The organism is Prevotella sp. C0026C3 (genome assembly GCF_056590795.1).
The window spans coordinates 1-57,671 of the sequence record NZ_JBWPWW010000015.1; the positions used below are offsets into that span (position 1 = coordinate 1).

At 44.7% G+C, this 57,671-nt stretch carries 49 protein-coding genes and 5 tRNA genes (1 of these 54 running past the window's edge); 30 read left to right on the forward strand and 24 right to left on the reverse strand.

Annotated features, from left to right (window positions below):
* Positions 1-78: 78 nt before the first annotated feature.
* From AC1EK4_RS09275 to rpmH, 6 genes are all read right to left on the reverse strand, one after another.
* On the reverse strand, positions 79-741 hold the full coding sequence (locus AC1EK4_RS09275; RefSeq protein ID WP_480358015.1) for a NigD1/NigD2 family lipoprotein: 663 nt from the start codon (positions 739-741) through the stop codon (positions 79-81).
* 1 nt (position 742) lies between these two features.
* Positions 743-1,900: a 1-acyl-sn-glycerol-3-phosphate acyltransferase gene (locus tag AC1EK4_RS09280; RefSeq protein WP_036896054.1), complete on the reverse strand. Its 1,158-nt coding sequence runs from the start codon at positions 1,898-1,900 to the stop codon at positions 743-745.
* Between the two features lie 40 nt (positions 1,901-1,940).
* A complete protein-coding gene (locus AC1EK4_RS09285) occupies positions 1,941-2,939 on the reverse strand; it encodes a D-alanine--D-alanine ligase (protein ID WP_036896052.1) in 999 nt (332 codons plus the stop codon).
* A 16-nt stretch (positions 2,940-2,955) separates the two neighbouring features.
* Positions 2,956-4,023: an RluA family pseudouridine synthase gene (locus AC1EK4_RS09290; protein WP_036896050.1), complete on the reverse strand. Its 1,068-nt coding sequence runs from the start codon at positions 4,021-4,023 to the stop codon at positions 2,956-2,958.
* A 26-nt stretch (positions 4,024-4,049) separates the two neighbouring features.
* On the reverse strand, positions 4,050-4,739 hold the full coding sequence (locus AC1EK4_RS09295; protein WP_036896048.1) for a PASTA domain-containing protein: 690 nt from the start codon (positions 4,737-4,739) through the stop codon (positions 4,050-4,052).
* Positions 4,740-4,937: 198 nt separating this feature from the next.
* Positions 4,938-5,093 (reverse strand): 50S ribosomal protein L34, encoded by a 156-nt coding sequence (gene rpmH / locus AC1EK4_RS09300; protein WP_082721648.1) that lies wholly within the window; start codon positions 5,091-5,093, stop codon positions 4,938-4,940.
* Between the two features lie 184 nt (positions 5,094-5,277).
* Between rpmH and efp the strand changes: the two genes are divergently transcribed.
* The 3 genes from efp (at position 5,278) to radC (ending at position 7,724) form a co-directional block, all read left to right on the forward strand.
* The gene (gene efp / locus AC1EK4_RS09305) at positions 5,278-5,844 is read left to right on the forward strand and encodes an elongation factor P (protein ID WP_036896046.1); all 567 of its coding nucleotides are present in this window, start codon (positions 5,278-5,280) and stop codon (positions 5,842-5,844) included.
* A 92-nt stretch (positions 5,845-5,936) separates the two neighbouring features.
* Complete coding sequence (locus AC1EK4_RS09310) at positions 5,937-6,986, forward strand: glycosyltransferase family 2 protein (RefSeq protein ID WP_036896044.1); 1,050 nt, start codon at positions 5,937-5,939, stop codon at positions 6,984-6,986.
* A 54-nt stretch (positions 6,987-7,040) separates the two neighbouring features.
* On the forward strand, positions 7,041-7,724 hold the full coding sequence (gene radC, locus AC1EK4_RS09315) for a RadC family protein (protein ID WP_052052719.1): 684 nt from the start codon (positions 7,041-7,043) through the stop codon (positions 7,722-7,724).
* Between the two features lie 434 nt (positions 7,725-8,158).
* On the opposite strand, the gene AC1EK4_RS09320 is transcribed toward radC, so the two are convergent.
* The 4 genes from AC1EK4_RS09320 to AC1EK4_RS09335 form a co-directional block, all read right to left on the reverse strand.
* Entirely contained in the window at positions 8,159-8,710 is a 552-nt protein-coding gene (locus AC1EK4_RS09320) for a DUF4369 domain-containing protein (RefSeq protein WP_480358020.1), read from the reverse strand.
* Positions 8,711-8,790: 80 nt separating this feature from the next.
* Positions 8,791-9,633 carry a hypothetical protein gene (locus AC1EK4_RS09325; RefSeq protein WP_480358022.1) on the reverse strand — a complete coding sequence of 281 codons (843 nt, stop codon included), beginning with the start codon at positions 9,631-9,633 and terminating at the stop codon, positions 8,791-8,793.
* A 26-nt stretch (positions 9,634-9,659) separates the two neighbouring features.
* A complete protein-coding gene (locus AC1EK4_RS09330; protein WP_036896039.1) occupies positions 9,660-11,453 on the reverse strand; it encodes a RagB/SusD family nutrient uptake outer membrane protein in 1,794 nt (597 codons plus the stop codon).
* Positions 11,454-11,465: 12 nt separating this feature from the next.
* Entirely contained in the window at positions 11,466-14,729 is a 3,264-nt protein-coding gene (locus tag AC1EK4_RS09335; protein ID WP_036896037.1) for a SusC/RagA family TonB-linked outer membrane protein, read from the reverse strand.
* A gap of 476 nt (positions 14,730-15,205) precedes the next feature.
* Here AC1EK4_RS09335 and AC1EK4_RS09340 point away from each other — a divergent pair, with 476 nt between their 5' ends.
* A complete protein-coding gene (locus tag AC1EK4_RS09340) occupies positions 15,206-15,397 on the forward strand; it encodes a hypothetical protein (RefSeq protein ID WP_369793907.1) in 192 nt (63 codons plus the stop codon).
* Positions 15,366-15,854 carry a hypothetical protein gene (locus AC1EK4_RS09345; protein WP_052052715.1) on the forward strand — a complete coding sequence of 163 codons (489 nt, stop codon included), beginning with the start codon at positions 15,366-15,368 and terminating at the stop codon, positions 15,852-15,854. The genes AC1EK4_RS09340 and AC1EK4_RS09345 overlap by 32 nt, the downstream gene beginning before the upstream one ends.
* Positions 15,855-16,346: 492 nt before the next feature.
* On the opposite strand, the gene AC1EK4_RS09350 is transcribed toward AC1EK4_RS09345, so the two are convergent.
* The 13 genes from AC1EK4_RS09350 to AC1EK4_RS09410 all read right to left on the reverse strand — a co-directional run bounded on the left by AC1EK4_RS09350 (position 16,347) and on the right by AC1EK4_RS09410 (position 30,613).
* Positions 16,347-17,309: a Rossmann-fold NAD(P)-binding domain-containing protein gene (locus AC1EK4_RS09350; protein ID WP_036896035.1), complete on the reverse strand. Its 963-nt coding sequence runs from the start codon at positions 17,307-17,309 to the stop codon at positions 16,347-16,349.
* A gap of 126 nt (positions 17,310-17,435) precedes the next feature.
* The gene (locus AC1EK4_RS09355; protein WP_036896033.1) at positions 17,436-18,686 is read right to left on the reverse strand and encodes a glutamate-5-semialdehyde dehydrogenase; all 1,251 of its coding nucleotides are present in this window, start codon (positions 18,684-18,686) and stop codon (positions 17,436-17,438) included.
* Between the two features lie 16 nt (positions 18,687-18,702).
* A complete protein-coding gene (gene proB / locus AC1EK4_RS09360) occupies positions 18,703-19,773 on the reverse strand; it encodes a glutamate 5-kinase (protein ID WP_062435155.1) in 1,071 nt (356 codons plus the stop codon).
* A 115-nt stretch (positions 19,774-19,888) separates the two neighbouring features.
* A complete protein-coding gene (locus tag AC1EK4_RS09365) occupies positions 19,889-21,553 on the reverse strand; it encodes an AMP-binding protein (protein ID WP_036896029.1) in 1,665 nt (554 codons plus the stop codon).
* 13 nt (positions 21,554-21,566) lie between these two features.
* Positions 21,567-22,121, reverse strand: coding sequence for a helix-turn-helix domain-containing protein (locus AC1EK4_RS09370; RefSeq protein ID WP_036896028.1), 555 nt, complete (start codon positions 22,119-22,121; stop codon positions 21,567-21,569).
* A 345-nt stretch (positions 22,122-22,466) separates the two neighbouring features.
* A complete protein-coding gene (locus AC1EK4_RS09375; RefSeq protein WP_480358029.1) occupies positions 22,467-23,252 on the reverse strand; it encodes a pyrroline-5-carboxylate reductase family protein in 786 nt (261 codons plus the stop codon).
* A 266-nt stretch (positions 23,253-23,518) separates the two neighbouring features.
* Positions 23,519-24,661, reverse strand: coding sequence for an aspartate aminotransferase family protein (locus AC1EK4_RS09380; RefSeq protein WP_036896023.1), 1,143 nt, complete (start codon positions 24,659-24,661; stop codon positions 23,519-23,521).
* Positions 24,662-24,766: 105 nt separating this feature from the next.
* A complete protein-coding gene (gene argC, locus AC1EK4_RS09385) occupies positions 24,767-25,735 on the reverse strand; it encodes an N-acetyl-gamma-glutamyl-phosphate reductase (protein WP_480358031.1) in 969 nt (322 codons plus the stop codon).
* 75 nt (positions 25,736-25,810) lie between these two features.
* Positions 25,811-25,999 (reverse strand): PspC domain-containing protein, encoded by a 189-nt coding sequence (locus tag AC1EK4_RS09390; protein WP_082721757.1) that lies wholly within the window; start codon positions 25,997-25,999, stop codon positions 25,811-25,813.
* A 241-nt stretch (positions 26,000-26,240) separates the two neighbouring features.
* Positions 26,241-27,440, reverse strand: coding sequence for an argininosuccinate synthase (locus tag AC1EK4_RS09395; protein ID WP_036896019.1), 1,200 nt, complete (start codon positions 27,438-27,440; stop codon positions 26,241-26,243).
* 20 nt (positions 27,441-27,460) lie between these two features.
* Positions 27,461-28,120, reverse strand: coding sequence for a GNAT family N-acetyltransferase (locus tag AC1EK4_RS09400; protein ID WP_052052713.1), 660 nt, complete (start codon positions 28,118-28,120; stop codon positions 27,461-27,463).
* 41 nt (positions 28,121-28,161) lie between these two features.
* Positions 28,162-28,632: an arginine repressor gene (locus AC1EK4_RS09405; RefSeq protein ID WP_036896017.1), complete on the reverse strand. Its 471-nt coding sequence runs from the start codon at positions 28,630-28,632 to the stop codon at positions 28,162-28,164.
* A gap of 190 nt (positions 28,633-28,822) precedes the next feature.
* Positions 28,823-30,613: an aminopeptidase P family protein gene (locus AC1EK4_RS09410; RefSeq protein ID WP_480358033.1), complete on the reverse strand. Its 1,791-nt coding sequence runs from the start codon at positions 30,611-30,613 to the stop codon at positions 28,823-28,825.
* Between the two features lie 239 nt (positions 30,614-30,852).
* On the opposite strand from AC1EK4_RS09410, the gene AC1EK4_RS09415 reads away from it, so the two are divergent.
* From AC1EK4_RS09415 to rpoC, 25 genes are all read left to right on the forward strand, one after another.
* Complete coding sequence (locus AC1EK4_RS09415) at positions 30,853-31,845, forward strand: malate dehydrogenase (protein WP_036896013.1); 993 nt, start codon at positions 30,853-30,855, stop codon at positions 31,843-31,845.
* A gap of 63 nt (positions 31,846-31,908) precedes the next feature.
* The gene (locus tag AC1EK4_RS09420; protein WP_036896011.1) at positions 31,909-32,409 is read left to right on the forward strand and encodes an RNA polymerase sigma-70 factor; all 501 of its coding nucleotides are present in this window, start codon (positions 31,909-31,911) and stop codon (positions 32,407-32,409) included.
* A gap of 75 nt (positions 32,410-32,484) precedes the next feature.
* Positions 32,485-32,865, forward strand: coding sequence for a FecR domain-containing protein (locus tag AC1EK4_RS09425; RefSeq protein ID WP_036896010.1), 381 nt, complete (start codon positions 32,485-32,487; stop codon positions 32,863-32,865).
* A gap of 114 nt (positions 32,866-32,979) precedes the next feature.
* Positions 32,980-34,014, forward strand: a complete 1,035-nt coding sequence (locus AC1EK4_RS09430) for a Rid family hydrolase (protein WP_480358036.1) — start codon at positions 32,980-32,982, stop codon at positions 34,012-34,014.
* Between the two features lie 63 nt (positions 34,015-34,077).
* Positions 34,078-35,628, forward strand: coding sequence for a sulfatase (locus AC1EK4_RS09435; RefSeq protein WP_036896007.1), 1,551 nt, complete (start codon positions 34,078-34,080; stop codon positions 35,626-35,628).
* Positions 35,629-35,888: 260 nt separating this feature from the next.
* Positions 35,889-39,134 carry a SusC/RagA family TonB-linked outer membrane protein gene (locus tag AC1EK4_RS09440; RefSeq protein WP_036900812.1) on the forward strand — a complete coding sequence of 1,082 codons (3,246 nt, stop codon included), beginning with the start codon at positions 35,889-35,891 and terminating at the stop codon, positions 39,132-39,134.
* Between the two features lie 27 nt (positions 39,135-39,161).
* Positions 39,162-41,210 carry a RagB/SusD family nutrient uptake outer membrane protein gene (locus AC1EK4_RS09445; RefSeq protein WP_480358039.1) on the forward strand — a complete coding sequence of 683 codons (2,049 nt, stop codon included), beginning with the start codon at positions 39,162-39,164 and terminating at the stop codon, positions 41,208-41,210.
* Positions 41,211-41,820: 610 nt separating this feature from the next.
* Positions 41,821-42,174, forward strand: a complete 354-nt coding sequence (locus AC1EK4_RS09450; protein WP_480358042.1) for a DUF4372 domain-containing protein — start codon at positions 41,821-41,823, stop codon at positions 42,172-42,174.
* 149 nt (positions 42,175-42,323) lie between these two features.
* Entirely contained in the window at positions 42,324-42,515 is a 192-nt protein-coding gene (gene rpsU, locus AC1EK4_RS09455) for a 30S ribosomal protein S21 (RefSeq protein WP_036896676.1), read from the forward strand.
* Positions 42,516-42,593: 78 nt separating this feature from the next.
* Positions 42,594-43,478, forward strand: coding sequence for a tyrosine-type recombinase/integrase (locus AC1EK4_RS09460; protein WP_036896675.1), 885 nt, complete (start codon positions 42,594-42,596; stop codon positions 43,476-43,478).
* A gap of 21 nt (positions 43,479-43,499) precedes the next feature.
* Positions 43,500-43,799, forward strand: a complete 300-nt coding sequence (gene hpf / locus AC1EK4_RS09465) for a ribosome hibernation-promoting factor, HPF/YfiA family (protein WP_036896678.1) — start codon at positions 43,500-43,502, stop codon at positions 43,797-43,799.
* 101 nt (positions 43,800-43,900) lie between these two features.
* A tRNA-Thr gene (locus tag AC1EK4_RS09470) sits at positions 43,901-43,974 on the forward strand.
* A 54-nt stretch (positions 43,975-44,028) separates the two neighbouring features.
* A tRNA-Tyr gene (locus tag AC1EK4_RS09475) sits at positions 44,029-44,111 on the forward strand.
* A gap of 16 nt (positions 44,112-44,127) precedes the next feature.
* Positions 44,128-44,200 (forward strand) — tRNA-Gly (locus tag AC1EK4_RS09480).
* Positions 44,201-44,210: 10 nt separating this feature from the next.
* Positions 44,211-44,282: transfer RNA gene (locus tag AC1EK4_RS09485), tRNA-Thr, on the forward strand.
* A 78-nt stretch (positions 44,283-44,360) separates the two neighbouring features.
* Positions 44,361-45,545, forward strand: a complete 1,185-nt coding sequence (gene tuf / locus AC1EK4_RS09490) for an elongation factor Tu (RefSeq protein WP_036896674.1) — start codon at positions 44,361-44,363, stop codon at positions 45,543-45,545.
* Between the two features lie 67 nt (positions 45,546-45,612).
* Positions 45,613-45,685, forward strand: a tRNA-Trp gene (locus AC1EK4_RS09495).
* Positions 45,686-45,700: 15 nt separating this feature from the next.
* Positions 45,701-45,889 carry a preprotein translocase subunit SecE gene (gene secE / locus AC1EK4_RS09500; RefSeq protein WP_036896677.1) on the forward strand — a complete coding sequence of 63 codons (189 nt, stop codon included), beginning with the start codon at positions 45,701-45,703 and terminating at the stop codon, positions 45,887-45,889.
* A gap of 13 nt (positions 45,890-45,902) precedes the next feature.
* The gene (nusG, locus tag AC1EK4_RS09505) at positions 45,903-46,448 is read left to right on the forward strand and encodes a transcription termination/antitermination protein NusG (RefSeq protein WP_036896673.1); all 546 of its coding nucleotides are present in this window, start codon (positions 45,903-45,905) and stop codon (positions 46,446-46,448) included.
* Positions 46,449-46,507: 59 nt separating this feature from the next.
* Entirely contained in the window at positions 46,508-46,948 is a 441-nt protein-coding gene (rplK, locus tag AC1EK4_RS09510; RefSeq protein WP_036896672.1) for a 50S ribosomal protein L11, read from the forward strand.
* A 21-nt stretch (positions 46,949-46,969) separates the two neighbouring features.
* A complete protein-coding gene (rplA, locus tag AC1EK4_RS09515; RefSeq protein WP_036896671.1) occupies positions 46,970-47,662 on the forward strand; it encodes a 50S ribosomal protein L1 in 693 nt (230 codons plus the stop codon).
* A gap of 18 nt (positions 47,663-47,680) precedes the next feature.
* Complete coding sequence (gene rplJ, locus AC1EK4_RS09520) at positions 47,681-48,199, forward strand: 50S ribosomal protein L10 (RefSeq protein WP_036896670.1); 519 nt, start codon at positions 47,681-47,683, stop codon at positions 48,197-48,199.
* Between the two features lie 61 nt (positions 48,200-48,260).
* A complete protein-coding gene (rplL, locus tag AC1EK4_RS09525; RefSeq protein WP_036896669.1) occupies positions 48,261-48,641 on the forward strand; it encodes a 50S ribosomal protein L7/L12 in 381 nt (126 codons plus the stop codon).
* A 135-nt stretch (positions 48,642-48,776) separates the two neighbouring features.
* Positions 48,777-52,586 (forward strand): DNA-directed RNA polymerase subunit beta, encoded by a 3,810-nt coding sequence (rpoB, locus tag AC1EK4_RS09530; protein WP_062435807.1) that lies wholly within the window; start codon positions 48,777-48,779, stop codon positions 52,584-52,586.
* Positions 52,587-52,676: 90 nt separating this feature from the next.
* Entirely contained in the window at positions 52,677-56,996 is a 4,320-nt protein-coding gene (rpoC, locus tag AC1EK4_RS09535) for a DNA-directed RNA polymerase subunit beta' (protein WP_036896667.1), read from the forward strand.
* 210 nt (positions 56,997-57,206) lie between these two features.
* Here rpoC and AC1EK4_RS09540 read toward each other — a convergent pair whose 3' ends face one another.
* Positions 57,207-57,671 carry the 3' portion of a metallopeptidase domain-containing protein gene (locus tag AC1EK4_RS09540; protein WP_480358051.1) on the reverse strand. It continues 423 nt past the right edge of the window, so the window shows 465 of its 888 coding nt (coding positions 424-888); its start codon lies beyond the right edge, outside the window; its stop codon occupies positions 57,207-57,209.

The window sequence follows — 57,671 nt, forward strand, 5'->3', positions numbered from 1 at the left end:
TAGTGGGTCAATAATAAATCGTTTTACTGGGTCTAAGATACTTTGCCAGCGTGGGTCAAATTAGTGTGGCTTTTCCACTTAGCGGTCGATGACGAATGAACGGGTTACGATGCCGTTGTAGGTGTTTACGGTTAGACGGATTTGAGTAGTTTTTTTGATGTCGTCAAGTGGTATATTGACATACTGACGAACAGTATAGTATTCGGGAACACCGTTTTGTCGGTGATAGAGTTGTAGGTAAATGGTAGGCATACTGGTACCTGTTGCCGATGTGGAATCGTGCATCACCGAGACTACTTGCTTATTGTCTACACCGTCTTGTCGACCGGTTTTTAGTCCCAATTGCAAGTTTAGATAGCGACGGTTGGTACTCATCCATGCGCTCTCCAGCTTTAATGGATCGGTAAAGATGGTGTCAATACGTGCTGTAGGTACGCTTTTGAGAACAGGGACACGTGCTATTTGAATGGCTTCGGTGGTGTGGTCGGTCACCTTTCCGTAGTAGAGTAGGGCGCGATAAGTGGAATCCGGCGTCGTAGCCCAGTCGGCTTTGGCATGCGGACTTAGCTTAAGTAGGTCTCCCTTATCGGTATGGCAGTAGTCTATTTGTCCTTTGGTAGCAGCATGCGCATCCACGATGTCGGCCTGAAGATATGAATATCGGCCGTCACCGGTGTCATAGCTGTTGTGCTCGCAAGCTATGATGAGGGGGATAAACAGTGCCAACCAATATTTCGACATATTACTTAGTAGCTGCTAAATAGTTGATGGCAGGGTTGGCATACATGGTTAACAGACGTTCGCGGAGATAGGCTTCATCTTTATTAGGGATGTCTATCTTGGTTAATTGTCCTGCTATGTATTGCTCAAACTGTTGTTGTTGCTCGGTCGTATAGGCACCGGTGTGCTCCTGTGTGCCATGAAGTAGGTCGAGAGCTACGTAGTTTGACGGGTAGAGACGATAGTTACGATGAATCTCGTGGTCTATGTGAGCAGCGATTTTCTCGTATAGTTCGGCTTTCGGCATGTTTTCATCGAGAGTCGAGAGATAGTCGTCAATGCATGGAGTACAATGATAATGTAGGTGCCCTTTGTAGCCCATGATGCCCGTTTGCATGCTGTGTACATCGTCTTGAGCGCTCTTTCTCCACCCCGGAACGTCGCGCTTAAGTTGGAATTCGGCCGCTTTGAGATAGTCACAGGGGTCGTATTCGTAGGAAAGCGACAGTGGAACGATATGCATTTGCTTCAATCTATCGATGATAGAGCCTTCACCTCCCATCGTAATCATCTTAAGAATAGCCTCTTGGGTGTGGTCGTTGCTGTCCTTGGCACGACCCTCTCGCTGTGCTATCCAAATGTTTTCATGCTTCTCACTAATGGCGAAATGCATGTAATCGGCCAATCGTTTGCTCGAAAGGAGCATTTGGCGCATGGGCAATCCACGCTCTACGATGAATGATTTGTTAACTCTTACGAGGTCTTTCACCCATGGTAGGGACAGTAAATTATCGCCAATGGCAATCTCACAAGTAGTTGTGAACTTGGCATCTATGAGGAACATGGACAGAGAAGACGGGTCCATTACGATGTCGCGGTGATTGCTGATGAACGTATATCGTCCGGTATTGTCGACCGCTGATGCGTCCATTTCAAAACCGGTAGTGGTCTTTGTCAACACATTTTTGACGAAGTCGTAGCTGAAAGCGTACTGAAACTCCATGCTGGTTTTGCATGCTCGCATTTTCTTACCGATGGCTTCGATAGACACACCGGGCATCAGAAAGTTCATCACGGCTTGAAATTGCGGATGTGCCAACAATCTGTCGTACACCTCAGGAAGCTCTTCCGGCTCATAAGGTCGGATAGCATCGAATTTCTTCAGTAGTTCTTTGTCCATGGTTCGTAAGATTAATGGTGAAAGATGAAGGCTGTTGGCGTTAGTCGAACTGGTTCTCTACGATTTCGCTCAACACCTCTTTGATATCCAATCCGGCTGCACGCACCTGCTGAGGAATGAAACTTGTGGGAGTCATTCCGGGTGTTGTGTTGATTTCAAGCATGTTGATTTGATCGTTACCGTCTTGGGCTTTTGAGATGATATAGTCGATACGTATGATTCCGTTGGCGTGCAGGATGTCGTAAATACGACTTGTCAACTTCGCAACTTGGGCTGCGGTGTCATCGCTAATACGTGCCGGTGTAATCTCTTGTACCTGTCCGTTGTACTTGGCATTGTAGTCGAAGAACTCGTTTTTAGTCACAACTTCAGTGGCAGGGAATACTACCGATTTGTCTTTCGTCTTATAAACACCCTGCGAAATCTCCGTTCCTTCGAGATAGCTTTCTATCATTACCTCATCGCTCTCCATGAAAGCGACACGCAGGGCAGGCGCCAACTGGTCTACGTTCTTTACCTTTGAGACGCCGAAACTGGAACCGTCGGCAGCCGGTTTCACGAAACAAGGCATGCCAAGGCGGCGTTCCACCTCTGCTTCATCGCATGTGTCTTCGCGCCGAAGTAGCATGCTGTCGGCCACATTGATACCGTATGTACTGAGATATTTATTGAGTACGAATTTATCGAAAGTCAATGCTTCAACCAAAACACTGCTAGTGGAGTAGGGCATACCAATGAGTTCAAAGTATCCTTGCATGTATCCATTCTCACCGGGCTGGCCATGAATGGTGATATAAGCATAATCGAAGCACGTCGTTTTGTCGTCGAGCAAGAATGAGAAGTCGTTCTTATTGATGTGCGCAATGTCTCCGTTGTCGAGGTTTACGTGCCAATCGTCTCCCTTCACATCAACAATGTAGATGTTATAACGCTCTTTATCGAAAAAGGAATAAAGTCCCTGTGCAGAGCGCAGAGATACATCGTGTTCCGATGAATCGCCACCACAAACGATAGCAATCGTTCTCTTTAAATTTTCCATATTATCAAATTGTTTTCTATTTTTCTTCAAAAGTATTGGCTGTAGTGCCATGTATGAAGCTTCTCCACTTCTCTACGAGCTGGCTTAAATCGCTTGGCCATTCGCTTGTAAAGTCCATCTGCTTGCCTGTGATGGGATGTACGAATCCTAAAGTGCGGGCATGTAGAGCCTGTCGATTACAGATTTTGAAGCAGTTCATGATAAAAGCTTTATACGTACTGCTACGTTGTCCGCGCAGGATTTCGCATCCGCCGTACCGTTCATCGCCAAAGAGCGGATGCCCGATGTGCTTCATGTGAGCACGTATCTGGTGAGTTCTACCGGTCTCAAGGATACATTCTATCAGCGTCACGTAGCCGAATCGTTCGATGACGCGGTAATGAGTAACGGCCGGTTTGCCTATCTCGCTATCGGTAGGAAACACCGTCATGCGCAGTCTATCCTTGGGATCGCGTGCTATGTTGCCTTCTATGCGCCCCTCGTCTTCGGCTAAATTACCCCACACCAGTGCATTGTAGCTGCGATGAGTGGTCTTGTTGAAGAACTGCTTACCCAAAATTGACTTTGCATCGGCGGTCTTTGCCACAACCAACAGTCCGCTTGTGTCCTTATCAATACGATGTACCAACCCCACTTCGGGGTCATTAGGGTCGAATGATTTCAAGTCCTTCAGATGCCAAGCCACGGCATTGATGAGTGTACCGGTGAAGTTTCCAGCTCCCGGATGTACCACCATACCAGCCTCTTTGTTGACTACCATGAGTGCATCGTCTTCGTAAACGATGTTCAGGGGAATGTCTTCGGCCACGATACTCGTGTCGTGTTTCGGCTTGTCGAGCATCAATGTGATGACGTCGAGAGGCCGAACCTTGTAGTTACTCTTTACCGGTTTGTTGTTCACACGGATGGCACCGGCCTCCGCTGCTGCCTGTATACGGTTGCGACTGATATAGGGATTGCGCTCTGTAAGGTATTTGTCGATACGCACAGGCTCCTGTCCTTTGTCGACTTCTACCCTCCAATGCTCATAGAGTTGTTGGCTTTCGTCGCTGTCTTCTATCTCGTCAATTATCTCTTCTATCATGTATTGCGAGGCTCTAGTGTTGTTAACTACTCTTTCCTTGGTGTTGTAGCGGGCTGCTCTTCGGGTACAGTCACCTCTTGGAACTCGTCTACATCGCCCTTTTCTTCCTCAAATATGGGGGCAGTTGTGGGTTCAATGTAGTCCACGGAGTCGTCGGCAGAGCGCTGACCGTTGCCCACCTGTATCGTCAAAGAGTCTTCTACGGATATGCGTTGTCCTGCCGTTACGTGCTGACCACGTACCACGATGCCGTATACCCAATCTCTTTCGCCGGCCACATATTCCGGTTCCGTGAGCTTAAAGCCCATGGCTGAGAGTTTGGCGATGGCTTCGCGCAATGAACTATTGTCTATGACATCGGGCAAAGCGATGGTAGGTGACTGGAGCGAATTGATGGTCACATAAACGATATGTCCCGATTTTACGCGCTCACCGCTTTCAGGTGACTGCTCCAATATGCAGTCGGCAGGCTGCGATTTCACATATCCTGTATCTGTTACGACCATGGTAAGCCCTAGATTGCTGAGCATTTGCTCGGCATCCGTGGCGTTCATGTGTTTAATATTCGGTATCGCGATGGATTCGCCATGATGCGTATAGACATCAAGACCGTACTTCACGCCGAAGCAAAGTGCCACGATAACGATGCCCATTGCCAATATGTTGCCCCAGAAATAACGGCTTTTGAATTTATTGACGAATTCAGATGATTTCATCTTGCTTTATAATTGGAATGTTATGCAAAGATAAGTAATTTTTCGATAAACCATTGTGATTCCACGAAAAAGTGTGCATACACGTTTCGGGTGCGCCGTGTAGGCGGCTCTTAAACACAACATACCCCCATGAGAAAGATTCCTCAAGGGGGTATGTTGAAGTTCTTTGTTGAAAAAGAACTTGACTCTGTTCACTGTTTATTTGCCGTGATTCTCGCTAGAAACAGTTAGTTTCTTACGTCCACGTGCGCGGCGAGCAGCCAAAACGCGGCGACCATTCTTGGTTGACATTCTCTCGCGGAAGCCGTGCTTGTTCACTCTTCTTCTGTTGTGAGGCTGAAATGTTCTTTTCATTTTAGTTCTATTTTATTATTATTTGTTTCTTCGCTTTGGGCTGCAAAAGTACTCATAATTTTCGAAATGGCAAAGAAATAGACTAATTTTCAGCCACTTTCGAGCGTATTTTGTATTTTATTCGTAACTTTGCAATCGATTTTAGACGTATATTTAACGTGTAAATATATATAATAACACAAATATGATCAATTCACAGGAAATTAAAATCGGAACTTGCATCCGTATGGATGGTAAGATTTGGACATGTATCGACTTCCAGCATGTAAAGCCCGGAAAGGGTAATACGGTGATGCGTACAAAGTTGAAGAACGTTTCCGACGGTCGCGTATTGGAGCGTACGTTCCAAGTAGGATTCAAGTTGGAGGATGTTCGTGTTGAGCGTCGCCCTTATCAGTATCTGTATCAAGACCCAACAGGTTACATCTTCATGAACCAAGAAACTTTCGAGCAGATTCCAATCGCTAGAGAAGGTATTGAGGGTGTAGACTTTATGAAGGAAGGCGACGTCGTAGAAGTCGTTACAGATACATCGGATGGTACTATCCTGTCTGCTGAAATGCCTGTTAAGACTGTGCTCCGTATTACTCATTCAGAGCCGGGCGTAAAGGGCAACACAGCTACTAATGCAACCAAACCGGCTACATTGGAGACCGGAGCTGAGGTTCGTGTACCTTTGTTCATCAACGAAGGTGACCTGATTCAGGTTGATACACGCGATGGAAGCTACCTGAACCGTGTAAACGAATAATATTTTTTCAGGGCAAAGAGATTCTTGTTGTCTCCTTGAGGGAGGCGGAGTCTCTTTGCCCTTTTCTGTTTCTTTTAATGCCTATCTGCTACATGAAATACTCTGTTATTGTACCTGTATTCAATCGTCCCGATGAAGTGAGCGAACTATTAGATAGCCTTACACATCAGACAGTGACCGATTTTGAAGTTGTCATCGTGGAAGATGGGTCGCAAGTGCCTTGTAAAGAGGTATGCGAAGCGTATGCCGACCGACTCAATCTGCATTATTATGCCAAGACAAACAGCGGTCCGGGGCAGAGCCGAAACTACGGTGCAAGTGTAGCACAGGGTGAATACCTGCTGATTCTAGATAGTGATGTTGTCTTACCCGAAGGTTATTTGAAGGCTATAGACGACGAGTTGAATCGCGAGCCGGCCGATGCTTTTGGGGGACCAGACTGTGCTCACGAGTCATTTACACCAGTCCAAAAAGCCATTTCTTATAGTATGACTTCGTTTTTTACCACAGGTGGCATTCGCGGAGGCAAGAAGAAACTCGATAAATTCTATCCTCGTTCGTTCAATATGGGCATTCGTAGCGATGTCTACCATGCTTTGGGCGGTTTTTCTAAGATGCGTTTCGGCGAAGATATAGACTTTAGCATCCGTATATTTAAGGCCGGTTATCGCTGCCGGTTGTTCCCCGAAGCGTGGGTATGGCATAAGCGTCGTACTGATTTTATGAAGTTTTGGCGACAAGTATATAATAGTGGTATCGCGCGTATCAATCTTTATATGAAGTATCCTGAATCGTTGAAACTCGTCCATATGCTCCCTATGGTGTTTACGGTGGGAGTGTTTCTGTTGGTGATATTGGGAATAATAGGTATCGTAAACCTTGCATTTGGGCAGAATAGTATGCAACATGCTGTTGGTTTTTGGGCTTGTACATTTGCTGCCACCCCTCTGTTGCTCTATTCGTTGCTTATCTTTATCGGATCTACCTTAAAGAATAAGAGTCTGCAAGTAGGTGCTTTATCCATTATCGCAGCTTTTATTCAACTTATGGGCTATGGTTTTGGATTCTTGGAAGCTGTTTGGAAACGTATGGTTTTACAGAAAGATGAATTCTCGGCATACGAGAAGAACTTCTATAATTGATAAGTAAGTGACTCATAATTATCAATTCTCAATTTTGAATTTTCAATTAAATCGATGAAACTCAACATCAATCAGTGGGCCGAAGAAGACCGACCACGCGAGAAACTTCTTGCGCGAGGAGCTGAGAACCTTACCGATGCCGAACTGTTGGCTATCTTGATAGGGTCGGGATCGGTGCATGAGAGTGCCGTAGATTTGATGAAGCGAGTCTTGAAAGACTGCAATAACAACCTCAACGCACTTGGTAAGAAAACAGTGAAAGAGTTGATGGATTACAACGGGATAGGAGAAGCCAAGGCTATTACGATATTGGCGGCTTGCGAATTGGGCAAGCGACGGGCACGAGAAAAAGCTGTGGAGCGTGCCGACTTGGGCAGTGCTACGGCTATCTATAATTATATGCACACCCTGATGCAAGACCTTGACGTGGAAGAGGCGTGGGTGTTGCTCATGAATCAGAATTATAAACTCATCAAGGCGCAACGTATTAGTCATGGTGGCATTAACGAAACGGCGGTCGATGTACGTGTCATCATGAAAGAAGCAATTCTCTGTAATGCCACCATTTTGGCCTTAACGCATAATCATCCGAGCAATAACACGATGCCAAGTCGTATGGATGATGAGTTGACACAGTGTGTTAAGAAGGCTTGTGAGTTGATGCGTATCTACTTCTTAGACCATGTAGTTGTCACCGACGGGGCTTATTATAGCTACCGAGAAGAAGGTAGGCTGTGATGAGAAAAGCTCCTCCCCACCCCTCCCCATAGAGGGGATGGCGAAAGGAATAGACCTTTTCCGTGCTACAACTTAAGAACTTATAAACTCAAAAACTTAAATACTAAAACCTAAACTCGTCTACTTGTCAACTTAAACCCTTGTTAACTAGTTTATTCGTTAACTTGTTTACTAAAACGATTGAGTTGGGTTGGGGCTATTGCAAAGCCTCCCCAGTATTGCTGTATAGCCATTTCAGCATCGCTGCCTAGCCGAGACAGCAGTGTTGCCCGGCCACTGCAACATTGTATTTGTAATTTCCTTAAATGTTTATCTAAACCTAGCGGGTGTAAGAAAATAAGTCATTGCCTGTTCAATCATGTTGTAGGCGGGCTTTAAACAAAAAACCGCGGACATCGTCTGCGGTTGGTATTGTAGTGTAAGAGAAAGGTGGTTTAGAGATATTGTTGAAAGAATTTAGCTATCGTATTGCCGGGCTGTTTCTTTATGGTGGCTTTCATGAATTGGTAGAAAGTCGAGTCGGCCTTGTCGGCATGCCCTTTAAGCATTGCGATACTATCCTTTGACGCATGCCGCATGTTAGCCGAAAGGTATAGATTGGAGGCCGTATTGCGTTGTATGGTGAGGTCTTTCCACTGCTGTATCAGATTATTTTGTGGTGTCCCGGAGGTGATGCTGTTGGTATCGAGGTGCACCTTGATAACGCCGGGTTCGGTCACTACGAGCAGCTCTTGAGCTTGCATGCGCTGTCTGAAAGGCAATCGGATGATGCTCACGCGCTCTGTGTCGCCCTCAAATACAAACTTACCATTGTGCGCATACGTGGAATCCACGTTTCCCCAATTGGCTCCCGTCATGGGTACAAGATAAATTTTCTGCCCATCAGCGACGCCTGCTGTAACCGTACCTTCTATCCTATAGCGTGGCTTGTTGTTACAGCTGAAGAGCAATAGCAAGATTGCCGAGAGAAAAATCACTCTTTTCATGATTCTCATATTGTTTTTGTAAAAAGCCCCGACGTATTGACCGTTCGGGGCTTCCACCTAAATACTAATACCCTACGACGTTACTTTCTCTTGAAATTCCAGAAGAATGCAGTTCCCCAGTCGCCTGCTCCGGGTTCTGGAGCGCAAAGACGGAGTTCTTTGCTGTCGGCTTTGAGAATCTGATAGACGTATTGGCGAGCATTGCCATTATTGACCATGAGACCCATCAATGGAATTGTACCATTGAAAGTGAGGGTTCCGATGTCCCAACCGTCTTTGATTTTGGTACTGGTTGCACTGACACTACCGGTCTCACCACGGCTGGTTTTAACACCGCCGGCGCCTAGCCCCATAGAGAACCAACCATCGAGACCATCTTTGGTGAGTCCTTTATCCTTAGCCTGACCGTCGACTTCGGAAGCTTTAACAACCCACCAAGCCGGTCCGGTAGACTCCATGTATCCACCATTACCCCATACACCGTCGGCTGCTTCAGTGTTCCAAGTGTATGTATAAGATGTGAAGTCGCCCTTACCATCACCAAACAAGGTGGTAAGCATGGGGTCGAGGTCAGTGAATTCTTTTACGTCGATGGATTTAGCTTCCGACTTTGCCACTGAGCGATCAAAGCCTGTAACCTGTACATAGTACTTGACGGTGCGGGCAGGAGGCAATACCTGTACTTTCACCGAAGTACCACTACCGACCATCTCGTTTGTTTCTGCATCGTATACATAGATATAACGTGTAGGCGATGTGGTGACAACGAGGTTGTTGTTGCCTTCTTTCTTAGCTGTAATCTGAAGTTCTTTGCTGAGTTCTTCGGATGTAACGTTGGCTACCGGGCTCTCATCATCTTGCTGCGGATTGCAAGATGCCATCATGAAAGTCAGTAGAGCAGCTGCAAATAATATCTTTTTCATATTTCTGTTTCTTTTTGATGAGTGAATTATTTCCAACCCTGATATTCAGAGGTGTTGTCAGTCCAACCTTCATTTTGGGTGACACTACCCAATGAAACTTGACTTTCTGGCATCTTTTGGAAGCCGGCTGTGGCCTTATAGCGTGCTTCGTAGCCACCGTTGTGGGCTATGTTTTTGTCGGAAGCTCCACAATAGTAGATAGGTTGATTGAGCTGTCTTGATAACATTTGGGCAGCAATGTGCCAACGACGGATGTCATTCCAGCGAGTACCTTCGAATGCCAACTCCCAGCGACGTTCGTTCTGAAGAGCCTTGAGAGAGTAAGCTCCGATAGGGCTCAAGCCTGCACGAGCACGCACTTTGTTGATACCTGCGACGTCTTCTTTCAATTCGCTCTGCATCAAAAGTACATCTGCGAAACGAATCAATACGATGTCGTGGATGTTACCTAATTGGAAGTTGTTGTTGCCTTGTATCCAGTTGGAAGGCCCATACATTAAGCTTTCAAAGCAACTCAGGTAAGGTACCGCGTTAGAACCTGTTGTTGGGAAAGCTTCTTCGTAGGTTCCATCGTTCTTAGCAGAAACCGGAGACTGCTTCTTCTCATAATAGTCGGTTTCTTGAACAAAGTCGGCCCATCCACCCTTTGCATAATTAGGTAGTTTGTTCACATCCTGAATAGATGCTTCAAGACGCTTGTCGCCGGGCTCGGCACTATTCCAGTCGTCTACCAAGTTGGGAGCTACAGAACCTGCACCCCATCCTTGTCCGAAGGGGAATGTATTAGCTAAGTCTTGTCCACCGCGTACACCGAAGTGCAATGCTAGCCCGTTGGCATAACCAATGGTTGTAGCCCAGTCGGCACGCTTGTTAAACTTGATGGCGAACATAGACTCCGGGTTAACGGCATTATCGTCTTCTACCCATTTCAATCCTTTACCCTTGGTATATTCGTAGTCTTCTTTCGTGTTACGGTTACTATATGCCCACAGGTTGCGGAAGTCGGGAACCAATGAGTAGCCGGAACTGTTGACACACTCATCGATACATGCAATCACTTGTGCCTTGGTCAAAGTGTTGCCGTTAGGCAATGCAACTTCGGTCAAAGATTTGTAAGTGGTGCTGGTCAAGTCGGCGATAGTAGTACCGTTTCCGTAGAAACCTGTGTAGAACAACCAAGCACGTCCCAACATAGCACTGGCTGTATAGCGGTCAATATGACCGTTGGTCAGACGTTGTTTTGGCATTGTTGTGGCTGCAGTGTACAGGTCTTGAAGTATCTGTCCCCACAATACTTTCACGTCACCCGGAGTAACTGTCTCGCCGGAAGGAGCTGTCATCAAAGGTACGTTACCGTACATAGATGCCAATTCGTAGTGATAGAAGGCACGTAGGAAGAGTGCTTCACCCATGACCTGCGCCTTGTTCTCTCCGTCTAACTTTGTATTTGGGATAGACGCAATCAGTGTGTTGGCGCGGTTGATGCCTTGATAACGCTGACTCCAGAAATCTTTTGTCATATCAGCATTGTAGTTACAGATGAGGTCTAAAGCCTGCATCATCTTGTCGTTGACACCACCACCACCGAGCTGATCGTCGCTAGCCAAGTCAGAATAATACAAGAACGACTCTTGAGGATTGGCCATCACTGCATTCAAATTCTCATAGATGCCGGCCAAAACGGCTGTCGCATCGCTTGATTTTGCAGGGAAGTTTTCAGTAGACAGGTCCGTCATGTTCTGGATATTGTTGATATCACACGATGTAAATGTCCCTGCTATCATCAGAAGCGAGCCTATGATATATGATATTCTTTTCATTGTTGTTTCGATTTAGAATTTAACATTGACACCAACCAAGAATGTACGAGGTTGTGGGTAGTTACCTACATCAACACCGGTTACCCAAGGCTCTCCACTATTAAGAGCCATACCGTTCTCAGGATCCATTCCCTTGTATCCGGTAATGGTAAATAGGTTCTGTGCGGTGAAGTAGAGACGGAGTTGTGAGAATGGGCATGCTTTCCAGTTCTTAGCGAAATCATAACCGATAGTCATGTTCTGTAAGCGGAAGTAACCAGCATTGTCTACATAGATATCTGATACTTGCTGCCAGTTAGGACCGGTATTCATACGGGCCAAGAGTGGGTATCTGTTAGAGGTTCCTTCACCATTCCAGTAGCCATATACTTCAGAAGTGTAATTCTCTTGCTCACCGTCGGTGAACTTACGATATGATCTTGCAACCTGTTGTCCAAGAGCTGTATAGCCTGTCACAGAGAAATCAAAACCTTTATAACCGAAGTTGAGGCTGAGACCCATAGTTACATCGGGGTTAGGATTGCCCAAATTAGTCTTGTCGGCAGGGGTGATGACACCGTCACCATCAACGTCTACGAACTTTAAATCACCGGGTTTCAAACCTGTTCCTTGTAGAGAATGAGTAGCATCTCCACCACAGTTCTTTGCTAGGTAGGCCTCCAAATCGTTCTGATTCTGAATGACTCCATCGGTCTTATAGCCATAGAAGTAACCGATAGGGAATCCTTCTTCAAAGCGAGCCATGATACCTGTGTTCTGTGCGAGCAAGTCGTTACCGCCTTCATTGTACTTACGAGGACTATTAACGGTAATCACCTTATTATTATTGTAGGCAATATTATAGTTTACACCATAAGTAAAGTCTGTGCCAATCTTATCTTGCCAGTTCAAACCAAGCTCAATACCAGTGTTCCGGACAGTACCGGCGTTCTGCCATTGTTTGTCAAAACCGGTTGTTGCAGCAACAGGAACTTCCAGCAACAAGTCCTTTGTCTTCTTATAATACCAGTCGAAGTTCACGTTCAAACGCTGATTTAAGAAGCGAGCATCAATACCTACGTTGGTCTGTTCTGATGTCTCCCATGTCAATTCTTCGTTAGAAAGACGTGATGGACTGGCTCCCGGTGTATAGCTGTCTTTATTATTATTGAATGAATAGTTAGACAGTTCATCGAATGCAAAGGTTGCTTGGTAAGCGAAACTCGATACAATATTCTTGTTACCATTTTGTCCCCAGCTGGCACGAAGTTTCAAGTAGTCCATCCAACTGCGTGTAGATTCCATAAACTTCTCGTTGCTTACAACCCATCCTGCAGATACCGATGGGAAGTAACCCCAGCGATGTCCGGGGGCAAAGATAGAAGAGCCATCGGCACGGAAGATAGCTGTCAGCATGTAAGTCTCGTTATAGTCGTAGTTGATGCGGCCGAAGTAAGACAGGCTACGAGTGTCTACATAAGGAGTACCGATAACAGTTGCCTTACCACCCTTGTCGCTAGTAGCCGACAGATAAGCGTGGCTGAAATCTCCAAAGATACTTGTTGTAGAGATACCTTGGATGGATTCACCGAAGTTAGGCTTTGATTCGCCGTATTCCATACCGGCTAATACGTCAATATGGTGAACCCTCTCCAAATCGAATTTATAGTTAACAGTGTGGGTATTGCTCCATCCCCAGCCGAGTCCGGCTTGTTGTGTGACTTGGTCGGTGGTACGTTTCATACCTGCCGTATTCTCATTTGCGTTGAAGTTAGGCAAGAAGCTACGCCATGACCATGAACTTTGGTTGTAGTTGAACTGTCCACGATACACCAAGTTCTTGATGGGTTGAATCTCGTAGTAACCTACTGCTGACAGATTAAAGCTGCGACTTTTGTTGTTAGAACCTTGAGAATTCTCCAAAACGTAAAGTGGGTTTACAGTATAAGAGTTGTACTTATACCATCCCTCAGTGCCTGATTTCTTCAGGTCGTCGTTGTTGAAATAGTTGCCATCAGCATTGTATAGAGGCACCAAAGGATTAGCACGAAGCATGTCGGAGATAGAGTTGCCGTACTGGTTTCCTATCTGGATACCTTGATTTTCGCGATGATTGAAGTATACATTCTCCCCAATTTTCACTACATCGAGTCCCTTTTCGTTGCGATAAATGACGTGTTCAGAGTTCAAACGTATGGTGAAACGACGGAAATCGCTCTTGGCGAAGTCTCCACCGAAGATACCATCTTGATACTGATAACCCACGCCGGTGCTGAACTTAGAACGGTCTGTACCGCCGGTAACGTTGAGAGCGTGACTTGTAGTCACTGCATTTTTGTTACGCAAGAGGTCGAGCCAGTTGGTACCCTTGTTCGTTCCGTCGTTGTAAGCCTTCAATAAATCGGCGTCAATGAACTTGCTCCAGTCCCAAGGTGCTACTCCGCTGTTGTTTCTTACGAGGTCTTGTACCTGCATATATTCCTTAGCTGTCAGCAAGTCGGGCATGCGATATACGTTCTGCCAACCCACATTGCCGTCGTAGCTCACCTGTATCTTACCCTCTTTACCTTGGCGTGTGGTAATCAAGATGACACCATTGGCAGCTGCCGAACCGTAGATGGCAGCCGAAGCACCGTCCTTCAATACGTCAATACGCTCGATGTCGGCCGGGTTGATATTGTTAATATCGCCACCCGATACGCCGTCGATAACGTATAATGGCTTAGTATCACTATTCGTACCGGCACCACGGATGGTTACTTTGAATCCATCACCGGGCTGTCCTGATATAGCTTGAATGTTCACACCGGGACTCATGCTCTGCAATGCGCCCAATGCTTGAGTGGTATTCATCTTTTGTAGGTCAGAACCTTTTACTTCGACGGTAGCGCCTGTTACCAGTTTCTTCTTCTGTACACCATAACCTACAACAACGACTTCGTCCAAACTGGTGTCTTCAGACTGAAGTGTAAGAGAAAAATTGGATTGATTTCCCACTTGGATTTCCTGCGTCTTATAGCCGATATAACTAACGACGAGGGTTGCACCCGGTTTCACATTCATGCTGAAGTTACCATCTAAGTCGGTAACAACACCATTGGTAGTACCTTTCTCTAATACGGTTGCACCGATGACGGGGCCTTGAGAATCTACAATGTGACCGGTAATTTTCTTGGCTTGTTGCACCTCTTTGACCGAGGAATTAGGCAAAGCAGCCAATGCTTGTGGTGAATAGGCGAGTCCTAATGTTGCACAAGCACCCATGACCAAAGCTGTCTTTCTAAAATGAAGAGTCATACTTTTAGGTATTTCTATAGGTTAAACGTTTAATAGATTTTGGTATTTGGAGTCTTCTCCAAAAAAAGTAAGTAGATTAGTTTGCAAGTATTTTATACCGCGAACAGCATTTTTAAGTTGAATTCTTTTCCATGAAGTCTTGGTTTTGTATTGTTTAAGTTCTAGATATTTCCTTTTATGTTTAGGTCGTTTGGTGTCTCCTCTGTCTGACGGCAGGTTAGGTTATCATACGTTTTCTTGTACCGTTGGGGAGATTGATGCAATATTTATTGCTCGCAAAGTTATATAATAAAATCTTATTATGCTGATACTATTTTGCTCAATGCTGATACTATCTTATAACTTTATAGCAAAACATAAATTATCTCAAAAAGGGTAAAGTGTCTGAATGATTATTCTCCACCTATTATAATATAGATATATTAGTGAAAATGACTAATTTTGTGCTATTATAATAGAGTAAAGCAAAATATCGTATGATTTCTTTTGAGTGTGATTACAATAACGGTGCGCATCCGTTGGTGCTGCAACACCTAGTTGATACCAATGATAAGCAAAGCCTCACTTATGGCTTTGATGAGTGGAGCGAGCGTGCTCGCCATCGTATACGGGTAGCCTGCAATGCGCCAAAAGCCGATGTCTATTTCTTATCGGGGGTGCGATGTTGATCTTCCCTTTATTGCTGAGCACTGTGATGCCTTTTATATCGGTGGCACCAAGGTGGGGGCGCTCTGCGGTGAAGCCGTGGTATTCCTCAATGGAGCACCGCGCCAATTCTTCACCATTGTGAAACAGCATGGGGCTTTGTCTGCTAAAGGACGATTGATGGGGCTGCAATTCGATGCTCTTTTCACTGACGACCTTTACTTCCGCATCTCTAAGCATACCATAGATATGGCTATGAAGATGCGCACACTGTTTCTTAAACGGGGCTATCGACTCTTTATCGACTCGCCAACCAATCAACAATTCTTTATCATAGACAACAAACGCGTAGCCGAATTGGAGAAACATGTGCTCTTCACTCATTGGGAGCCATTTGGCTCAGATGCCTTTGTATGCCGCTTTGTGACAAGTTGGGCTACCACGGACGACGACTTGAAGGTACTTGAAGAGTTGTTGTAAACGACTCGTGTGCATCTATCTAAATCCTTGTTAGGTCTACTTTGTAATTCAAAAAAATCTCCCTCTCTTTGGAAAAAGGGTAGTATGATGTTCTTGCAGTGGCTCGGCAGAATTACTGCAAAGCCTTTTCAGCATTGCTGCGAAGCCGAGACAGCGATGTTGCCAAGCCCCTGCAATCAATTAGTAAACAAGTTTACGAGTAGATAAGTAGACGAGTTGGGAGTGAGAAGTGATGGTTTTATGTCAAAAAAGTATTAGCTTTTAAGACTTGTCAATTCTTTTTTTAATAGGAAGATAAGGCCGGTTGGTCTTTTCATCTTGGTTTTGATAGGTATCTTTTACGATTTGATAAAAAATATATCCCTCCAAGTTTGTAAACTTAGAGGGATATATTAATGGAGTAAATACAACTAGTCTACTTATCAACTCGTCAACTTGTTAACTCTTAGGGTATATGTTGATGAAATAAGAACTTTGAAATAGGCTGCTTGATTACAACGCTTCGAGCATGCGTTTGATAACTACTTCGGCGCTAATCTCACGGTTGGCAGCTTCGGGAATAACGAGGCTGTGCGCACCTTCAATCACGTCGTCGGTGACGATGAGGCCGCGACGCACTGGCAGACAGTGCATAAAGTATCCGTTATCGGTCCATGCCATGTGCTCGGCATCTACAGTCCAATTCATATCTTGGCAAGTTATCTTGCCGTATTCGGCAGGATTGGTGACGCCCGGATTGCTCCAGTTCTTTGCATAAATGAAGTGAGCACCCTCGAAAGCTTTGTGTTGGTCGTATTCTACGCGTGCGTTTCCCACAAATCGCGGGTCGAGTTCATAACCTTCAGGATGCGTAACGACGAAGTCAACATCAGCTCTATTCATCCATTGGGCGAAACTGTTGGGTACGGCTTGAGGCAATGCGCGACAGTGGGGTGTCCATGTGAGTACCACTTTCGGGCGTGCAATGGGCTTATGTTCCTTTATCGTGATGAGGTCGGCAAAGGCTTGTAGCGGATGTACTGTGGCTGTCTCCATGGCAAAAACAGGCTTTCCGCTATATTGAACGAATTGATTGACGATGGTCTCTGCATAGTCGAAATTGCGGTCGGTAAGCCCTGCGAAGCTGCGAATACCAATGATATCGCAGTAGCTAGACATCACTGGAATAGCCTCAAGTAGGTGCTCGCTCTTGTCTCCATCCATGATAACGCCTCGCTCGGTTTCCAGTTTCCACGCACCGGCATTCACATCTAGCACGATGACATTCATGCCTAAGTTCATTGCCGCCTTCTGTGTTGAGAGGCGAGTACGCAGACTATTATTGAAGAAAATCATCAGCAAGGTCTTGTTTTTACCCAATTGCTGATACCCGAAACGATTTTGTTTCACCTCTTGAGCTTCGGATAATGCTGTCCGAAGGTCTCCTAAATCCTCGATATTGAAGAATGTTTTCATATAAAGTCTCTCTTAATAGCTTTCCCACGAAGTCTATATTATATAATAGGTGGGATATGGTTGCCGGTTAATATGAATGGTTGATAATCTCTATTTCACTTTTTGGGGAAGGCCGGGGAGGGACTTCTATTCCCTTATCTGCCCATGTCCTTCTATCAACCACTTGTAGGTGGTCATCTCTTCTAGTGCCATTGGGCCACGCGCGCTGAGTTTCTGGGTGCTGATACCAATCTCTGCTCCGAGCCCGAATTGTGCTCCATCAGTGAAACTAGTGGGTGTATTGACATAGATACAGGCTGCATCTACCATGGTTTGAAATCTCTCTGCAGCTGCTTTATCTTCGGTTACGATGCTCTCACTGTGCCCGCTGCCGTATGTGTCGATGTGTTCGAGGGCTTCGTCGAGACTGTCTACGGTGCGAATACTCATTTGCATGCTCAGCCATTCGGTGTTCCACTCATCGTCTCCATTGATGGGTACGAGCAAATCGGTAGGATAATTGTCGTGCAAAGCAATCATGGCGCGGGTGTCGACATGTAGTTTTACACCCTTTAGCGCGAGTGGTTCGCAGAGTGATGGTAGGTCGTTGAGTCGGCTCTCGTGTATTAACAGGCAGTCGAGAGAGTTGCAAACACTGCATCGACGTGTCTTAGAATTACACACGATATCGCGTCCGATGCAGAGTTCTCCGGCCTTGTCGAAGTAGCAATGTACCACACCTGCCCCAGTCTCAATGACCGGAATCTTGGCCGTATCGCGTACAAAATCAATGAGATGCTTGCCCCCTCGCGGTATACATAGGTCGATATAGCCCACGGCATTGAGCATTTCGGCTGTGGCTTCGTGGCTTGCCGGCAGTAGTTGTACGATATTACTGTCAACTCCGGCAGTATGAAGTACATCGTGGATGAGGTCTACTGCGGCTCGACAAGAGTCGATGGCATCGCGTCCACATTTCAAGATACAGGCGTTACCACTCTTTAGGCAGAGGGCGAATACATCGAAGGTGACGTTGGGGCGAGCCTCGTAGACGACGCCGATGACACCAAACGGCACGCTTACACGACGTAGATGGAGTCCATTGTCGAGTGTTTTCTCCTTTAGCGTATGGCCTAATGGTGAGGGGAGGGTGGCTACCTGACGGAGGCTGGCGGTTATTTCTTGTAGTCGTTCGGGCGTGAGCATGAGTCGATCGTACATCGGATTGCTCTTATCCATGCGTGCCAAATCGCGCTTGTTGGCCTCTAATAACAGGTCGGAATGGCGACTGATGGCCGCAGCCACATATCCAAGCAGCGCGTTTCGTTGCTCATCGGTCATCAAAGCAAGTTGTCGGCTCGCCTTTTTTACGTCTCGGAATGTTTGTTCTAAAGCCATAGTCGATGTGTTTTGGTTATTCCATATACATGTAATCGTAGTGTACAAGCGGCTTGAGTCCGTGTTTACCAATATGCGTTTGCGCCTCTTCGGCACTGTAGGCACTGCGTCCTACGGCCACCGTATGGCCTTTTGAATCGATGATATTGATAATATCTCCCTCTTCAAAATCGCCTTCTATAGCAGTCACTCCCACCAATAACAGGCTTACGGTCTGCTCTCCCTTCAAGGCCTCTGCGGCTTTGTCGTTGATATGAACCAATCCCTTGGCGAAGCTTTCGCTATGGGCTATCCATTTCTTTACACCCGAAGTAGGAGTCGGATTCGGCCTAAACTCGGTGTGTATGGTGCTTTGTGGATGTGTAGCCAGATTGATAAGAATGTTCTCAGTCTTCCCATTGGCGATGAGAACCTTGATACCTTCCTCGGCCACTTTGCGTGCAATGTTGGTCTTGGTAATCATACCGCCACGGCCAAATCCGCTTTTCGTGCTCTGGATGTATTCACTGATGTCGCTGTCGTAGTTCACTACGGGGATGACACGGGTACCGGGTTCGGAGGGTGAACCGTTGTAGATACCGTCTACATTACTCAAGATGACCAGTGTATCGGCATCCATCATGGAGGCAATAAGACCTGAAAGTTCATCGTTATCGGTGAACATCAGCTCTGTAACACTCACGGTATCGTTCTCATTGACGATGGGTATAACACCGTTTTCGAGCATTACCGACATGCAAGCACGTTGATTCAGATACTCTCCACGAGTGGAAAAGCTCTCTTTCATGGTCAATACCTGTCCCACATGCACGCCATATTCGCGGAACAAATCATAGTAAAGACCGATGAGCTTTACCTGTCCGAGGGCAGAAAAGAGTTGGCGTTGTGCCACGCTATCCAGCTTTTTAGACACTTGTAGCTCGTTTCTACCACTGGCCATGGCGCCCGATGATACGAGAACCACCTCATATCCATTGTGTCGAAGCCACACGATTTGATCGACAATGGCCGACATTCGGGTTACATCCAGCTTCCCGTCGTCGCGTGTGAGCACGTTGCTACCAACCTTTACTACGATTCGTTTCATTGTTATTTGCAGTTTACCAGTTTACGAGTTGACAAGTTAACGAGGGTTTCGGTTACTCGATTATTTGGTAAATCGAGTATGCAAATTCTTGTCAACTCGTCAACTTGTCTCCTTGTTAACTATTTCCTGCTCCGTCTTTTTGCCTGATTTCCACGCGTCTAATCTTACCGGAGATGGTCTTCGGAAGTTCGTTGACGAACTCAATGATGCGTGGATACTTGTAAGGAGCGGTGACATGCTTCACGTGGTCTTGCAATGTTTTGACCAGTTCGTCGCCCGCTTTGTCTTTCCAACCGTCGGCTAGAACGACCGTTGCTTTCACTATCATGCCACGAATGGGGTCGGGTACGCCTGTAATAGCGCATTCCAAGATGGCCGGATGGGTCATCAGAGCGTTTTCAACCTCGAACGGGCCGATGCGATAACCGCTACTCTTGATGACGTCGTCGGTACGACCGACAAACCAATAGTAGCCGTCTTCGTCGCGCCAAGCCATATCGCCGGTGTGGTAGATGCCGTTATGCCAAACCTCCTTGGTGCGCTCTTCATCGCGATAATAGCCTTTGAAGAGCCCTAAAGGTTTCTCGTCGCCTACCTTGATACAGATTTCTCCCTTCTCACCATCTTCACATTCGGTACCGTCGGGGCGCAATAAGTGGACATCGTATTGCTGATTAGGCTTGCCCATAGAGCCCGGCTTCGGCTTTATCCAAGGGAATGTACCGAGCGTCATCGTTGTTTCCGTCTGTCCGAAACCTTCCATCAAGCTGACACCGGTGAGTTGTTTGAACTTCTCGGCCACTGATGGATTCAATGCTTCTCCGGCTGTTGTGCAGTATTGTAGACTACTTAAATCGTATTGAGAGAAGTCTTCGTGAATCATGAAACGGTAGATGGTAGGGGGAGCACAGAACGATGTAATGCGATATTTCTCTATCTGTCGCATGATTTTCTCGGCTGTGAACTTCTCATGGTCGTACACAAATACCGCTGCACCGGCAAACCATTGACCGTAGAGTTTGCCCCATACGGCTTTTCCCCAACCAGTGTCGGCCACCGTCAAGTGGATACTATTCTCATTCAGATTGTGCCAATAGATACCTGTTGTCAGGTGCCCAAGGGCATAGAGGAAGTCGTGTGCCACCATCTTGGGTTCTCCGCTGGTACCACTGGTGAAGTACATCATCATGATGTCTTCGTTGGTATTCACGTGTTCGGGGCGTTTAAAGGGCGGTGCTTGCTTCCATTCCTTGTTCCAATCGTGGAAATGTGACGGTACGTGAGGGCCTACGCTGATTAACACTTTGACCGTTGGACTGTCGGGCAACGAATTGGTTATCTGTTCAATGATGTATTCGTCGCCGGCACAGATAATTGCTTTCACGCTCGCACCGTTGTTTCGATACACGATGTCGTGAGTGGTTAGCATGTGCGTAGCGGGAATGGCTATGGCTCCTAACTTATGTAATGCCAGCACCGACAACCACCACTGGTAGTGGCGTTTCAAGATAAGCATCACCTTATCTCCATGTCCGATGCCCAGACTTTGATAATATGAAGCCGTTTGGTCGGTCTGTTCTTTCAAGTCTTTGAACGTAAATCGAATCTCTTCTCCTCGTTCGCTAGTCCACAATAAAGCCAGTTTGTCGGGCTGCTCTTCAGCCCATACATCCATCACATCGTAAGCAAAGTTGAAATTTTCGGGTACGATGAATTGCAGATGTTTGGCATAATCTTCCTCCGAAGTAAAGTGGGTCTGTTTTAAGAATCTTTCTATCATTTCGCATGCTTGATTAGATGACTACACAAAGGAATTTAGCCGGCTCTCCTCCCAATGCACGCATGCAGTGGGGACGACGTCCATCGAAGTAGATGGTATCGCCTTTTGACAGAACCAATTCTTTGTCGTCTATTGTTATTTCTAGTTGTCCTTCAATCACCGCGTCAAACTCTTGTCCGTTGTGGGTGTTCTTGTTATATTTCTTTCCGTCTGGTAACGGGTCTACCTGTGTCAAGAATGGGTCTACTTTACGGCCTCTGAAACCTCCGGCCAGACTCTGATATTTGTAGCTGTCGCCACGGTCTATCTCCGGTCCTTGGCCGTAACGAGTCAAGAAGTAGGTACTCATTCGCGGCTCTTCGCCGAAGAGCAACACGTCTAGGTCGATGCCATATCGTTTTGAAATCTTTGAAAGGCGATATACCGATGGGTCGGCTTCGCCGGCTTCAATCTTCAGATAGTGTTCCAAACTGATGTCGCATAGGTCTGCAACTTCCTCTGCTGGGATGTTCAGCACTTCGCGAAGGCCTCTCAGTCGTTGGCCGATTTGTTTGATTGATTCTTCCATTTTGTGGTTATTATGATTGATTTCAAGTCCAAAAGTACGAAACTTTTTCTTATTATACTGACGTGTGAAGGCGATTTTTTGGGCAGATTCTGAACATATCTAAAATTCTTGCGCACAACTATTTAGTGTGTGCAAGATTACACCTTATATTATATAGGGGTGTAAAAAAAGCATGTGAAAAACTCGTCTATATTTCTTTGGGTTTGCTGCAAGGGCATTTCAGCATTGCTGTTAAGCCCGTGCAGCATCACTGAAGAGGCTTTGCAGCAAGCTAAAAGAGCCTCTTTAGAAAAATAAGAGTGGGCGAGTTGATAAATGAACGAGTTGATAAGTGGGTGCAACGAACTATTTAAGTCCGGCTTTCAGCCCCCTAATCACGGCACTGGTAAAGCCTGCGTGTTCCATTTCGTTGAGTCCGCGAATGGTCAAACCACCCGGTGTCGTCACCTTATCTATTTCTATTTCGGGGTGATTTCCGTTGGCTTGAAGTAGTTCTACCGCTCCTTTTACAGTCTGTAGCACGATGTCTTTGGCCACATCGGCCTTGAAACCTAGTTCTACGCCACCCTCAGAAGCAGCCCGGAAGTAGCGCATGGCATAAGCGATACCGCAACTGGCTAGTGTCGTTCCGGCTCCCAAGTGTTGTTCATCGGTGATGTAGGTTTGTCCCAAGTCGTCGAAAATCTGCTTGATGGTGGCTGTTTGACCATCGTCGGTGCCCACTGGGACTATGAAAGTCATGGATGCTCTCACGGCGATGGCGATGTTGGGAATCACTTGAAAGAGTGGGGGGACGATACCATTTTTATCCAACCATGCTTTTAGTTGGTTGGCATCGACGGCAGCAGCCATATTAATGACCATCTGTCGAGTGTAATCCATGAAAGGTTTTACCTCGTTAATAACATGTTCAACCAACCATGGTTTAACCACGAAGACTACTACATCGGCATCTACTACGGCTGCCTTGTTGTCTGTGGTGACGCTTGCGCCGAGTTCGGCAAAGCGGTCTAGCTTGTCGGAATGGGGATTGGCTACGGTCACATCCGCCGGTTTTACAATGTCGCTTTTGAGCAGTCCTTCGGCAAATGAGCCACCCATGGCACCTGCTCCGATAATACTTATTTTCATAGGTTTATTTTTATGGGAGGAATGGGATATTTTATGGGAGATAACAGAAGTAAGCGGGAGTTAATGGGAGATGGTTTATAGGAGTTATCAGGAGTTATCTGAAGTTAATAGGAGATAGCGGACATTTGTCCATATCTTATACTTTAAACATTTGTCTATTAACTCCTATTTACTCCCGTTTACTCCCACTATCTTCTATTAAACATCTCCCATTAACTTCAGATAACTCCTGATAACTCCTATAAAACTTCCCATTATCTCTTAAACTATATCTCTTCCAGTACAACTCTAAATCTTCTCATGAACTCATCTACCTCTTCTCTACTTAAACAGAGGGGAGGGAGAATGCGGAGAATGTTGGTTCCGGCACATCCGGTAAAGCAATGTTGCTCGTAGATGAGCTTATGACGCACCTCTTTATGAGGAATATCCATGACGACACCAATCATCAGGCCGCGTCCGCGAACCTCTATGATGTGGCTGTTTTCCTCTTTTAGCTTGTTCAGTTGGTCTATAAAATAGGTACCAACCGTGTTGGCATTTTCCACTAAGTGTTCTTGTTCGAATACATCGAGTACTGCCAAGGCTGCCGTACAAGCTAAATGGTTTCCGCCAAAGGTGGTGCCTAACTGTCCATAAACGGCTTCAAACTCTGGCGAGATGAGGATACCGGACATCGGAAAACCATTGCCAATGCCTTTGGCCATGCTGATAAGGTCGGGACGAATGCCCAACCATTGGTGGGCAAAGAATTTTCCTGAACGACCGTAACCGCATTGTATCTCGTCGCAGATGAGTACCGTACCGTATTTGCGACAAGCCGTTTGTAGACCTTGCGCGAATTCTGGAGTGACCATATTGACGCCTCCGACACCCTGAATACATTCCAAGATGCAGGCGCATACATCGCCTTTGGCCAGTTCGGATTCCCAAGCAGCGAGGTCATTCATTGGTAAGAAGGTTACGTTGTTGGTCTCGTTGACCGGCGCAACGTACTTAGGAATGTCGGTAACTTCTACTGCCAACGACGTACGACCGTGGAAAGCTCTGGTTACAGACAATATACGTTTGCGTCCATGATGGAACGATGCTAACTTCAGACAATTCTCGTTGGCCTCTGCCCCGGAGTTGACGAGGAAGAGACTATAGTCTTCGTAACCGGAAATCTTGCCCAGTCGCTCGGCTAATTCTACTTGTAGCTTGTTGATGACAGAATTGGAATAGAATCCTAATTCGTTGAGTTGTTGTGTTATCCGCTTTATATAATGCGGATGACAATGACCGATGCTGATGACGGCATGGCCACCATAAAGGTCTAGGTATTCTTGGTTTTGGTCGTCCCAGACCTTGCATCCCCGGCCTTTCACGATGTTTACATCGAATAGTGGATATACGTCGAATAGTTTCATGGGTGTGTATGTTGGGCCTCCCCCAACCCCCTCCCTAAAGGAGGGGGCTTTTGTAAGGAGGCGTTGTTTTATTTTTTCCTCTTTTTAGAAGGGCTGGGGGTGGGGCTAAAATGCACTAGCTTTTAATTTCAGCCCGGTGGTTTCGTCGATTCCAAACATGATGTTCATATTTTGGACAGCCTGTCCTACTGCACCTTTCAAGAGGTTGTCGATACAACAAGTGATGAGAAGTTTGTTGTCTATCTTATCGCAATGCACGAGTACCTTGTTGGTGTTGACCACCTCTTTCAGGTCGATGGCCTTGTCTACATAGTGGGTGAAGGCTGCGTCTTGGTAGAAATCTTTGTATGCTTTGATGATGGTGTCGATGTCGACGTCGGTTTTGATCACCTCAGTGGCAAAGATACCGCGGGCAAAATCACCGCGATAGGGAATGAAATCAATGTTTGCCTCCAGCTGGCCTTGGACTTGTTTCAGACTCTGTCGAATCTCCGGTACATGCTGATGTTTGAATGCTTTGTAGATACTCATGTTGTTGTTACGCCATGAGAAGTGCGTCGTTGCACCCGGTTTTTGTCCGGCTCCGGTGCTTCCAGTGATAGCATTCACAGCCACATCTTCCTTGATGATACCGAGTTTTGCAGCGGGGAGCAGTCCCAGTTGGATGCAAGTGGCGAAGCATCCGGGATTGGCTACGTGCTGGGCGTGGGCTATCTTCTCTTTATTGAGTTCGGGTAAGCCATACACAAAGTCATTGCCGAGAGCTTCTAAACGGAAGTCTTGTGCCAGATCTATAATCTTCACGTGGTCAGGAATAGTATGCTCTTTCAAGAAGGCCTCGCTCTTTCCGTGTCCAAAGCAGAAAAAAACGACGTCTACTTTGTCGAAAGACATTTCATCGGTAAACTTCATATCGGTCTCACCATACAAGCCTTCGTGAACATCGGTCAAAGGATTGCCGGCGTTACTCTCGCTGTTTGCAAATACGATTTCAGCTTCCGGGTGATTCAATAGCAGACGAATGAGTTCGCCACCTGTATATCCGGCTGAACCGAAGATTCCTACTTTAATCATTTGTTATGAGTTTATAAGTTGGTGAGTTTTTTAGTTTCTGAGTTGCTGGGTATTTATTTGCTATCAATAATCCCCTTATTCACTCGGCACGATAAGCCATAATATCAAATAAAGAATGACTCCGCTGAATGCGGTGAAGATGGTTAGCAGAGTGTAGAGAATGCGTGTGAGCGTCGGGTCGAAGTCGAAATATGCTGCAATACCACTACATACGCCAGCAACCATGCGGTCTTTAGGTCGATAAATTCTTTTTCCTGTTGACATTTGGTGATTTTTTTAAGTTTCTAAGTTCTTGAGTCTTTGAGTTCTTGAGTTGGCTAGTAAACGAGTTGACCAGTCTTTTCGAGTCTCTAAGTTCCTAAGTCTTTGAGTTCTTGAGTTGGCTAGTAAACAAGTTGACAAGTCTTTTTGAGCCTCTAAGTTCTTAAGTTTCTGAGTTCTTGAGTTGGCTAGTAAACAAGTTGACAGGTGGACTCCCCTCCTTGGGAGGGGATGGGGGAGGTTCTTACCTCTCCTCTCCCGGATGTGCCCCGTAGTATACTCGCAGCGGTGTAGAGCTTACCTTGATAAACCCTTTGGCCTCTTCGGCAGTCCATCCATGTTGCATCTCGCCATATTCTCCGAGCTTGGATTTCGTCAAATCGTCGTCACTATCTACGCCAACAGTTTGGAAACCATAGGGGCGAAGTTTTAAGATGGCGGTACCGTTTACGTTGCGTTGTGAGCTGGTGAGCATCGCTTCGATATCTGGCATCACCGGTTCGAGATATTGACTCTCGTGCAAGAACATGCCATACCAATTGGCTACCTGCTCTTTCCAGTACTGTTGCCACTTGCTGAGCGTGCTCTTTTCCAACAATCTATGGGCTTCGATAATCAATTTTGGAGCAGCGGCTTCGAAGCCTACACGGCCTTTGATACCGATAATTGTGTCTCCAACGTTGCAGTCACGACCAATGGCGTAGGCTGCACCTATCTCTTCTATCTTTTGAATAGCGGCTATCTTGTCATCGAACAGTTCACCGTTGACTGCCACAATCTCACCTTTCTTAAATGTGATTTTGAGATCGGTTTCTTCATTACAAGTGACATGTTTCAAGTAAGCTTCTTCGGGTAATCCCTGTGTGGGGTCTAGTAATTCACCGCCACAGATACTAGTTCCCCAGATACCTACGTTGTAGCTGTATTTTAATTTGGTGAAGTCGGCCGAGAATCCATGTTCGTTTAAGTAGTCCACTTCCTCTTGACGACTCAACGCTTTGTCGCGTGTGAGGGTGATAATCTCAATTCCCGGAGCCATGACAAGGAAAGTCATGTCGAATCGAATTTGGTCGTTGCCGGCTCCGGTAGAACCATGGGCGATGGCATCAGCTCCAATTTCTTTTGCATAGCGGGCAATGGCGATGGCTTGGAAGATACGTTCTGATGATACGGATATGGGATAACAATTGTTTCTCATTACGTTTCCGAATATCATATACTTCAAACTTTTCTCGTAATACTCCTGTGTGACGTCGAGCGTAGCGTAGGCTACGGCACCTAATTTATAGGCGTTTGCCTCGTTGGTCTTGAGCTGTTCGGCACTAAAACCGCCGGTGTTAGCGCATGCGGCATATACATCCCACCCGTCTTGGGTGAGTTTCATTACGGTGTATGAGGTGTCAAGTCCGCCTGAGAAGGCTACTACGACTTTTTTCTTTCCCATATTCTATTTCCTTTCAATCATTATTCTTTGTATCCATTTTCTATCTTCATGACCCGCTCCATCACTTCTGCGGGAATCTTTGCGGGCAGCTGTTCCTCCGGATCGAAAAGCATGGCAGTGCAAATACAGTATTTACGGCCTGTTCGATGGAGCACATCTTTATTCACACATCCCTCACATCCGCGCCAAAAAGATTCGTCGTCGGTTAAATCACTGAATGTTACGGGATGATAACCTAATTGGGTGTTCATCTTCATCACGGCCGATCCGGATGTTAATGAGAATATTTTTGCGTGTGGCCAACGCTTGCGTGCCAACGTGAAAGTCATGTCTTTGATGCGTTTGGCCAGTCCTAGTCCGCGGTAATCGGGATGCACGATGAGGCCTGAAGTTGTCACATAGTGCTTGTTTCCCCATGTCTCGATATAGCTGAATCCGGCAAACTTATCGCCATCCAAGGCAATGACGGCCTTCGCCTCTTTCATTTTAGTAGCTAGATATTCGTGTGTACGCTTGGCAATACCGGTACCACGCACTTTTGCCGCTTCTTCAATAGTCTTTAAAATGGTGTCTACGTATATCTCGTGGGAGGGATCGGCCACTACCACTTGAATCTTGTCTTTCGGTCTCGAAACTGTAATGGGGGAGGCTGTTTCTGTAGTTTGGTCTTGTTCTTTCATCTTTTTGTTATTATCCCCATGAATGTATGGTGTTGAAAGATTTACATGGAAGTAATTGAATAAAGTTTCTTCAACACCGCTTGTTCGCTTACCCCTTCCTTTAATACTATAAATATGGTGTCGTCGCCGGCTATTGTTCCCAAGATTTCCGGTATGTCGTTCATGTCAATGTTGTACGCTATGCTGCTCGCATAGCCCGGTCTTGTCTTGATGACTCCCATGTTTCCAGAGAAGTTGGCCGATAGAAAGCCCGGTGTATTCATCATTTCCAGCACGCTCATAGGTTTATGTACGCGCTTGTACATCGTCTCGTTGGGCAATACATATACGTATTTACCGTTCATGCTGGCAGCCTTTGCCACTTTCAGTTGCTTCATGTCGCGACTCAATGTGGCTTGTGTCAATTTGAAACCTTCTTGTTGCAATGCTTTCAACACTTCCTCTTGGCTTCCTAATTCCTTGCTGGAAATGAGCATCTTGAGGGCGTCTATTCTGCTTCCTTTATCTTTCATGCTTTGTATTTTTATTCATTATACGGTTGCAAAAGTATGTATTGTTGCATGAATAACCAAATATTTTTGTATAAAATTGCATATTTAGGTGATAAATTATGAGGTATTGGTCTTTTTAGTGCATAAATATGCAACACGGGAGCTTGGTAAATTGAATAGTCAAAACTTCGGCTATTCGATAAAATAAGGATTACTTCACTGCTTTGGTCGCTTCTCTTAACCACGCTCTCTCATCGGTATTGAGTTCCGGTGCAAGTTCGTCGTAGACATGCTGATGGTAGCTGTTGAGCCATGATCGTTCTTCGGGGGTAAGCAGAGATAGGTCGGCGGCACTCAAATCAATGGGGCATAAGGTCAAGGAATCCATCTGTAGGAAATGTCCCATGGCAGTGGTTTGATAGTCTTCTACGATGAGGGTGTTCTCAATACGGACACCGAACTTTCCGGCAAGGTAGATACCCGGTTCATCGGTGATGGTCATTCCGGCATGCAGGGGAGCTGGTTTGTATTCCTGTCGCACCTGATGAGGCCCCTCGTGAACACATAGATAGCTGCCCACACCGTGTCCTGTGCCATGCATGAAGTTTAGTCCTTCGCGCCAAAGCGGTTGACGAGCTACGGCGTCGATGCGTGTGCCACTCGTTCCATCGGGGAATTTACAAAGCTCTAGTTGTATGTGTGCCTTCAGTACAAGGGTGTAGATATGGCGCTGTTCGTCGGTGATGGGGCCGAGTGGGATGGTGCGTGTGATGTCGGTCGTGCCGTCTAGATACTGTGCTCCGCTGTCTATGAGTATGAATCCGCAAGGTTTGAGTGGAATGTCGGTGGCTGTTGTAGGCTCGTAGTGTACGATGGCTCCATGGGCTTCGTAAGCTGATATGGTGGGGAATGACACCCCCTTGTAGAGCGCTTGCTCCGCCCTGAACTGCTCCAGTCGGTCGCTTACGGTTATTTCTGTTTGTCCACCGGCTTCCACGGCCGGTCGTAACCATCGTAGGAATTTCACCATGGCGATGCCGTCGCGCTTCATGGCTTGGCGAAAGCCGGCTATCTCAGTAGAATTCTTGATAGCTTTCAAGACGGGGATGGGTGATGTTTCGCATACGACAGCTTGACATTTGATAGCCTTGCTCAACGTGTAGTTTACTTCTGAAGGGTCTATGAGTATGTTGTATTCAAAATAGTGCGCCAATCCTTCTTTTACTTTTTCATAGGGAGCAACGTCTATATGCGCTGTTTGCAGATAGGCTTCTACTTCGGGTGATAGCTTTCGTGAGTCAACGAAGAGAGTGGCTGTTGTACTCGATATGAGTAAATAGCTCACGAAAAGTGGATTGCAAGGGATGTCGCTGCCACGTAAGTTGAGTGTCCAAGCTATGTCGTCGAGTGCGCAGACGAGCATGCCGTCGGCATGTTTTTCGCGTAGTGCCTGACGAATGCGCCGGAGTTTGGAGATTGTGTCTTCTCCCGCATATTTCAAAGGGTGCAGCATGATGGGGTTGAGTGGAATCTCCGGTCGGTCATTCCATATCTGTTGCAATGGGTCGAAGTTGGTGCGTACGGTGATACCACCGTGCTCTCTCATCTCAGCGATGAGTGTTTCTGCCTCCACGCTACTCTCTACCATGCCGTCGATACCTATTTCCGGTCCGTCAAGTTCGTGTAGTTCATGAGCCAACCATTCTGTGATAGACGGTGTTTCGGGCAGTCCCATTTTCATCAATTGGAATTCCGTTCCGCTTAATTGCTCGGCGGCAGCGAGGAAATAGCGCGAGTCGGTCCACAAGGCGGCACTATTCATAGTGACGACGGCTGTCCCGGCCGAGCCGTCAAAGCCTGTTATCCACTCTCTGCTTGCCCAATGGTAAGGTACTATCTCGCTCTGATGCGGGTCGGTACTAGGGAAGATGAATGCAGCGAGATGTTCACGTTTCAACTGTTCGCGCAGTAATTGGAGGCGTTCGGATATTGCGGTTTTCATGTCTACTTGTTTTGTTTAATGATAGACAAATTTAAGAAATAAAAGCGATACGGACAAAAGCAAATGTTGCAAATTGTCATATCTACATGACATATAGAATATTTAACGTGATTCTGCTTTCGTTTTTTAAGTTTAATAACACATTAATATGATAGCAAACTATGTTGTAAAAGCATTTTTTTGTAACTTTGCGGAAATCAAATGGTAGACTTACAACTTTTTTAAAATAACTAATAATTATGGAATTTTTAACAAACGAAAAGCTCGTTATCGTCGGTGCCGGCGGTATGATTGGTTCTAACATGGCTCAGACCGTACTTACATTGGGCCTGACTCCTAACCTTTGTCTCTATGATATTTTTGAGCCCGGACTTCACGGTGTGGCTGACGAAATCGCTCAGTGTGGCTTCCCTGGGGCAAACGTAACATGGACTACCAATCCCGAAGAGGCTTTCACAGGTGCTAAGTATATCATTTCTTCAGGTGGTGCTCCCCGTAAAGAGGGCATGACACGTGAGGACTTGCTCAAAGGTAACTGTAAGATTGCAGCTGAGTTCGGTGACTATATCAAGAAGTATTGCCCCGATGTAAAGCACGTTGTTGTTATCTTCAACCCCGCTGATGTTACAGCTTTGACAGCTCTTATCCACTCTGGTTTGAAGCCAAATCAATTGACTTCTCTCGCAGCTCTTGACTCTACTCGTCTTCAGCAAGCTTTGGCACTGGAGTTTGGTGTACAGCAAGACAAGGTAACCGGTGCACATACATACGGTGGTCACGGCGAGCAGATGGCAGTGTTTGCATCTCAAGTAAAGGTAGACGGCAAGCCTTTGGCTGATTGTGGTCTCTCTGCTGAGAAGTGGGAAGAAATCAAGCACAACACTGTACAGGGTGGTTCACGTATTATCAAGCTCCGTGGTCGCAGCTCATTCCAGAGCCCTGCTTACAACGCAGTGAAGATGATAGAGGCAGCTATGGGCGGTGAGAAGTTCACATTGCCAGCAGGTTGCTATGTAAACGACGATAAGCTCGGCTTCCACAATGTAATGATGGCTATGCCTACTACCATCGATGCTACCGGTGTACACTATGTATTGCCACAGGGTACAGAAGAGGAGATGGCTTCATTGAAGGCTTCTTACGACCATCTTTGCAAGATGCGCGATGAAATTGTAGGTCTCGAAATCGTTCCTGCAGTAGCTGATTGGGGTAAGGATAATCCTAACCTCTAAGGAGATAGATAACTTTGTAAGGCTTATCGGGTGGTTGCCCGGTAAGCCTTTTAAGTAATACCGATGGACATCACGCTCACATTTCAATATTATTACCGCCCGTTGTGCCTCTATGCCATACACTATTTGCATGACATTGATGCTGCCGAAGACGTGGTACAGGAATGTTTTGCCAAGTTGTGGGAAAGGAAGAAAGACCGGCCGGTGGACAATGTGAAGGCTTTTCTCTATACATCGGTGCGAAATATGTGTATCGATAATATTCGTAAGGCGAACCCGATAGACGGGAATGTGCTACCTTCTGATTTGGAAGGAACGCTGACCGACGGGGAAGCAGAGGAACGATCTTTTCATGAGGCAGAGTTGTGGACTGCCATAGATAAACTTCCTACGCGTTGCCGTGAGGTGTTCGTGATGAGTAAACGCGATAATATGAAGTACCGTGAGATAGCCTCTGAGTTGGGTATCTCGGAGAAAACGGTAGAACACCAAGTGAGCAAAGCCTTGAAAATATTGCGTGGCAAGGTGGAGTCCTTTTTCTATATGCTTGGTTTGTGTGCCTAATTGGGCATACTAAAATTCTAGTTTTATTTTGTTTTTGATTATATTTGCATCGTCATTAAGACTGGTGGTACTCACATGTACGATGAGAAACAAATCATAATCGACTTAAAGCAAGGCTCACCCATGCACTTCGCCTCGTCTATGAAGCTATATGCCAAGCGCCTTTATGCCTTCTGTATAGAATATGCCAAGTCGGTCAATGTACAGTATATCGGTGCTTGGAAGCGTGGTCCGTTGGTGTTTAAGCTCCAAGCTTTGGGTGCAGTGCTTGAAGCTATAGAAGCTTCTTACGGTGTGGATATTCGATTGGACGTGTCGTTGATGCTCACTGACCGCTTCACAGGAACCCTGCCGGTGGACGATTTGTCCTTAGCATTGCGTATCATAGGTGAGACTTATCATCTTCAATATCAGGTACAAGGTGATAAGGTTGTTATGATGCAGCAGAATAGATGACGGATGAGAATTGCGGATTATAGGATATGTGATTATAGATGAAATGAAATAAGCCGCTATATCCTATTTGTATTTCGATAATATTTTCTATTTTTGTAGGAAATAAACCTATCTATGCATAAATATATTGTGTTTTCACCTCGTAGTCGCGGTAGTTTTGTCGAGCGGCTGGGTGAACTCTATTTAGCTGTGGGCGACTATCTGGATTTGGAAAAACTAGATGGTCGAAGTCTATGCTATTGCAAAATATTTCTGAGTGACATCTTGAATCAGCACGCACAGTTGCTGGATTCACCTTTATATATAGATCTATTGTCGGATAACAATTGTACCATTGTGGAGCAAGCACCGGCCGATGGCAGTAAAATCTCACTGTTGTTGATGACCGATGATCAAGCACCGGAGACACTTTTCCACGCTTTGCGACTGACAGATGAGGAAGTGTCGGGTCATAATGCTTACGAACAGGCGCGGCTCTTGTTTGAAAAATACATAGCCATAGCCGATTCTTTACACCTCACGATGAGCGAACATTTGGTGCGAACATGGATTTATGTAGCTGATATCGATAATGATTATGCCGACATCGTAAAGGCTCGTAACGACGTGTTTGCACAATATGGATTGACCACCGACACGCATTTTATTGCGAGTACAGGTATTGGAGGGGCAACAGCAGTGTGCCATGCTGCCGTGGGAATGGACTTCTTGACCTTCCCCCACATCGTAGAAAGCGATAAAAAGTATCTTCAAGCATTGGAATATCTAAATCCAACGCATGAATACGGGGTGGCTTTCGAGCGTGGAACGCGTATCACGACCGCCTTATCACAGCGTTGCTTTATATCGGGGACAGCCTCTATCGATAAAAAAGGGCAGATACTTTATCGTGGAGATGTGTTGCGTCAAACGGCTCGGTTGTTGGAGAATATCAGTATGTTGCTGAAAGATGGTGGAGCCCGTATGCAGCAGTTAGATTATCTAGTAGTCTATTTGCGTGACATATCAGACTATGTACCGGTGGAAGCCTTCCTCCGCCGACTCTATCCTGCTATCCCCCATGTTATCGTACATGCCAAGGTATGTCGGCCGGGGTGGCTCATAGAAATGGAAGGGGTATCCTCTTCTAGCTCTTTCAAAGAGAGATGAGTTGCCTTTTATCTATTAATCATATCATCTTAACCTATAATTCATTATCATTAATTCGAAGAAATGAACGCATCAAAGCAGTTATTACCTATTTTGACATTGGCGGCAACGAGTCCATTGACAACGATGGCACATACCGCACAGTATGAAACCAAACGTCCGAATATCATCCTTTTTATGGTAGATGATATGGGTTGGCAAGATACTTCCGTACCTTTTTGGACGCAGCGCACGCGTTATAATGACATTTATGAGACGCCGAATATGGAGCGATTGGCTGCACAAGGTATGCTATTCACGCAAGCCTATGCCACACCTATCAGTTCGCCGACCCGTTGTAGTTTGATGACCGGCTCAAATGCAGCTCGCCATCGTGTGACTAACTGGACTAAAGTAAAGGGAGTTTCGACCGATAGTAAGGACGAGACCGTGGCACCTCCCGATTGGAACGTAAACGGAATCAGTCAGGTTTCGGGTACAGATTATACTTATGTTGGCAAGTCGTTTGTGGAATTATTGCGCGAGAACGGTTATCATACCATTCATTGCGGTAAGGCACATTGGGGAGCAAGGAATACTCCGGGGGAGAATCCTAGTCATTGGGGATTTGAAGTGAATATTGCAGGTAATTCAATTGGCTCGCCGGCAACCTATTTGAGTGAAGAGAATTATGGCAATGAGAAAGATGGCAAGAAAGCATCTTGGCATGCTGTGCCAACTTTAGAAAAGTATTGGGGCAGTGGTACGTTCCTCACCGAGGCTTTGACACGTGAGGCTATAGGAGCTTTACAGAAGGCCAAGGAATACAACCAGCCATTCTATCTCTATATGGCTCATTATGCCGTCCATATCCCAATAGAAAAAGATGTGCGCTACTTCGATAAGTATAAGAAAAAAGGACTCTCTGATAAGGAAGCTGCTTATGCGTCTTTGGTAGAAGGTATGGATAAAAGTTTGGGCGACATTATGGATTGGGTGGAGAAGAACGATGAGGCCGACAACACCATTATTATATTTATGAGCGATAACGGTGGATATGCCACGGGGCTACAGTGGCGCGATGCTCCGCTTTATACCCAGAACGCTCCGCTTACTTGTGGGAAGGGTTCTATGTATGAAGGTGGAATCCGTGAACCTATGATAGTGAAATGGCCTCGCCGTGTCCAGCCCGGCACACGGTGTAACCAATATCTGATGATAGAAGATTTTTATCCTTCTATTCTTGAGATGGCGGGAGTGAAAGACTACAAGGTGCCTCAAGTAATTGATGGACGGAGTTTTGTACCCTTGCTGACTAAGCAGGGAGACCCATCTAAAAATAGAGCTTTGGTGTGGAATTATCCGAATGTTTGGGGCAATACCGGCCCCGGTATCAGTCTGAATTGTGCAATTAGAAAGGGAGATTGGAAATTAATTTATAATTATAAGACGGGTAAGAAAGAACTCTACAATATTCCGAAAGATATTAGTGAAAAGCATGATATGGCTGCTTCAAAGCCCCAACTCGTCAAGTCTTTGTCGGCAGAACTGGGTACTTCTCTGCGTAGTATGGGGGCTCAACGCCCTGTGTTTAAGCAGACTGGTAAGCCATGTCCATGGCCAGATGAGGAATAAGAAGGGTTATTCTAGACTTATATTCCTTTGTGGTAACATTTTAATAAAAACTTGATAAATATTCTGTATTTTTGGTTTTTATGGTTAATATTAGTTAATTACGATGGTTCATATAGTTAAATATGAGCAATAAAGGCAAATAAGTTTTGTCTCTATCTAACTATTATGTAATTTTGAGGCTATATTTTTAAGATTCCTAAATTCCTAAGATAAGAATAATTGTTATTAATAAAATAAATAAATATCTAATATTTACCTTTATGTCTAATCATTTAAATCAAATGTTATTGCTGCTTCTTTCGGCAGCAGGAGGTTTCCCTGCGACAGTCAGCGCAGGAAACACAGCTGGAGTTGCTATAACCCAGCAAGTATCTAAATGTACAGGTGTGGTAAAAGATCAGTCTGGTGAACCTATTATCGGTGCTTCTGTCACCGTAAAAGGTAGCAAGAATGGTGCCATTACCGACCTTGACGGGAACTTCTCTCTTCCTAATGTAGGTAAGGGAAGTACCATTCTCATCTCTTATATCGGTTATAAAACCAAGGAGGTGGTTTGGAATGGACAGGAAATCAACACCACTCTTCAAGAAGACTCTCACGGTCTGAACGAAGTTGTTGTTGTAGGTTATGGTACACAGAAGAAAGTCAATGTGACCGGAGCTATCAGTATGGTAGGTTCAGAAGCTTTGGAGAACCGCCCGGTTGCCAATGTTACGCAGGCTTTACAAGGAACTGTGTCTGGTCTTACTTTCTCTGCCAACAACAATGGTGGACAGTTGAACAACAGTATGTCGTTCACTATTCGTGGTACAGGTTCTATCGGTGAGGGTTCTTCAGATGCTCCATTGGTATTGATTGATGGTATTGAAGGCGACTTGAACTCTTTGAACCCTAACGATATTGAGAGCGTATCGGTATTGAAAGATGCAGCTTCGGCTTCTATCTATGGTACACGTGCTGCTTTCGGTGTACTTCTTGTTACTACCAAGAGTGGTAAGAGCGGTAAAGTGAAAGTGAACTATTCCGGTGACGTACGCTTCAGTACAGCTACTCAGTTGCCTGAGATGGCTAACTCTTTGGAGTGGGCTAATTATTTCAATGTTGCCAGTCGTAATGCCGGTGGTTCTAACCAATTCTCTGATGAGACTTTAGAGAATATCAAGAAGTATATGAACGGTGAATTCACTGATCCAACAAAACCGGAATATTACGGTACAATTGCTGGTAAAACGGACTGGAATGCTTATACAGCATCGTTTGCCAATACCGATTGGTTCTCTGAATTCTATAAAAAGAATGTGCCTTCTACGCAGCATAACTTGAGTTTGAGCGGTGGTACAGAGAAGTTCAGCTGGTTGATTAGTGGCGGCTATCTGCATGAAAATGGTTTGATTCGTCATGGTCACGACCAATTGAAGCGCTACACCATGAATAGCAAAATCAACGCACAGTTAGCTTCTTGGGCTCGTGTAGAATATGCTACCAAGTGGACTCGCAAGAACTTTGAGCGCCCTCAGTACTTGACAGGGCTCTTCTTCCATAATATTGCTCGTCGTTGGCCGACTTGTCCTGTTGTAGATCCTAATGGTCACTGGATGGGTGGAATGGAAATTGAAGAGTTGGAAAACGGTGGTGTTTATAAGACATTCGACGACAGTTTTACCCAGCAACTTAACTTTACGTTTACTCCTCTTGCAGGTTGGAATATCCATGCAGATGGTGCTTTGCGTGTTAATAACTATAAAGAAACCAATGCGTCATTGCCTATCTATACTTATAATAAAGACAATAAGCCTTCATTGCGCGACAGTGGATATGGCACTGTAACAAAGTATTATGATTATAGATTCCGTCAAGATTATTATGCTGTCAATGTTTATACCGACTATACTCGTAGTTTCGGTTTGCACAATGCGAAAGTTTTGCTCGGTATGAACTATGAACGCTACAACCAAGATAGTGCGACAGGTTCTGGTGAACAGCTCACTACGCCTGATTTCCCTTTCTTGAGTCAGACTCAGGCAAATAAGAAAGCTAGTGATTCTTATTGGAATCGTGCTACAGCCGGTTACTTTGGCCGTATCAACTATGATTACGATGGAATCTACTTGTTTGAGTTCAATCTTCGCTATGACGGTTCTTCTCGCTTCACCAGTGATAGACGTTGGGCTTGGTTCCCCTCTGTTTCGGCTGGTTGGAACATTGCTAAAGAAAAATTCTTTGAACCATTGAGCAATACCATCAGTACTTTGAAGCTTCGTGCTTCTTGGGGACAGTTGGGTAACACCAGCTCTACTTACAAAAGTTTCTGGGATTGGTATCCATTCTATCAAGAGCAGGGAATTGCATCTGTAGCTAGTAGCTGGTTGATTAATGGTCGTCAACAGAATGTTGCAGGTTTGCCGGGCATAGTAAACTCTAGCATGACTTGGGAAACTGTTGAGACTTGGGACATTGGTCTTGATTGGGCTGCATTCAATAATAGGTTGACTGGTTCGTTCGACGTTTACAGTCGTACAACAAGAAATATGATAGGTCCTGCTCCTATCTTGGGTTCTGTATTGGGAACTAATGCTCCTAAGACTAATAACTGCGATATGCGTTCTACCGGTTGGGAATTTGAAATCGGATGGCGCGACCATATCGGTGACGTGAAGTACGGTGCTAAGTTGAACCTTTCTGATGCAACTGCCAAGGTTTTGACTTATCCTTATGATGGCAAATTCGAAAATCAGAGTATATATAGCAATTATAATGGTAAGAAGATGGGTGAAATCTGGGGTTATGAGACCGAAGGAATTGCTCAGACCAAGGAACAAATGGACGAATGGAGAAAGAACAACAATCCTAATTGGGGGAGCAACTGGCAAGCCGGCGATATTATGTATCGCAACCTCGTAGACCGTGTTGACGAGAATGGTAAAGAACTTGATAAGGGTGTCGTTAACTCTGGTAGCGGTACCATCGGTGACCATGGCGACTTGAAGGTGATTGGTAATACTACTCCACGTTATAACTTCGGTATTACATTGAACGCAGAATACAAGGGCTTCGACTTCTCTATCTTCTTCCAAGGTGTGATGAAACGCGATTGGATGTTTGCTGAGGATGCAGCTTACTTCTGGGGTGCTCAAGGTAATATGTGGCAGTCTACTGTATTCAAGGAGCATTTGAACTATTGGTCAGAAGAGAATCCTAACGCTTATTACCCACGTCCTTACTTGAGTGGTGATATTAGAAAGAACAATAAGACACAGACTCGCTTCTTACAAAGTGCCGCTTACATGCGTTGTAAGAACATGCAGATAGGTTATAGTTTGCCGCATGCACTTATCTCACGTGCAGGTTTAAGCAACTGCCGCATTTATTTCTCTTGCGACAATATGTTCACTATTACCAGTCTTTCTAATGTCTTCGATCCGGAAGCTTTGGGTGGCGCATGGGGTGGAGGTAAGCTCTATCCATTGCAGCGTACATTCTCTTTTGGTGTAAATGTTAGTTTCTAATTAGAATATCAGAAGCATTTCTTTATTATGAAAATCAATATTAAAAATATAAGTATGTTTGCTGTGGTGGCTACTGCCACCTTGGCAACAACATCGTGTAACGATTTACTCGACTTAGAACCAGTGAGTCAAATCACTCCAGAATCTTATTATAAGAGTGCCGACCAGTTGGCTTCTTATCTCAATAACTACTATGATAGTTATATTGTGACCCCATTTGCAAGTGCAACACACGGTTGGGGTGGTTGGCATGATGGTAAGGCTGCCTCTGACCAGAATACCGATATCTTTGTAAAAGGTTTAGGAGGCAATACGACTAAGTTTGCTGATAACCATTGGGAAGTATCTGCCGGTAAGGTATTGCAGGGTAGTTATGGTGGAATCCGTACTTGTAATTATCTCATAGGTCAAGTAGAAAAAGGTATGGCAGCTAAGTCTATTAGCGGTGATCCAACTATGGTTAACAACTGTTTGGGTGAAGCTTACTTTATGCGTGCCATGCTTTATTTCAATTTGTTGGCTAACTATGGCGATATTCCTGTTGTAAAGAAAGTGTTGATAGACAACAATGACTCTTTGGTTGCTGTCAGCCAACGTGTTCCTCGTAATGAGGTGGCTCGTTTTATTTTGAGTGATTTGGATGTAGCTGCCAAAAACTTATATGCCCGTTCTGTATATAATGGACAACGATTAAATAAGGAAGCAGCTTTGTTATTTAAATCAAGAGTGGCTTTATTTGAAGGAACTTTCGAGAAATATCATCAGGGCTCAGGGCGCGTACCGGGCGATGCTAATTGGCCGGGTGCGAAAATGGCTTACAACAGTGGTAAGAAGTTTGATATTCCCGGAGAGATAAAGTTCTTCTTGGAACAAGCAAAAGAGGCTGCAAAGCAAGTTGGTAGTACTATTACTGCGAGTACACACAAGATGCAACCAGCTGTAGGTACACCAACAGGATGGAATGCTTATTTCGAGATGTTTAGTCAGCCGGCTTTGGACAATGTTCCTGAAGTATTGCTATGGAAGCAGTATAGTCGTAGCTTAGGTTATACTCACGATGTTCCTTATCGTGTGAAAGTAGGTTGTGCCGATGGCTATACGCGTGCATTTGTAGAATCTTTCTTGATGAAGAGTGGTAAACCTAAGTATGCAGATAGCAACTATAAGGGTGACGTATCTATCGCAGACGCAAAAGAGGGTCGCGATGAACGTCTACAGTTGTTTGTTTGGGATGAAAAGCAGTTGATTGATACCGATCCGACATCTCCCCATTCCGGTAAGACATATGATGATTATGGTAAAGATGAGAAGACTGGCCTTCAGACCCATATTACCAATACTAATCAGGAAATTCGTTGCATCACCGGTTATCAGCCACGTAAGTACTATACATATGACTATACTCAGACTCCTGATGACAACCGCCAAGGTACTGACGCATGCCCTATATTCCGTGTATCAGAAGCGATGCTGAACTATATGGAGGCTGATTGTGAATTGAACAATGGTAATTCTATTGATGAAACATCAAAAGCATATTGGAAAGCTTTGCGCGAGCGTGCAGGTGTAAGTCCTGATTTTGATGCAACAATTGCAGCTACAGACTTGAATAAAGAAGTGGACTTTGGTGTTTATTCCGGTACCAATCAGGTAAGTAAGATGTTGTATAATATCCGTCGTGAACGTATGAACGAGATGGCAGGTGAAGGTCTACGTTATGCAGATTTGATTCGCTGGCGTTCATTCGACCGCATGATTACAAAGAAGTGGATACCTGAAGGTGTAAACTTTTGGACAGAAATGTATAAGTCTTATGGTAGCGATTTGAAGGCTGATGAATCAAGCGATGCTCTCGTTTCTTCCAAGGCTCAGGGTCTATACATCCGTCCTTATAGTCGCTCTATGGCTGCTTCTAATGAATTGCGTGATGGTTATAATTGGCATGAGGCATACTATCTTAGCCCGCTTGGTATCTCTGACTTGCGTACAGCAGCTGCAGATCGCGACCTCAAGAATAGCCAAATGTATCAGAATGTGAACTGGCCTGCTATGGCGGGTGGTCATGCTGAGAAGTAAGACGACTCATTCCGTTCCTCCTCAATAGAGGGTGATGGATTTGAAAAATATGAAAAGAGATGATGGTTGAGCGACCATCATCTCTTTTTTTGTTTGATAGAATAAAAGATAAGCCCCATTTTAGCCATCTCTAGAGAGGAGGGAGAATGAGATAGAGAGGAAGAATAAGAGATGATGGATTAGGGAATCATGATTAAGGAAAATAGAATATAGATGAAGGGCAATAGTCTGTTATCTTCTATTAACTCCCATTACCTTCTGTTATCTCCCTCTTTTTTTACTTCTTTGTTTAATAATGTTAAATTAAATGTCTTTTTCGGTACTAGAATGTAATCATGCTGTCTGTCCATCCAGAATCGAAGTTACAACCTATTAATATCATTAAATTCATATTTAGTGAACCCTATATATAATCGCACTACTGTCCACGAAAATCTTTTAACAATCTCTTGAAACTCTTATAAATACAAGCTTATATGAGATAAACAGACTCCCTACTTTTGAAAAGAGTATCTTTGCCACAAATTACAATTTGAAAGCAGATACTTATGAACAAAGGTCGATACGTATTTTCACAGCTGTGCGATTTTCAGCCGACAGATCATTTCAAATGGTTGGTAAAAAATATGAAGGCAACAAATATGTGAAGAGTTTCACTTGTTGGAATCATCTGATGGTTCTTCTATTTGGTCAGTTGTCCAATCGTGAGGGATTACGAGACCTTATTGTGACCATCACTCCATTCAAGTCAGTGTTCCACCATCTTGGTTTTGGAAAGAATGTCAGTAGAAGCAATTTGAGCAAGACTAATGAAATACGCGAAGTCAAGATATTCCAAGAGTTTGCAGATAAGATGGTTTCCATAGCAAGAGAGAAACGTGAAGAAGTCCTTGACAACTCCCCCTTTCTCTCTTGCACTAGTCTGAATGTACACAACTATTGTGATTTTGCACTGGCTGGTTGATTCTGTCAATTCTGTTAGGCTACTGGTATGTGTGAAAACTTTTTCCTAAATATTTGGTAGTAAGGAAAATAAGATGTAATTTTGCACTCGCAATTAGTGGCACAATGCCACTGTGAAATGTTTAATATTTAAATTTTAAAATCAAAAACATGATTATTGTACCAGTAAAAGATGGCGAGAACATCGAAAGAGCTCTCAAGAAGTTCAAGAGAAAATTCGAAAAGACAGGTGTTGTAAAAGAGCTCCGTGCTCGTCAGCAGTACAACAAGCCTTCTGTTTTGAAGCGTCTCAAGATGGAACACGCTATCTACGTACAGAAGTTGCGTGCAAACGAGGAATAAAACTCGTTAAAAATTTGGTAGTTTGAATTTAATTCTGTAAATTCGTACCGACACATATAAGATGTGAGGGACGTTTTGATGATGATAGAAAAATTTTTGGACTACTTGAAGTGTGAACAGAATCGTTCGCCACTGACAGTGAAAAGCTACGCAGATGATCTTTATGGTTTTGAAGCGTATTTCAAAAATTTGGAAGGTCGACTCTCTTGGGAGCGAATAGACTCCGATGTCATTCGAGGATGGATGGAGAGTATGATGGATAAAGGAAACAATGCCGTCTCTATCAATAGGAGGCTGAGTGCGTTGCGTTCCTTTTATCGTTTTGCCCTCTCTCATAAATTAGTAGAAAAGGATCCTGCTTATAATGTAAAAGGTCCGAAGAAGAGTAAACCTCTTCCGCGATTTTTGAGAGATTCGGAAATGGACAGGCTTCTCGATGACTCTTCTGTTTGGGAGGAAAGTTTTGAGAGCCAGCGGGCAAGATGCATGATCATGATGTTCTATATGACGGGTGTGCGTTTGGCGGAGTTGGTGAACTTGGAAAATAAGGATGTTGACTTCGTGAACAGACAGATTAAAGTGACGGGTAAGAGGAATAAACATCGTATCATTCCTTTTGGTGATGAACTTTGTAATGTTCTTCTGGATTATATGAAGCTGCGCGATGCAACTGTTGAATGTAAGTCGGAGTGTTTGTTCTTATCTAGTCATGGAGATAAAATGACACATCCTCAGGTGCGAAATGAGGTGAAAAAGTATCTTTCGATGGTTTGTACATTGAAAAAACGAACACCTCATGTACTCCGCCATACTTTTGCCACGTCGATGTTGAATCACGAGGCCGGTTTGGAAAGTGTAAAAAAACTGCTTGGACATGAGAGTCTTTCGACAACGGAAGTATATACTCATACGACGTTTGAACAGTTGAAGCACGTATATTCTAAAGCCCACCCTAGGGCGTAACCTTTAAAAATGGAGGGAACTATGGAAATTAAGATTCAGTCGATTCATTTTGACGCTACCGAGAAATTACAGGCGTTTATCGAAAAGAAAGTCGCCAAGTTGGAAAAAACTTACGAGGATATTCAGAAAGTAGAGGTGCAATTAAAAGTCGCAAAGCCGGCAACGGCCTTGAACAAGGAAGTCAGTCTAGAAGTAATGGTGCCAGGAAATACGCTCTTTGTAGAGAAAACGTGTGATTCATTTGAAGAAGCTGTTGATTTAGTGGTGGACTCAATGAAGGTGCAATTGACGAAGTTCAAAGAAAAAATGCGCAATCATTAAAAAAAACACATAAAAGTTTTGGCGATTTAGAAATAAGTCGTATCTTTGCAGCCGTTTTACAACACGTCCTAAATTAAGTCGCTGAGCGGCTGCAAGGATTTGCCTCTTTAGCTCAGTTGGCCAGAGCACGTGATTTGTAATCTCGGGGTCGTTGGTTCGAATCCGACAAGAGGCTCAAGGAATGAAACCTTTAGGTTGGGTGCCGAGAGTTGCTAAAACAAAAAAATAAGGGTAGTTACCAGAGTGGCCAAATGGGGCAGACTGTAAATCTGCTGTCTTTCGACTTCGGTGGTTCGAATCCATCACTACCCACTTCAGTTGAAGTTTTGCGGAAATAGCTCAGTTGATAGAGCACTAGCCTTCCAAGCTGGGGGTCGCGGGTTTGAGCCCCGTTTTCCGCTCTAAACCAATGCTGTAATAGCTCAGTGGTAGAGCACTTCCTTGGTAAGGAAGAGGTCCTGAGTTCAACTCTCAGTTACAGCTCTGCTTCGAACTATTTTTTTAGACGAAGAAAAACAATACTTTAATTGAACATTTATTAATAATATAAACAATTAAGCTATGGCTAAAGAGACATTCCAGCGTACCAAGCCGCATGTTAACATTGGTACTATTGGTCACGTAGACCACGGTAAGACGACTTTGACAGCTGCCATTTCTAAGACTCTTCACGATAAGGGTTTCGGTGGTGAGGAAGCTAAGTCTTTTGATCAGATTGATAACGCTCCTGAGGAAAAAGAGCGTGGTATTACCATCAACTCTTCACACATCGAATACGAAACAGCAAATCGTCACTATGCACACGTAGACTGTCCGGGTCACGCAGACTATGTGAAGAACATGGTTACTGGTGCTGCTCAGATGGACGGTGCTATCTTGGTAGTTGCTGCTACTGATGGTCCTATGCCTCAGACTCGTGAGCACGTGCTTTTGGCTCGTCAGGTAAACGTACCTCGCTTGGTAGTGTTCTTGAATAAGTGCGATATGGTTGACGATGAGGAAATGCTTGAGCTCGTTGAAATGGAAGTTCAGGAAATCCTTTCTCAATACGAATACGAAGAAGATACTCCTATCGTCCGTGGTTCTGCACTTGGTGCTTTGAACGGTGTTGAAAAGTGGGTTGACAGCGTAGTTAAATTGATGGATACTGTTGACGAATGGATTGCTGAGCCAGAGCGTGATTTGGATAAGCCTTTCTTGATGCCTATCGAGGACGTATTCTCAATCACAGGTCGTGGTACTGTAGTTACAGGTCGTATCGAAACTGGCAAGGTTAAGGTAAGTGACGAAGTACAGTTGCTCGGTCTTGGTGAAGACAAGAAGTCTGTTGTAACAGGCGTTGAAATGTTCCGCAAGCTCCTTGATGAGGGTGAAGCTGGTGATAACGTTGGTCTGTTGCTCCGCGGTATTGATAAGGCAGAAGTTAAGCGTGGTATGGTAGTTGTTCATCCGGGCGCTATTACTCCTCACGATCACTTCAAGGCTTCTATCTACGTATTGAAGAAAGAAGAAGGTGGACGTCATACTCCATTCGGAAACAAATATCGTCCTCAGTTCTACCTCCGTACCATGGACTGTACCGGTGAAATTACTTTGCCAGAAGGTGTAGAAATGGTAATGCCCGGTGATAACGTAGAGATCGAGGTTAAGTTGATTTACCCTGTAGCATTGAACAAGGGTCTTCGTTTCGCTATCCGCGAAGGTGGACGTACTGTAGGTTCAGGTCAGATCACTGATATTCTCTAATAAAGAATACTATCTTATTAAGATAATATAGGAAGTTCCCGCAACTTCGGTTACGGGAACTTTATCTACGGGTTTAGCTCAGTTGGTAGAGCACTGGTCTCCAAAACCAGGTGTCGAGAGTTCGAGTCTTTCAACCCGTGCAAATTAAAGATAATATGAATAAGATAGTGAATTACTGCAAAGCTTGCTATGATGAGCTTGTGCATAAAACTACATGGCCAACACGTGCCGAATTGACCCATAGTGCAATGGTTGTATTATCTGCTTCCCTAGTCATTGCAATTGTGGTGTTCGCTATGGACAGCGTGTTTAAGTTTGTGATGGGAGTCATCTATCCAAATTAATTATTCAAGGAAAATGTCTGAAACAGGAATGAACTGGTATGTACTACGTGCCGTGAGTGGAAAAGAGGCTAAGTTGAAAGAATACATCGAGGCCGAAATGAAGCATAACGAGTTGTTGAGTACGCATGTATCCCAGATTCTTTTGCCTCTGGAGAAGCATGCTTCCTTGCGTAATGGTAAAAGGGTAGTCAAGGAGAAGATTTCTCTCCCTGGCTATGTTTTCGTTGAAGCTAAGTTGGTTGGTGATGTTGCGCATACATTGCGCTTCATGCCTAATTGCTTAGGATTCCTCGGAGGTTTGGATAATCCTTCTCCCGTGCCACAATCTGACATCAATCGTATGCTTGGTACTGCTGAAGAAACGGAAATAGAGGATATGGTAAATATCCCTTATTCTGTGGATGAAACAGTGAAAGTTACGGATGGTCCGTTCAGTGGCTTTAGTGGTGTGATTGAAGAAGTAAATGCCGAAAAGCGCAAACTGAAGGTGATGGTCAAGATTTTCGGACGTAAGACTCCGTTAGAGCTCGGTTTTATGCAAGTAGAAAAAGAAGGCTAATTATTGTTACGAATACGCGTCTTCTTTTATAAATTCAAAAATTAAATATTAACAAAGAAATGGCTAAAGAAGTTGCTGGATTAATCAAATTACAGATTAAGGGTGGCGCTGCAAATCCCTCACCACCAGTAGGACCTGCATTGGGTTCTAAGGGTATCAATATTATGGGATTCTGCAAAGAATTCAACGCCCGTACCCAGGATAAGGCAGGAAAGATTCTTCCTGTTGTTATTACTTACTATGCCGACAAGTCATTCAGCTTCGTTATTAAGACACCTCCTGCTGCTGTGCAGTTGAAGGAGTTGGCTAAAGTAAAGAGCGGTTCAGCTCAACCTAACCGTCAGAAGGTAGCTTCTGTCACATGGGAGCAGGTAAAGGTAATCGCAGAAGATAAGATGAACGATCTTAACTGCTTTACTATAGAGTCTGCTATGAAGCTTGTTGCCGGAACAGCTAGAAGTATGGGTATCACTGTAAAAGGGGACTTCCCTGGTAAATAATTTATAACTTCAATTAAGAAAATGAGTAAACTGACAAAAAATCAGAAATCAGTAGCTGAGAAGGTTGAAGCAGGGAAGGCATATACTTTGAAAGAAGCCGCAGAATTGGTAAAGGAAATTACTACTACCAAATTTGAGGCATCTGTAGATGTTGATGTGCGCTTAGGTGTAGACCCTCGTAAAGCTAACCAAATGGTACGTGGCGTTGTCACATTGCCTAATGGAACTGGTAAGGTTACACGTGTACTCTGTCTTTGTACTCCTGATCAGGAGGCTGCTGCTAAAGAAGCTGGAGCTGACTATGTAGGTCTTGATGAGTATATTGAGAAGATTAAGGGTGGTTGGACTGATATTGACGTAATTATTACGATGCCTTCTTGTATGGGTAAGGTAGGTCCTTTAGGACGCGTATTGGGTCCTCGTGGTTTGATGCCTAACCCAAAGAGTGGTACTGTAACTATGGACGTTGCTAAGGCTGTTAAGGATGTCAAGTCAGGTAAGATAGACTTTAAGGTTGATAAGTCTGGTATCATCCATACATCAATCGGTAAGGTTGGCATGACTGCAGAGCAAATTTATGGTAATGCAAAAGAATTTATCTCAACCGTTATCAAATTGAAACCTGCTGCTGCCAAAGGTACATATCTGAAGAGTATCTTTATTTCTAGCACAATGAGTAAGGGTATCAAGATTGATCCTAAATCAGTTGAATAACTCTAAAAGTTTTGTAAAATGAAGAAAGAAGTAAAAGATACCATTGTTGTAGAACTTGGAGAGAAGTTGAAGGAGTATCCTCATTTCTATCTCGTTGATTTGGCGGGATTGAATGCGGAAGCTACCAGCAACCTTCGTCGCAAGTGCTTCAAGAACGAAATCAAGATGGTGATGGTGAAGAATAAGCTTCTTCACAAAGCTTTCGAGGCTTCCGATATTGATTTCGAAGCTATGTACGGTACACTGAAAGGTACTACAGCTGTGATGTTTACGCACACCGCTAATGTACCTGCTAAGTTGCTGAAAGAGTATGCTAAAGAGGGTATTCCCTCTTTGAAGGCTGCTTATGCTGAGGAAAGCATCTTTGTAGGTGCTGACAAGCTAGAGCAGTTGGTGGCTATCAAGAGCAAGAACGAAGTCATCGCGGATATTGTTGCTTTGCTACAGTCTCCCGCAAAGAACGTTGTTTCAGCTCTTCAGTCAGGCGCAAACACTATACATGGTGTGCTCAAGACTTTAGGCGAGCGTCCTGAATAATCAATCATAAGGTCAAGCAAATAAATATTAATAACAAGAATAATTAAAATTTTAGAATAAAATGGCAGACGTAAAAGCTATTGCAGAAGAATTAGTAAATCTTACTGTTAAGGAAGTTAATGAGTTGGCAACAGTCCTGAAGGACGAGTATGGTATTGAACCTGCTGCTGCAGCTGTTGCTGTAGCTGCTGGACCAGCTGCTAGTGGCGCTGCTGCAGCTGCTGAGGAGAAGAGCTCATTCGACGTTGTTCTCACAGAGGTAGGTGCTACTAAGCTCCAAGTTGTTAAGGCTGTGAAGGAAGCTTGTGGTCTTGGTTTGAAGGAAGCTAAGGATCTTGTAGACGCAGTTCCTGCTACTGTAAAGGAAGGCGTTTCTAAGGACGAGGCTGAGAACCTGAAGAAGGCTATCGAGGAAGCTGGTGCTAAGGTAGAGTTGAAGTAATCCAGTTTACAACAAGGTTATAATACGGTTAGGATCTTCCAAGTAGGTGGGTCCTAACCTTTTTGTGTCTTTATCATCTAATTTGCCTTGTAAGTTAAATTTCTTGGCTTTATAAGGTCGGTTAATAAATATTTTATGACAAAAGTAGTAGATAACAGAGTCAATTTTGCCAGCGTGCATAATCCGCTTCCATATCCGGATTTTCTCGATGTGCAGCTGAAGTCTTTTAAGGACTTCTTACAGCTAGATACTCCGCCTGAGGAACGTAAGAATGACGGTTTGTATAGAGTGTTCGCAGAGAACTTCCCTATTACCGATACTAGAAACAATTTCGTTCTTGAGTTCTTGGATTACTATATTGACCCGCCCCGTTATAGTGTAGATGAGTGTTTGGAGCGTGGGTTAACTTATAGTGTACCTTTGAAGGCTAAGATGAAGCTGTATTGTACTGATCCTGATCATGAGGATTTCGGTACATTTATCCAAGATGTGTTCTTGGGTACAATTCCTTATATGACTTCTAATGGTACTTTTGTCATCAACGGTGCGGAACGTGTTGTTGTTTCACAGTTGCATCGTTCACCCGGTGTATTCTTTGGTCAGGGTGTACATGCTAATGGTACCGTATTGTACAGTGCTCGTATCATTCCGTTTAAGGGTTCTTGGATTGAGTTTGCTACAGACATTAACAATGTGATGTATGCTTACATTGATCGTAAGAAGAAATTGCCTGTAACGACATTGCTTCGTGCTATGGGATTTGAGAAGGATAAGGATGTCCTCCAGATCTTCGATTTGGCTGAAGAAGTAAAGGTTAACAAGAAAAATATGAAGGCGGCTTTAGGTCGTCGTCTTGCTGCACGTGTACTTAAGAGTTGGAACGAGGACTTCGTAGACGAAGATACGGGTGAAGTTGTATCTATTGAGCGCAATGAGGTTATCATGGAGCGTGAGACCGAGTTGACCGAAGACAATATCGATGAAATCTTGGAGAGCGGCACGGCTTCTGTGCTATTACATAAGGATGCGGAAGCAGCTAATAAGTATTCTATCATCTTCAATACACTGGCAAAAGATCCCAGTAACTCTGAAAAAGAGGCTGTGAATTACATCTATCGCCAGTTGCGTAATGCAGATCCTGCTGATGATGCTAGTGCACGTGAAGTATTCCAGAACCTATTTTTCTCTGATAAGCGTTATGATTTGGGAGAGGTAGGCCGCTACCGTATTAATAAAAAATTAGGTCTTGAGACTGATTCTGATGTCCGTGTATTGACAAAAGATGATATCATCGAGATTATCAAATATTTGATTCAACTGGTAAATTCCAATGCTACCGTAGACGATATTGACCACTTGAGCAATCGTCGAGTACGTACTGTTGGTGAACAGTTGAGTAATCAATTCGCTGTTGGATTGGCTCGTATGAGCCGCACGATTCGCGAGCGTATGAATGTTCGTGACAATGAGGTGTTTACTCCGACAGACCTTATCAATGCAAAAACCATTTCGAGCGTTATCAACTCGTTCTTTGGAACTAATCCATTGAGCCAGTTCATGGACCAGACCAACCCATTGGCAGAGGTCACACATAAGCGTCGTCTCTCGGCTCTTGGTCCTGGTGGTTTGTCTCGTGAACGTGCCGGATTTGAAGTTCGTGACGTTCACTATACTCACTATGGTCGTCTTTGCCCGATTGAAAGCCCAGAAGGACCTAACATTGGTCTGATTTCTTCTCTTTGTGTCTATGCAAAAATTAATGATCTAGGTTTCATAGTTACACCTTATCGCCGTGTTAGAGATGCTAAGGTAGACATGGATAATAAAGATGTTGTTTATTTGACAGCTGAAGAAGAAGAGGATAAGATTATTGGTCAGGGAAATGCTCCGTTGACTACGGAAGGACAATTTATCAGAGATACCGTTAAGTGCCGTCAGGATGCTGATTACCCAGTGGTAGCTCCTAATGAAGTAGACTTGGTGGACGTAGCTCCTCAACAGATTGCCTCTGTTTCGGCTTCGTTGATTCCTTTCTTGGAGCATGATGACGGACACCGTGCTTTGATGGGATGTAACATGATGAGACAGGCTGTGCCATTGCTTCATAATGATGCACCGATCGTAGGTACCGGCTTGGAAAAACAGGTGTGTGAAGATTCACGTACCATGATAACAGCCGAAGGTGATGGTGTCATTGACTATGTTGATGCAACAACTATCCGAATCCTATATGATCGTACTGAAGAGGAAGAGTATGTAAGCTTTGAGCCTGCATTGAAGGAATATCGTATTCCTAAGTTCCGTCGTACGAACCAAAATATGACCATAGACCTCCGTCCTATTTGTAATAAGGGACAGCGCGTGAAAGCTGGAGATATTCTCACCGAAGGTTATGCTACCGAAAATGGAGAGTTGGCATTAGGTCGTAACCTCCTTGTGGCTTATATTCCTTGGAAGGGTTATAACTATGAGGATGCTGTTGTTATCTCTGAACGTATGGTTCGCGATGACGTGTTGACTTCTGTACACGTAGACGAATATTCTTTGGATGTTCGTGAGACTAAACGTGGTATGGAAGAATTTACAAGCGATATTCCTAATATTAGTGAGGAAGCTACCAAAGATTTGGATGATAACGGTGTAGTACGTGTTGGTGCACGTATTGAACCGGGTGATATCCTGATTGGTAAGATTTCACCTAAGGGTGAGAGCGACCCTTCTCCTGAAGAGAAGTTGCTCCGTGCCATCTTTGGTGATAAGGCCGGTGATGTGAAAGATTCTTCATTAAAGGCCAATCCATCTTTGAGTGGTGTTGTCATTGATAAGAAGTTGTTCTCTCGTGCTGTGAAAACTCGTGAGTCTAAGAAACAGGATAAGGTTTTGATGGCAAAACTTGATGAAGAGTATGAGGCAAAGAATAATGACCTGAAGGAAATCTTGGTTGACAAGCTGATGACTCTGACAGAGAATCATGTTTCTCAAGGTGTCAAGGACTATACTGGTGCAGAAATCATCACTAAGGGCAGTAAATTTACTGTTGCTACATTGATGAACCTTGAATATGATGGTATTCAGAGTAATGGCTGGACTGATGATGAGCATGCTAATGGCATGATTCAGAAGTTGATTATGAACTACATCCGCAAGTATAAGTTGATGGATGCAGAATTGAAACGTAAGAAGTTTGCTATCTCTATTGGTGATGAGTTACCTTCTGGTATCCTTCAGATGGCGAAAGTCTATATTGCCAAGAAGCGTAAGATTCAGGTAGGTGATAAACTTGCTGGTCGCCACGGTAATAAGGGTATCGTATCAAAGGTGGTTCGCATGGAAGATATGCCATTCTTGGAAGATGGACGTCCTGTAGACTTGGTATTGAACCCAATGGGTGTGCCTTCTCGTATGAACCTTGGACAGATTTTTGAAGCTATTCTTGGTGCTGCCGGTCGTAAATTGGGTGTGAAGTTTGCAACGCCTATCTTTGATGGTGCTAAACTTGAAGATTTGTCTGAATGGACAGATAAAGCCGGTTTGCCTCGCTTGTGTTCTACATATTTATATGATGGTGAGACTGGTGAACAGTTCGACCAGCCCGCAACGGTAGGTATCACTTACTTCTTGAAGTTGGGTCACATGGTTGAAGACAAGATGCACGCTCGTTCAATCGGTCCGTACTCTTTGATTACACAGCAGCCACTTGGTGGTAAAGCACAGTTTGGTGGACAGCGTTTCGGAGAGATGGAAGTTTGGGCTCTTGAGGCCTTTGGAGCTAGCCACGTATTACAGGAAGTTTTGACTATCAAGTCTGATGATACTGTCGGTCGTAGCAAAGCTTATGAGGCAATCGTTAAGGGCGACCCCATGCCTACACCGGGTATTCCGGAGTCACTCAACGTATTGCTACACGAGCTGCGTGGTCTAGGATTAAGCATCAAGCTCGACTAATCTGAGTGAGAATTGAGAACTGGGAACGATGAGTTCCAATCATCTTCCCTTGTTCTCCGTTTCAAATTCACAATTAAGACAAAAGTAAATATGGCTTTTAAGAAAGATTCAAAAGTTAAGAATAATTTCACGAAGATAACCATCGGTTTGGCTTCTCCAGAGGAGATTCTGGAAAACTCGTATGGTGAGGTGACCAAGCCCGAAACCATCAACTATCGTACCTATAAACCAGAGCGTGATGGCTTGTTCTGCGAGCGTATCTTTGGTCCTACCCGCGATTATGAATGTGCCTGTGGTAAGTATAAGCGTATCCGTTATAAGGGTATTGTCTGCGACCGATGTGGTGTAGAAGTTACAGAGAAGAAGGTTCGTCGTGAGCGTAGTGGACATATCGAACTTGTAGTCCCTGTTGCTCATATTTGGTATTTCCGTTCTCTTCCTAATAAGATTGGGTATTTGTTAGGCATGCCTACCAAGAAACTCGATACCGTTATTTATTATGAGAAGTATATCGTTATCAAGCCGGGGGCCATGGAAGGCCGTACTGATGCTGATGGTAACGAAGTCAACGGTTCTCACAAGATGGATCTTCTCTCAGAGGAAGAGTATTTGGATATCTTAGATAATCAGATAGATTCCAATAATGAGTATCTTGATGATAGCGATCCTAATAAGTTCATCGCTAAGATGGGTGCAGAGGCTGTTTACGACCTGCTGGGTGATCTAGACCTCGATAGCCTCTCTTATGAACTTCGTGACCGTGCTAACAACGATTCAAGTCAGCAGCGTAAGACTGAAGCATTGAAGCGCCTACAGGTTGTAGAGGCATTCCGTGCATCAAAGGATGTGAATCATCCTGAATGGATGATCATGAAGATTATCCCTGTCATTCCGCCAGAACTTCGTCCGTTGGTTCCTTTGGATGGTGGCCGCTTTGCTACCTCCGATCTCAACGATCTTTATCGTCGTGTTATCATTCGTAACAATCGTTTGAAGAGATTGATGGAGATTAAAGCTCCTGAAGTAATTCTTCGCAACGAGAAACGTATGTTGCAAGAGGCTGTCGATAGTTTGTTCGACAACTCTCGTAAGGCTTCTGCCGTTAAGAGCGAAAGCAATCGTCCATTGAAGTCGCTTTCTGATTCATTGAAGGGTAAACAAGGACGTTTCCGCCAAAACCTTCTCGGTAAGCGTGTAGACTATTCTGCCCGTTCGGTAATCGTTGTTGGTCCTGAATTGAAGATGGGTGAGTGCGGTCTTCCCAAGTTGATGGCTGCTGAGCTATACAAACCGTTCATTATCCGTAAGCTCATAGAGCGCGGTATCGTGAAGACGGTTAAGAGTGCTAAGAAGATTGTCGACCGCCGTGAGCCGGTTATCTGGGATATTCTTGAGAATGTGATGAAGGGACATCCTGTGATGTTGAACCGTGCCCCAACACTTCACCGTCTCGGTATTCAGGCATTCCAGCCTAAACTGATTGAAGGTAAGGCTATTCAGTTGCATCCATTGGCATGTACGGCGTTCAATGCCGACTTCGATGGTGACCAAATGGCTGTTCACCTCCCATTGAGCAACGAGGCTATTCTCGAAACTCAGGTGTTGATGTTACAAAGCCATAACATTCTGAATCCAGCCAATGGAGCTCCTATCACCGTACCTTCTCAGGACATGGTGCTTGGTTTGTATTATATTACCAAGTTGCGTCCGGGCGCTAAGGGCGAAGGTCTTACATTCTACGGACCGGAAGAAGCACTTGTTGCTTATAACGAAAAGAAGTGCGATCTTCATGCTCCTGTAAAGGTCGTTGTTAAGGATTTGGTCAATGGTCAGTTGGAGCCTCGTATGGTAGAGACTTCTGTCGGACGTGTGGTTGTCAACCAGATTATTCCCGAAGAGATTGGCTATTTCAATGATATTATTTCTAAGAAGACCTTGCGTGGTATCATTGCCGATGTAATCAAGGCTGTGGGTATGGCTCGTGCATGCGAGTTCCTCGATGGTATCAAAAACCTCGGTTACCATATGTCTTATGTAGCAGGTCTTTCGTTCAACCTTGATGATATCATCATTCCGGAAGAGAAGAAAGCTATTGTTGCTCGTGGTCAGAGCGAAGTCGACCAAATCAAGACCAACTATGAAATGGGTTTTATCACCGATACCGAGCGTTACAATCAGGTAATCGATGCATGGACTCATGTAAACAACGACTTGGGCAACATCTTGATGAAGGAGATGACCGAAGCCGATCAAGGTTTCAATGCTGTATTCATGATGTTGGATTCAGGAGCCCGTGGTTCTAAGGATCAGATTAAGCAGCTTTCAGGTATGCGTGGTTTGATGGCTAAGCCTCAAAAGGCTGGTGCTGAGGGCGCACAGATTATTGAAAACCCAATTCTGTCTAACTTCAAGGAAGGTATGTCGGTGTTGGAGTACTTCATTTCTTCTCACGGTGCTCGTAAGGGTTTGGCCGATACTGCTATGAAGACGGCCGACGCCGGATACTTGACACGTCGTTTGGTTGACGTCTCTCACGATGTTATCATCTCTGAGGAAGACTGTGGAACCTTGCGCGGACTTGTTTGTACTGCATTGAAGAATGGTGATGAGGTCATCTCTACCTTGTATGAGCGTATTTTGGGTCGTGTATCTGTTCACGATATTCTTGAACCTACTACCGGTGAGCTGATTGTTCATGCCGGTGAGGAAATCACAGAAGATAAGGCACAGGCAATTGAGAACTCTCCTATTGAGAGTGTTGAGATTCGCTCGGTGCTCACTTGTGAGAGCAAACATGGTGTTTGTATGAAGTGTTACGGTCGTAACTTAGCTACCGCACGCATGGTTCAACTTGGTGAGGCTGTCGGTGTCATTGCTGCACAGGCTATTGGTGAACCGGGTACACAGCTTACTCTTCGTACGTTCCACGCCGGTGGTGTGGCTGGTAATGCTGCAGCTAATGCTAGTATTGTAGCTAAGAACAATAGTAAACTTGAGTTCGATGAGCTTCGTACAGTACCGTTCGTAGAAGAAAGCGATAGCGATGTGAAGTGTCAGATGGTAGTAAGTCGTTTGGCCGAAGTCCGTTTCGTAGATCCTAATACAAATATCGTACTTGGTACATTGAACGTTCCTTACGGTTCTATATTGTACAATAAGACCGGTGATACGGTGAAGAAGGGCGACGTTGTTGCTAAATGGGACCCGTTCAACGCTGTTATCGTTTCCGAATATGCTGGTACATTGAAGTTCAACGATGTTGTTGAAGGAAGAACTTACCACGCAGAAACCGACGAAACAACTGGACTTACCGAGAAGATTATCACCGATTCTAAGGATAAGACGATGGTGCCTACCTGCGATATTTTGAATAGCAAGGGCGAGGTGCTTGGTACATACAACTTACCTGTAGGTGGTCACGTCGTTGTAGAAGACGGCCAAGCTATCAAGACTGGTGAGACTCTGGTGAAGATTCCTCGTGCCGTTGGTGGTGCCGGTGACATTACCGGTGGTCTTCCTCGTGTTACTGAGTTGTTTGAAGCTCGTAATCCTTCTAATCCTGCTGTGGTTTCAGAAATTGACGGTGAGGTGACGATGGGGAAGGTGAAGCGTGGTAACCGTGAGATTATTGTTACATCGAAGACCGGTGATCAGAAGAAGTATCTAGTGTCTCTGTCTAAGCAGATCTTGGTACAGGAACATGATGCCGTACGTGCCGGAACACCGCTTTCTGATGGTGTTATCACACCAAGTGACATCTTGGCTATCAAGGGTCCAACCGCTGTTCAAGAATATATCGTCAATGAAGTACAAGACGTTTACCGTCTGCAAGGTGTGAAGATTAACGATAAGCACTTCGAGATTATCGTTCGTCAGATGATGCGTAAGGTTCATATTGATGATCCGGGCGATACTACATTCCTTGAGCAGGAGATGGTAGATAAGCTCGACTTCGCAGAAGAGAACGATCGTATCTGGGGTAAGAAAGTTGTTGTCGATGCCGGAGACTCTGAAACGCTCAAGCCGGGTCAAATAGTTTCAGCTCGTAAGTTGCGCGATGAGAACTCGTCTTTGAAGCGCCGCGACTTGAAACTTGTACAGGTCCGCGATGCCGTTGCTGCCACATCTACTCAGATGCTTCAAGGTATTACTCGCGCAGCATTGGCTACCAAGAGCTTCATGAGTGCAGCATCGTTCCAAGAAACCACCAAGGTTCTCAACGAGTCTGCTATCCGTGGTCGTGTAGACCGTTTGGAAGGTATGAAGGAGAACGTTATCTGTGGTCACTTGATTCCTGCCGGTACCGGTTTGCGTCAGTGGGATAAGCTCATCGTTGGCTCTAAAGAGGAATTTGAACGCATGCAGGCTAACCGTCGCAATGTGCTCGATTTCGCAGAACAGGAAGCTTAAGTAAATATTAAACTCTATACAGAAAGGTCGTAGGTTCATAGCCTACGACCTTTTTTGTGCTTTAACTTCAACAATCACTTTTGTTTTATAAAACTTGAAATAAGCCATATGGATGGGAAAAGGTGTAGAGGTAAAGAGTATTAGAGAGGGAGGTTGATGCTTTGTACACTTTAGCAGTTAATAATGAATATTATTACACGTTTCATAAAACTAATGATAATAATGGGCGTTAATTACATCCCACGCAGTGAGATCGGTCACAATATCAACACCGGTAGTTTTATCGAAACTCTCACGAATCAAGGTTTTGTCTTGCGGTTGTACCACATCTTGGTGAGAGCGGTTGGTGAGTGAGCGATAATCGAACGAAATCAGGCTGTTGTTTTTGGTGATACCATTAATCTCTCTGTTCATATATGGTTGGCCATTGGTATTGTTGTGATAGAGCTTAGCTAGTCGATGTGAGGTGTTATTCAGACTTGTAACTTGAGGCTGTGGAAATGGATCACCGTTGAGTTGAGCATAAGAATATCTACCATCACTACCTATATACGTGAGTTCATCGTCGGCCAGGAGTATGGTACAGTGGTAGTGTGGTGCAGAAGCCGAGTTGATACTATTAGAACTCCATACATTGGCGTCATAGTCGATATGATAGATAAGCAATCCCGAACT

Bases quoted from the DNA above. Each gene is read 5' to 3' on its own strand.
- rplA (WP_036896671.1), top strand. From the start codon at position 46,970: ATGAGTAAACTGACAAAAAATCAGAAATCAGTAGCTGAGAAGGTTGAA.
- AC1EK4_RS09325 (WP_480358022.1), bottom strand. From the start codon at position 9,633: ATGAAAAAGATATTATTTGCAGCTGCTCTACTGACTTTCATGATGGCA.
- AC1EK4_RS09440 (WP_036900812.1), top strand. From the start codon at position 35,889: ATGTCTAATCATTTAAATCAAATGTTATTGCTGCTTCTTTCGGCAGCA.
- AC1EK4_RS09450 (WP_480358042.1), top strand. From the start codon at position 41,821: ATGGTTGGTAAAAAATATGAAGGCAACAAATATGTGAAGAGTTTCACT.
- AC1EK4_RS09430 (WP_480358036.1), top strand. From the start codon at position 32,980: ATGCATAAATATATTGTGTTTTCACCTCGTAGTCGCGGTAGTTTTGTC.
- rplL (WP_036896669.1), top strand. From the start codon at position 48,261: ATGGCAGACGTAAAAGCTATTGCAGAAGAATTAGTAAATCTTACTGTT.
- AC1EK4_RS09410 (WP_480358033.1), bottom strand. From the start codon at position 30,613: ATGAAAACCGCAATATCCGAACGCCTCCAATTACTGCGCGAACAGTTG.
- AC1EK4_RS09330 (WP_036896039.1), bottom strand. From the start codon at position 11,453: ATGAAAAGAATATCATATATCATAGGCTCGCTTCTGATGATAGCAGGG.
- efp (WP_036896046.1), top strand. From the start codon at position 5,278: ATGATCAATTCACAGGAAATTAAAATCGGAACTTGCATCCGTATGGAT.
- AC1EK4_RS09280 (WP_036896054.1), bottom strand. From the start codon at position 1,900: ATGGACAAAGAACTACTGAAGAAATTCGATGCTATCCGACCTTATGAG.
- AC1EK4_RS09435 (WP_036896007.1), top strand. From the start codon at position 34,078: ATGAACGCATCAAAGCAGTTATTACCTATTTTGACATTGGCGGCAACG.
- AC1EK4_RS09335 (WP_036896037.1), bottom strand. From the start codon at position 14,729: ATGACTCTTCATTTTAGAAAGACAGCTTTGGTCATGGGTGCTTGTGCA.
- AC1EK4_RS09310 (WP_036896044.1), top strand. From the start codon at position 5,937: ATGAAATACTCTGTTATTGTACCTGTATTCAATCGTCCCGATGAAGTG.
- hpf (WP_036896678.1), top strand. From the start codon at position 43,500: ATGGAAATTAAGATTCAGTCGATTCATTTTGACGCTACCGAGAAATTA.
- tuf (WP_036896674.1), top strand. From the start codon at position 44,361: ATGGCTAAAGAGACATTCCAGCGTACCAAGCCGCATGTTAACATTGGT.
- nusG (WP_036896673.1), top strand. From the start codon at position 45,903: ATGTCTGAAACAGGAATGAACTGGTATGTACTACGTGCCGTGAGTGGA.
- AC1EK4_RS09295 (WP_036896048.1), bottom strand. From the start codon at position 4,739: ATGAAATCATCTGAATTCGTCAATAAATTCAAAAGCCGTTATTTCTGG.
- AC1EK4_RS09445 (WP_480358039.1), top strand. From the start codon at position 39,162: ATGAAAATCAATATTAAAAATATAAGTATGTTTGCTGTGGTGGCTACT.
- rpoC (WP_036896667.1), top strand. From the start codon at position 52,677: ATGGCTTTTAAGAAAGATTCAAAAGTTAAGAATAATTTCACGAAGATA.
- secE (WP_036896677.1), top strand. From the start codon at position 45,701: ATGAATAAGATAGTGAATTACTGCAAAGCTTGCTATGATGAGCTTGTG.
- AC1EK4_RS09375 (WP_480358029.1), bottom strand. From the start codon at position 23,252: ATGAAAATAAGTATTATCGGAGCAGGTGCCATGGGTGGCTCATTTGCC.
- AC1EK4_RS09350 (WP_036896035.1), bottom strand. From the start codon at position 17,309: ATGAAAACATTCTTCAATATCGAGGATTTAGGAGACCTTCGGACAGCA.
- AC1EK4_RS09320 (WP_480358020.1), bottom strand. From the start codon at position 8,710: ATGAAAAGAGTGATTTTTCTCTCGGCAATCTTGCTATTGCTCTTCAGC.
- rplJ (WP_036896670.1), top strand. From the start codon at position 47,681: ATGAAGAAAGAAGTAAAAGATACCATTGTTGTAGAACTTGGAGAGAAG.
- AC1EK4_RS09345 (WP_052052715.1), top strand. From the start codon at position 15,366: ATGTCTATTTCTTATCGGGGGTGCGATGTTGATCTTCCCTTTATTGCT.
- AC1EK4_RS09390 (WP_082721757.1), bottom strand. From the start codon at position 25,999: ATGTCAACAGGAAAAAGAATTTATCGACCTAAAGACCGCATGGTTGCT.
- rplK (WP_036896672.1), top strand. From the start codon at position 46,508: ATGGCTAAAGAAGTTGCTGGATTAATCAAATTACAGATTAAGGGTGGC.
- AC1EK4_RS09380 (WP_036896023.1), bottom strand. From the start codon at position 24,661: ATGAAACTATTCGACGTATATCCACTATTCGATGTAAACATCGTGAAA.
- rpsU (WP_036896676.1), top strand. From the start codon at position 42,324: ATGATTATTGTACCAGTAAAAGATGGCGAGAACATCGAAAGAGCTCTC.
- proB (WP_062435155.1), bottom strand. From the start codon at position 19,773: ATGAAACGAATCGTAGTAAAGGTTGGTAGCAACGTGCTCACACGCGAC.
- AC1EK4_RS09405 (WP_036896017.1), bottom strand. From the start codon at position 28,632: ATGAAAGATAAAGGAAGCAGAATAGACGCCCTCAAGATGCTCATTTCC.
- AC1EK4_RS09340 (WP_369793907.1), top strand. From the start codon at position 15,206: ATGATTTCTTTTGAGTGTGATTACAATAACGGTGCGCATCCGTTGGTG.
- AC1EK4_RS09285 (WP_036896052.1), bottom strand. From the start codon at position 2,939: ATGGAAAATTTAAAGAGAACGATTGCTATCGTTTGTGGTGGCGATTCA.
- AC1EK4_RS09370 (WP_036896028.1), bottom strand. From the start codon at position 22,121: ATGGAAGAATCAATCAAACAAATCGGCCAACGACTGAGAGGCCTTCGC.
- radC (WP_052052719.1), top strand. From the start codon at position 7,041: ATGAAACTCAACATCAATCAGTGGGCCGAAGAAGACCGACCACGCGAG.
- AC1EK4_RS09460 (WP_036896675.1), top strand. From the start codon at position 42,594: ATGATGATAGAAAAATTTTTGGACTACTTGAAGTGTGAACAGAATCGT.
- AC1EK4_RS09425 (WP_036896010.1), top strand. From the start codon at position 32,485: ATGTACGATGAGAAACAAATCATAATCGACTTAAAGCAAGGCTCACCC.
- argC (WP_480358031.1), bottom strand. From the start codon at position 25,735: ATGATTAAAGTAGGAATCTTCGGTTCAGCCGGATATACAGGTGGCGAA.
- AC1EK4_RS09400 (WP_052052713.1), bottom strand. From the start codon at position 28,120: ATGAAAGAACAAGACCAAACTACAGAAACAGCCTCCCCCATTACAGTT.
- rpoB (WP_062435807.1), top strand. From the start codon at position 48,777: ATGACAAAAGTAGTAGATAACAGAGTCAATTTTGCCAGCGTGCATAAT.
- AC1EK4_RS09415 (WP_036896013.1), top strand. From the start codon at position 30,853: ATGGAATTTTTAACAAACGAAAAGCTCGTTATCGTCGGTGCCGGCGGT.
- AC1EK4_RS09395 (WP_036896019.1), bottom strand. From the start codon at position 27,440: ATGGGAAAGAAAAAAGTCGTAGTAGCCTTCTCAGGCGGACTTGACACC.
- AC1EK4_RS09275 (WP_480358015.1), bottom strand. From the start codon at position 741: ATGTCGAAATATTGGTTGGCACTGTTTATCCCCCTCATCATAGCTTGC.
- rpmH (WP_082721648.1), bottom strand. From the start codon at position 5,093: ATGAAAAGAACATTTCAGCCTCACAACAGAAGAAGAGTGAACAAGCAC.
- AC1EK4_RS09290 (WP_036896050.1), bottom strand. From the start codon at position 4,023: ATGATAGAAGAGATAATTGACGAGATAGAAGACAGCGACGAAAGCCAA.
- AC1EK4_RS09355 (WP_036896033.1), bottom strand. From the start codon at position 18,686: ATGGCTTTAGAACAAACATTCCGAGACGTAAAAAAGGCGAGCCGACAA.
- AC1EK4_RS09420 (WP_036896011.1), top strand. From the start codon at position 31,909: ATGGACATCACGCTCACATTTCAATATTATTACCGCCCGTTGTGCCTC.
- AC1EK4_RS09365 (WP_036896029.1), bottom strand. From the start codon at position 21,553: ATGATAGAAAGATTCTTAAAACAGACCCACTTTACTTCGGAGGAAGAT.